We start from the raw sequence: 55,794 nt of genomic DNA on the forward strand, positions 1-55,794 counted from the left end.
CGCTGCTCGCCGCGGGCCTCGACGCGGCCTTCGTGCACGCGCCGACCGCCGCCCACCCGGAGATCGTCACCCGCCTCCTGGAGGCCGGGGTGCCGACCTATGTCGACAAGCCCCTCGCGTACGACCTGGCCACCAGCGAGCGGCTCGTCCGCCTCGCCCACCGCCGCGGCGTCGGCCTCACCGTCGGCTTCAACCGCCGCTACGCGCCCGGCTACGCCCAGTGCGCGGAGCACCCGCGCGAGCTGATCCTGATGCAGAAGAACCGCGTCGGCCTCGCCGAGGCCCCGCGCACCCTCGTCTTCGACGATTTCATCCACGTCGTCGACACCCTCCGCTTCCTCGTCCCCGGCGCCGTCGAGCACATCGACGTACGGGCCCGGGTCCGCGACGGCCTCATGCACCACGTCGTGCTCCAGCTCTCCGGCGACGGCTTCACCGCCATCGGCACCATGAACCGGCTCAGCGGCTCCACCGAGGAGGTCCTCGACGTCTCCGGGCAGGACGCCAAGCGCCAGGTCCTCAACCTCGCCGACACCGTCGACCACGAGGGCACGCTCGGCGTGCGGCGGCGCGGCGACTGGGTGCCGGTCGCCCGCCAGCGCGGCATCGAGCAGATCACGCTGGCCTTCCTCGACGCGGTACGGGCCGGGGAGCCCTGGGACGCCGAGGACGCACTGCGCACGCACGAGCTGTGCGAACGCATCGTCAACCTCGCGCTCGACCAGGCTTCCTGAAGGCCCGTACGCCCTCGGCCGCGCAAAACACGGCGAGCGCGGCCAGGGCCCCGTACACCGGCCAGTCGCCGGTCCGCACGTACACGCTGGTGCCGCGCGCCAGCGGCACGTCGTAGACGGCCGACGCGCTGCGGGAGGTCGACAGCCGGCCGCCGACCGCCTCGCCGCGCGGCCCGGCGACCGCGCTGACCCCCGTCAGCGTCGCGTGCACCATCGGCCGCCAGGTCTCGGCGGCCCGCAGCGCGGCCAGCGAAGCGTGCTGCTCGGGGGCCCAGCTGTGCTGGAAGGTCGAGGTCGCCGACTGCGCGATGAGCAACTGGGCCCCCTCGCGCACCAGATGCCGGCTCATGTCGGGGAAGGCCGACTCGAAGCAGACCAACGGACCGAAGCGCAGGCCGTCCGCGCCGCCGATCCGCATCACCACCGGGTGCTCGCCGCGCTTGCGGTCCTCGCCCGCCGCCTTGCCCACGGAGGTGGCCCAGCCCAGCACCGACCGCGCCGGAACGTACTCGCCGAACGGCACCAGCCGCATCTTGTCGTAGCGGTCACCGGTCGGTCCGTCCGGCCCGACCAGCACCGAACTCTTGTAGATCCCCGGCTCGTACGCGTGCCGGGCGTCGACGTTGACCAGCAGCGGCGCGCCCACCGTCCGGGCCAGCGCGGCGAGGCGCGCCCGCAGGTCCGGCCGCTTCCCCAGGTCCTGGCCCACGCTGCTCTCGCCCCACACCACCAGGTCCACGCCGCGCCCGGTGAGCCGCCGGGTCAGCTCCTCCTCGCGGTCGAAGCGGCGCTGCCCGTTCGCGCCGCCGGCGATCACCCCCGGCTGGACGACGGCGATACGGACCGTGCCCGCCGCCCCCGGCAGCGGCGCCCACGCCCACACCGCGCCGCCCGCCGCCGCGCACACCAGCAGCCCGGCGACGGCGGCCGTACGGGCCCGGGGGAGCGCGATCAGCGCGGCGAGGCCCGTGTTCACCGCCACGAGGAGAAAGCTGACCAGCCACACACCGCCGACGGACGCGAGCCGCAGCGCGGGCGCGACCTGCCACTGACTGGCGCCCAGCAGGCCCCATGGGCCGCCCAGGTACTGCCAGGAGCGGACGAGTTCGACCATCAGCCAGCCGGACGGCACGAGGGCCAGGGCCGCCGCCGTCGTGCCCGTACCGGGTGTGCCGCCGAGCGTCCGGCGCACCAGCCAGCCCCACGGCGCCCACAACAGCCCCAGCAGGGCGGCCAGCACCAGGATGAAGACGTGCAGGCTCGGCAGCAGCCAGTGGTGCACGGCCAGCAGGAACCCGGCGCCGCCGAGCCATCCGTCCAGCGCGGCGCGGCGGCCCGTGGGCGCGGACCGGATGAGCAGCAGCCACGGTACGAGCGCGACATAGGCCAGCCACCACAGGGAAGGGGCCGGGAACGCCAGGGCGGGCAGCGCGCCCGCGGGGAGGGCGAACCCCGCCCGCCACCACGGTGAGCCCAGCAGCCGCCGCCACCCGCCGACCGACCCCGCCATGCCGTGCCTCCTCTGTGCTGGTCGATCACCAGTGTGGGGGAGGGAGACGATCAGGCACAGGGCGCGGGGGGCCCGACACGCGGCGGCGGTTCGCGCTCGCCCGGGTGGACGCCGGCCGCTGTTCTCCACGGGGGCGCGCGCCGGGGAGGAGCGCCGTATGCCTCGGAGCGCACGCCGCGAACAATGGCTCCCGTCATATGCATAACCATCCGATTCATGCACGGGTTCCGGCCATTCCCGCTGTGGCCAGATTGAAGCTCGCCGAGTGGAAAAAACCCCGACAACGATGCGCAATATTCAGCGATTTTGGTCTTGAAGAAAACCAAATATGCCCCATCCTGGGCCAAAGTGATCCTAAGTGAGCCGGAGTTGCCATGCTGGAAAGGTGTGCGCTGGCGCACGATGCGGGTTATCCGCGAGACCGCCTGGGCAGGTACCGCGCAAAAGTGGACAGGAACCTTGGCCAAAGGTCACCGGAGAGTCGGCGTGACGGACATACGTGACCGGATCTGATTCCGGCTACCGGAACATGTCCCGCTCCGCGTCGAACCGCCCGGATCGCCTGTCCACCGGGAGCCGACGTCTCGGAGGGGACTCCATGGACAACAGCATTGTGGCCGAGGCTACCGCTGATCGTGGCACGGTGATCGGCGAGGCCAAGGTGCCCTCGTACTATTCGAGGAAGACCACTGACATCCTGCACAAGTACGGTCCGGGTCCCCGCGTGCACTTCCACATGGGGCTGTTCGACACCGGCGCCGCCCCGAACACCACGGTGGCCCAGCGCGTTCTCAAGGACCGGCTCCTTCTCTCCCAGGAAACCGCGATCGAGCACGCCGACCGGACCTGGAACGTGGCGGGCGACCGGCCGGCCGCGCTCCTCGACATCGGCTGCGGCCTCGGCGGCGGCTCCCTGTACTGGGCGCAGGAGCACGGCTGCGCCGTCACCGCGATGACGATCGCCGCGCAGCACGTGCCGCTGGTGGAGGAGTTCGCCGGGCGGGCCGGGGTGGGGAAGCTGGTCACCCCGGTCCTCGCGGACATCCACCACCTGCGGGAGGAACGGGCGTACGGCGCCGCCGTCGCCTTCGAGAGCTCCGGTTATATGGACCGCGAGCGGCTCTTCTCGGTCGTGGCCAGGGCGCTCGAACCCGGCGGCTGGTTCGGCATCCAGGAGCACTTCCTCTGCCGCCCGGAGTGGACCGGGTTCCTCGACAACTACTACAAGACCAGGCTGGGCACCCTGGCCGAGTACATAGCCGCCGCGAAGGCCGCGGGGTTCGAGCTGGAACAGGACGAGGACGTCACCGACCGGGCGGCGGAGTTCTGGGTGCAGTCCATGGCCTGGACGACGGCCGAACTGGACCTGGCCAAGCGCACGGGCAAGCCGTCGCCGATCGCGGTCGAGCGGCTCACGGAGTCGGCCCTCACCCACGGGAAGCTCTTCCGCATCTGGCGCGACCACGCGGTCGAGACCCGGCAACTCCTCTTCCGCCTACAGGACCGCTGACCGAGGGCCGTACGGGGCCGCCGCCTCCGGAGGACCGCATTCCTCCGGAGGTGGCCCGGCCCGGACCGGTTCGCCGAGGATGTTCGCCTTCGCGAGACGCCCGCCTCCCAGGAACGATTCCCCAGGACAGCCCCGCCCCAGGACAGCCCCGCCCCACGACAGTTCCGCCTTCGCGACAGTTCCGTACCATGACCGCTTTTGCCCCAGGACCGCCGACACCAGGAGCCGAGATGCCCGCCAGCGCGCCTCTCACCGGCCGGCCGCTGCCGCCGTTCTACTGCCCCATCGAATCAGCCGTCCATCCGCGGGCCGACCGGATCGAACGGCGCGCCGTCGACTGGCTGGACGCCAGCGGCATCTTCGCCAACGACGTCGACCGGGCCTGGAACCTCGCCGCCCACGCCACGGAGTTCAGCTGCCGCGTGGCCCCGTACGGCGAAGAGGAACCGCTGTTCCTCTTCGCCATCTGGAACCACTGGATGTTCGCCCTCGACGACGTGCGGCTCGACACCGGCTCAGCGGCCGCCCGCCACCTCGACATCGTCGACCTCGGCTTCCGCATGACGCGCTGCGTCGAGGCGCCGGGGTCCGGCATGCTCGGCACGGGCCCGGTGGCCGCCGCCCTCGACGACCTCGTCGCGCGCACCCGGGCGCTGACCACCCCCGTGCAGTTCCAGCGGCTCACCGAGGGCATCCGCGACTTCCTGCTGGGGGTCGCCTGGCAGAACGGCAACAGCGCCCGCGGCATCATGCCGACCCTCGCCGACTACCTGCCCGGCCGGATATCGGACGTCGGCGGCCGCTTCGACGCGGCCTTCATCGAGATAGCCAACGGCATCGAGGTGCCGGCCGAGGAGCTGTACTCCGACGCGGTCCGGGCCGCGACCGAGGCCACCGGCCTGATCGTGGCCTGCGACAACGACCTCCTCTCCTACGCCAAGGAGGACAGCCGGCGCGCGAGCGGGCAACAGCCCGGTCAGAACGTCGTCAACGTCCTCATGCACCACAACCGCTGCACCCTCGACCAGGCGGTCGCCGACGCCCAGGCCGTCCGCGACCGCACCATGACCCTCTTCCTGGCCCTGCGCGAGCAGCTCCTCGACGACGCCGGCCCGGCCCTGCGCCGCTACCTCGAAGGGCTGGGCCACTTCATCGCCGGGAACATACGGTGGTCCGACACCGCCCCGCGCTACGCCAGCCCGCGCAACCGCCATGAACTCCCCGTACCCGGCGCGACCTTGAACGTCACCTGGCGCAGCGGCCCCACCGACCCGAGCACCGAGCCCTTGCCCATACCGACCGTGGCCTGGTGGTGGGACCAGCTGCGCGCACCGCGTCAGAGCCCGCGCCACCACTGGACCAGCGACCGCCACCAGGATTTGAGCAGCAGCGGCGTACTGGCCGGCGGCTCCGGGGCCGCCGCGGGCAGCTGACGGAGCGCCTCGGCCGCCGCGTCCTGCTCCGCGAACGACGCCTCCCACGCCGCGCCCGGATCGGGCGCGGGCGGCTGCTTGGCCTGGCGGCTGAACTGCACCGGCAGCGCGTCGAGGTGACGGACCATCAGCGACGAGGTCCAGGTCAGCTCCGACTCCTCGCAGGAGATGATGAGATCGGGCAGCCGCGTCAGCAGCGTCTCGATGCCCGTGTCCGCGATGGCCCGGCCGATGTCCTGGCCGGGGCATTCGTGGGTGCCGCCGCTGAACGCCAGATGGGACCGGTTGCCGTGGACCGGGGCCATGGGGTCGGGGCGGATCACGGAGTCCGTGTTCGCCGCCGCGAGCCCGATCACCAGGGCGTCGCCCGCCTTGATCTGCTGCCCCGCGAGCTCCGTGTCCTGCGCCGCCCAGCGGCCGAGGATCGTCGTGAACGGCGGCTCGTCCCACAGCACCTGCTCCACCGCGTCCGGCCAGGTCATATGGCCGCCCGCCAGGTGGGCGCGGAAGCGCGGATCGGTGAGCACCATCTTCAGCGTGTTCGCGATCAGATTCGCGGTGCTCTCGAACGCCGTGATGAGGACGAGCCGCAGATGGTGCACGACTTCCTCGTCGGTGAGCCCCGAGGGGTGTTCGAGGAGCCAGCTCGTGAGGTCGAGACCGGGGCTGCCGTGCTTGCGCGCCACGAGTTTGGTCAGCGTGTCCTGGAGGAACGCGTTGCTGGCGACCGCGGTCTCCGTGCCCTTGACCATGTCGCGGGCGGCCTCGACCAGCCGCGGGCCGTAGTCGTCCGGCATGCCGAGCAGCGTCGTCATCACCAGCATCGGCAGCGGCTCCGCGAACTGGTGCACGAGATCGCCGGTGCCCTCGGTGCAGAAGGCGTCGACCAGCTCGTGGGAGAACCGCGTGATGTGGCGGCGGATGCCGCGGCGGTCGAAGCGGTCCAGGCTGTCGTTGACTGCCCCGCGCCAGCGCTCGTGCACCTGCCCGTCGGCGAAGACGCAGATGGGCTGCCAGGCGGAGACGGGCGCCAGCGGGTGGTCCGCGGTGAGCCTGCCCTCGCGCAGCGCGCTCCAGTGCCGCGAGTCGCGCGAGAACCGGGTGGGCGTACGGACCACCTCCAGGTTCTCGCGGTAGCCGAGCACCAGCCAGGCCGGGAGGTCGCCGTCCAGCAGTACGGGCGCCACCGGGCCGTGCCGCTCGCGCAGCCGCTCGTACAGCCCCATCGGGTCGGTCTCGGCCTCGGGCCCGTACAGCCGGGTGATCCCGCCGGAGTCGCCGCCGTGCGCCGGGCACTGCGGCGGCGGCGCGAGCGGGGACTGGGTGCGGGCGTGTTCGTCGGGGAAGGTCACTGTCGCTCCGGGGATACGGTCGTCATGGAGTGGAGGTATCGCATGAGCGCCATCAAGGTGTCGCGGCAGGAGCCGCGGTCGCGGGCGTCGCATTCGACCATGGGCACCTCGTCCGGCAGGTCCATGGCGGACCGCAGCTCACGCATCGGATAGGAGGGCGCTCCGGGGAAGGCGTTGACGGCGACCACGAAGGGCACGCCGCGCTCCTCCAGGCGGCCGACCACGTCGTAACTGACCTCCAGCCGACGGGTGTCGACCAGTACCACGGCGCCCAGCGCGCCCTCGAACAGCCCGTTCCACAGGAACCAGAAGCGCTGCTGGCCGGGGGTGCCGAACAGATAGAGCACCAGCCGCTCGTTGATGCTGATCCGGCCGAAGTCCATCGCCACGGTGGTCTCGGTCTTCTCCTCCACCCCGGCGATGTCGTCCACCCCCACGCCGGCCTGCGTCATCGTCTCCTCGGTGGTCAGCGGGCGGATCTCGCTCACCGAACCGACCAAGGTCGTCTTTCCGACGCCGAAGCCACCGACGATCACCACCTTCACCGCCGTGGCGGCGGAGGCGGGGAGGTAGTCCTCGCTCCTGGGGCCGGTGTACGCGTCAGAGATTCTGTAGTCCATGCATCACCGCCTCGAGAAGCTGGATATCGGGCAGCGCGGCGGCCGGAACCGGGGGCCGCGCCTCTACTTGCTCCCGTGCGACCAGCTCGTCCAGCAGTACGAGCAGGGTGCTGACGGGCAGGGTCAGATACGCGGAGATCTCGGCCACCGAGAGGGGGTAGTCGCACATCCGCAGAATCGCGGCCTGCTCGGGCTGTAACCCCGAGTCCGGCACGGACCGGGTGACGATCAGCGTCACCAGGTCGAGAGGGCCCTTGTACTGCACCGGACTCGCGTCGTCGGAGATGGTGAACAGCCGTTCGGGGTTGCCCGGGTCCCAGGCGCGGCGTCGCGCCTCGCTCATGTCACCGGTCCGCTGACCCGGGGCGGGCTGGTGAGGTGCTCACCGATGCGGGCCACCAGATCGCGCATCTGCTGACCCATCAGGCCCGTGTCCACGTCGTCGTCGGCCAGTACCGCGAGGTACGCGCCCGGCCCGGCCGCCATCATGTAGAAGAAGCCGCCGCTGACCTCGATCACGACCAGTCTCATATGCCCGTCGCCGTGCGGGAATTCGGTGGCGACGGCCGTCGACAGGCTCTGGAGGCCGGCGCAGGCGGCGGCGAGCCGGTCGGCGGCGTCGGTGTCGGGGCCGTGCTGGGCCATGCGCAGGCCGTCGGAGGACAGCACGATCACGTGGCGGGTCTGGGGCACACCTGTCGCCAGGTCCTTGAGCATCCAGTCCATGTTGAACCGCAGCTGCGTCACTTGGCTACTCTTCCTTGTCTGACATTGCGTCGCTGTTCGGCTGTCCCGAATCGGCCGCGGGCGTCAAGCCGTTGAAGCCGCTCATGAAGGAGTCGATCCACAGACCGGGCTCGCGGGGCGGCTCGCTCTCGGCGGGCTTGCGCGGCGCGTTCACGGGCGCGCGGGACGAGCGGATGCGCGGGGTGTTGGGCATGCGGCGCCGTCGCTGCGGGAGTCCTTCCCCGTCGTACTCGGCGGCCGGTGGCTCTTCCATGGGCGGCGGCACCTGAGGAGGCGGCGAGCCCGGACGCCTCTTGATCTTGGGGGGCGGGAAGGTGGCGGCCCGAGCCACCTCGCCACCGGGCGCGTGGGTCGGCCGGATGATGTCCTGCGGGGCGACCAGGACGGCCCGGACGCCGCCGTAGGCGGAGGGGCGCAGCGAGATCAGGAAGTCGTGCGTCTTGGAGAGCCGGCTGACCACGGCCAGGCCGAGCCGCGGCGCCTCGCCGAGATCGTCCAGGTCCAGGCCGCCGTGCATCGAGTTCAGCACCGCTTCCGCGCGCCGCCGGGTCTCGTCGGTGAGACCCACGCCGGAGTCCTCGATCTCGATGGCCACGCCCGACTGGACCTGGATCGCGGTGAGGTGCACGCGCGTCTCCGGCGGGGAGTAGCGCGTGGCGTTGTCGAGCAGCTCGGCGACGGCGTGGATCAGCGGCTCCACCAGGGGGCCCTCGATCGCGACGTCGGCCACCGAATGCAGGTCGACCCGGCGGTAGTCGAGAATGCGCGACATGGCGCCGCGCAGGACGTTGTACAGCGGGATCTGGTACTTCCACTGGCGCCCCGGCCGCGAGCCGCCGAGTACGGCGATGCTGTCGGCGAGCCGCCCGACCAGAGCGTTTCCGTGGTCGAGGTGGAGCAGGTCGCGGAAGAACTCCCGCTGGGCGCCGTGCCGGTCCTCCATCTCCCGGATGTCCGTCGCCTGCTGATGGACGATGGCCTGCACGCGCCGGGCGATGTTCACGAAGGCGCGCTGCGCGGAGTCGCGCATGCCCTCCTCGGTGTGGACGGCCTCCACGACGGCGCGCAGCAGCTGCCGGTGCGCCTTCGCGTACCCCGGTTCCAGCTGGACGACCGGGTGGACGCGGCTGAGCACGTCGTCGAGCGGGGTGCCGCGGCGCAGCAGGATCACCGCCGCGGGCAGCATCTCCTGCGCGAGCCGGATGATCTCCGCTTCCTGCTGGTCGAGCTGGCCCTGCAGGGCGGCCTCCCGCTCGGCGGACCGGGCGCGCAGCGTCTCGACCAGCCGCCCGCGGCGTACCGCCTCGGCCGCGACGAGCGCCACGGCGAGGGTGGCCACCGTGCCGCACCAGGCCACCGGCGTCCGCGCCTCGGCTGTGACCGCCGCTACCGCGGCCACCGCGCAGACCGCGACCACGGCGGGGGGCAGCAGCCATATGAAAGCGGAGGTGGGCCGCCTGGCATGGGATGACGAGCCAATACCAACCATCGAGATCCTTGAACTCTTGGAAAGGGAGGTGAAAGGGGGTGAATGGGTTTCGGAGCTGCGAGTGCGAATGGGCGCCGGCCTGTTTTACCTGGAAGAACAGCGGCAGCGCAGCAGTTGGCAGCGGTGTGCTGTGGTCACGGCAACCCACTTCGCGCCATGGAGCGTAGCTTGCCACGCCGGTCCGCGGGACGAAGATGTCATATTCGGAGTGACGCACTGATGAGTGAATTCGAGGGGGTCCATAATGCCCCGCGCTTTCGCGCACGAATTCTTTTGCGAATTCGCAGCACGTGTGTTCGTTCGAGTGTGGAGGTCATCCGTGCCGGTGCTCCTGCCCGGAACCCCGCCCGCGCGGCCACCGGCGCGACTAGGATCGCCGCACCAGGTACCCGGAGAGACCGTCGGGAGACACCGCCATGACGGGGCAACAGCACGAACAGCGGCACAACGCCGCCCTGTTCGAGCGTGAAAGGGAGATCGCCGCAGCCGAGCAGGCGGTGGACACCTTCTGCGCGGACGCCGCCGAAGGGGACGCGCCCCTCGGCGGGCTGCTGCTGTACAGCGGGGCGGCGGGACTGGGCAAGACGGCGTTACTGGCCGAGGTGCGGCGGATCGCCATGGAGCGCGGCCACTGCACCGTACTCTCCGCGCGCGGCAGCGAATCGGTGCGCTCCGTGCCCTTCCACGTCGTACGCCAGCTGCTCCAGCCCGCCATCGCGCCGATGACGGTCGCCGAGCGCAAAATCCTCTTCGAGGGCTGGTACGACATCGCCGGACCGGCGCTGGGCGTGGTCCCGCTCCGCGAGCAGCAGGCCGACCCGCAGGGCGTGCGCGACGGCATCGACTGGGTCATCACCCAACTCGCCGCCGGCCGCGAGCCGCTGGTCCTCGTCATCGACGACGCGCACTGGGCCGACGCCGAATCCCTGGCCTGGCTCACCTCGTTCGCCGTGCGGCTGCGCGAACTCCCGCTCCTCGTCGTCCTCTCCTACCGCCCCGACGAACTCCCCGAGCACGCCCCGGCCTTCGCCGACCTCGTCGGCGGGCGCGACGTCCGCCCGGTCGCGCTCCGCGAACTCACCCCGGCCGCCGTGGCCGAGCTCGTGCGCATGGCCCTCGGCGACGGCGCCGACGCCCCCTTCTGCCGCGAGGTCTGGGCCGTCACCGGTGGCAATCCGTACGAGACCGTGGAGCTCATCGCCAAGGCCCGCGACCGCGCCATCGAACCGGTCGAGGACTCCGCCGTCCTGCTGCGCGGGCTCGGCGCGGAGGCCCGCGGCAGCGGCCTCGTCGCCCGGCTGGCCGGGCTCGGCACGGAGGCCACCCGCTTCGCCTGGGCCGCGGCCGTGCTCGGCACCGAGATCTCGCCCCGGCTCGCCGCCAACCTGGCCGCGGTCTCCCCGTCGGCGGCCGCCGAGTGCGCGGACCGGCTGCGCGAGGCCCGTATCCTCACCGGCTCCAGCGACCTCGAGTTCGTCCACCCGCTGATCGCCACCGCCATCTACCAGGCCATCCCGGCCGCCACCCGCACCGCCATGCACGGACAGGCCGCCTGGGCGGTCACCCAGGCGGGCCACGGTCCGGCCGCCGCCTCCCGGCATCTGCTGGAGGTGCACCCCGAGGACGATCCGGTGCTGGTGCGGCAACTGCGCGCGGCCGCCCGCGAACACCTCGCCGTCGGCGCCCCGGACGCGGCCCGCCGCTGCCTGGAGCGGGCCCTGGAGGAGCCGCCGCCGGACGAGGAGCGCGCGGCCCTCCTGTACGAACTCGGCTGCGCCACCCTGCTCACCTCGCCGCACACCACCATCGACCACCTGCGCGAGGCGCTCGCCCTGCCCGATCTCCCGGAGGAACTGCGCGTCGACGCCACCTACCGGCTCTCCCAGGCGTACGGGCACAACAGCCAGCTCCCCGAAGCCGCGGAGGTGGTGGCCGTGCAGGCGGCCCGTACGCCCGACGGCCCCGGCCTGATGCGGCTCCAGGTCGCGCACTACCTCTGGAGGAGCATGCAGGCCCACGAGGCGGACAGCGTCAGCCGGGCGCAGCGGGTCGCCGACATAGCCGACCGGCTCGACGGCCACGACGACGCCGAGCGGGCCCTGCTCGCGCTGCGCGCCTTCGACGGCATGCTCCGCGGCGAGGACGCGCTGCGCGTCACGGAGGTCAACGACCGCGCTCTCGTGGACGGCCGGCTCGCCGCGGGCATGGGCTGGACCAACACCGAGTGGGGCTTCGAGATCCCCAGCATCATCTGCCTGACCTTCGCCTACACCGACCGGCTCGACCAGGCCGAGGAGCTGTCCGGCGAGGCCGTGCGCGCCTTCGAGATCTCCGGCTGGAGCGGGGCCCACCTCGCCTTCGCCCACGACCTCGTGGGCCTCGTGCACCGTCGGCGCGGCCGGCTCGCCCTCGCTGAGACGTTTCTCCGCGAGGGGCTCCGGCTGGCCGGCCGCCTCGGGCCCGGCCTGCCCGTCCAGTGGGACGGCACCTGCCTGCTCATCGACACGCTGCTCGCCCGCGGCCATGTGGCCGAGGCCCAGGCCGTCGCGGAGGCCAACTCCTTCCGCGCGCCCTACTCGCCGGCGATCGTGATGCCCGACGCCGCCTGCCTCGCCGGGCGGCTGTTGCTGGCCCGCGGCCGTCGTGAGGAGGCCGTCGCCGAACTGGAAGCGGCGGGCAGGCAGCTGGTGGAGCGGGGCCGCAACAACACCCTGTGGGCGCCCTGGGCCCTCGACCTCGCGGACGCGCTGGCCGACGACGACCTTGAGCGTGCCCGCGCGCTGTCGGCCCAGGCCGTCCAGCACGCGGCCCGGTTCGGCACCGACACCGCGATGGGCGAGGCGCTGCGCCGGGCCGCGGCGCTCGCCGAGGAGGGCAGGGCCCTGTCCATGCTGGAGTGCGCCGTCGACCATCTGCGCCGCTCCCCGAGCCGCTACGAGTACGCGGCCGCGCTGGTGGACCACGGCGCGGCGCTCCGGCTGGACGGCCAGTGCGCCCGCGCCGCCGAACAGCTCCGCGAGGGGCTCGGCCTCGCCGAGGAATGCGGGGCGGACGGCGTCGCGAAGAAGGCGCGGGAGGAACTGGCGGCCGTCGGGTTGTGACACGTCGTGACAAGGGGAGGGGTGGCCGCCGAAGCCGCCCCTCACTCGTCGCGGGGGAGCGGCCTCAGCCGGACCAGCGCCAGTCGGCGACCTCCGGCAGGTCCGTGCCGTGCTCGCGGATCCAGTCGTGGTGCCGGGCGCGTACGTCCGCCATGGCCTGGCGCACGCCGGTGGCCCGCACGGCGAGGTCCGGCACCCGGTCGATGACGTCCATGACGAGCCGGTAGCGGTCCAGGTCGTTGCGGACCACCATGTCGAACGGCGTGGTCGTCGTGCCCATCTCCTTGTAGCCGCGCACATGCAGGTCGGCGTGGCCGGGCCGCCGGTAGGCGAGCCGGTGGATCAGCCAGGGATAGCCGTGGTACGCGAAGATCACCGGCCGGTCCGGGGTGAACAGGGCGCTGTAGTCGCGGTCGGTCATGCCGTGCGGGTGGTCCTCCCGCGGCATCAGCCGGGTCATGTCGACGACGTTGACGACGCGGACGGCCAGCTCGGGCAGGTGCTCGCGGAGCAGGCCCGCCGCGGCTAGCGTCTCCTGCGTCGGCACGTCGCCGGCGCAGGCGAGGACGACATCCGGCCCGGCGCCCCGCCGCTCGGTCCCCGCCCACTCCCAGACGCCCGCGCCGCGCGCGCAGTGCGCGCGGGCCTGCTCCAGGTCGAGCCAGTCGAACGTCGGCTGCTTCCCGGCGACCACGACGTTGACGGTGTCCCGCGTGCGCAGCACATGATCGGCCACGCACAGCAGGGTGTTGGCGTCCGGCGGCAGGTACGCGCGTACGGCGTGCGGGCTCTTGTTCAGGATGTGGTCGATGAAGCCGGGGTCCTGGTGGGAGAAGCCGTTGTGGTCCTGGCGCCAGACGTGCGAGGTCAGCAGGTAGTTGAAGCCCGGCACCGGGGCGCGCCAGGGGATCGCGCGGGCGCTGTCGATCCACTTCACGTGCTGGGCGGCCATGGAGGCGACGATGTGCGCGAACGCCTCGTACGAGGAGAACAGCCCGTGCCGCCCGGTGAGCACGTACCCCTCCAGCCACCCCTGGCACAGGTGCTCGGAGAGCACCTCCATCACCCGCCCGTGCGGCCCCAGATGCTCGTCCGTCGCGAGCGTCTCTGCCTGCCACGCCTTGTCCGTCGCCGCGTACAGGTCCTGCAGCCGGTTGGAGGCCGTCTCGTCCGCGCCCATCACCCGGAAGTCGCGGCGCTGGGCGGTGTCGGCCATCACCTGGCGCAGCAGCCCGCCGAGCACCTTCGTCGGCTCGTGCGACTGGTCGCCGGGCTTGTCGACCTGCACGGCGAAGTGCTTCAGGTCGGGCAGCGGCAGTTCCCGTACGAGCCGGCCGCCGTTGGCGTGCGGATTGGCGCCGAGCCTGCGATCGCCCGAGGGCACGCAGGCCAGCACCTCGGGGCGCGGGCGGCCGTCGGGGTCGAACAGCTCGTCCGGCGCGTAACTCCGCAGCCAGCTCTCCAGCTGCCGCCGGTGATCGGCGTTCTCCCGCACGCCGGCCAGCGGCACTTGATGCGCGCGCCACGTGTTCTCGACAGGCTGCCCGTCCACCTCCGCCGGTCCGGTCCAGCCCTTCGGGGTGCGCAGCACGATCATGGGCCAGCGGGGCCGCCGCGTCTCGCCGTCCACCCGCGCCGCCCGCTGATGGGCGGCGATGCGGTCGAGGGCCAGGTCCATCGCGGCGGCCACGTCCTGGTGGACGCGGGCCGGGTCGTCGCCCTCGACGTGCAGCGGCTCGTGGCCGTAGCCGCGCAGCAGGGAGTCCAGCTCGTCCTGGGGCAGACGCGCCAGCACGGCGGGGTTGGCGATCTTGTAGCCGTTGAGATGGAGGATCGGCAGGACCGCGCCGTCGTGCACCGGGTCGAGGAACTTGTTCGCGTGCCAGGACGCGGCGAGCGGCCCCGTCTCGGCCTCGCCGTCGCCGATCACACAGGCGGCCAGCAGCTGAGGGTTGTCGAGCGCCGCGCCATAGGCGTGCGCGAGGGAGTAGCCCAGCTCACCGCCCTCGTGGAAGGAGCCGGGCACCTCGGGCGCCGCGTGGCTCGGCACCCCGCCGGGGAAGGAGAACTGCCGGAAGAGCCGGGTCATCCCGGCCTCGTCCCGGCCGAGGTCCGGGACCACGTCGCCGTACGAACCGTCCAGCCAGGCGCCCGACAGCACGGCCGGCCCGCCGTGGCCGGGGCCCCACACGCAGACCGCGTCGAGATCGCGGGCCGTGATCACCCGGTTGAGGTGCGTGTAGACGAGGTTGAGGCCGGGGCAGGTGCCCCAGTGTCCCAGCAGCCGGGGCTTGATGTGCTCGGGCCGCAGCTCCTCGCGGAGCAGGGGGTTCCCGGTGAGGTACAGCTGGCAGGCGGCCAGGTAGTTGAGGGCGCGCCAGTGTGCCAGCAGGTGGTCGAGTTCGTCCGCGTCGAGCGGCGTACGCGTCTCCATGAGCAGCCCTTCGTCGGGTACGGGCGACTATGGCCCGCCTCCCCGCAGCGCGCCCGGACATGCGCGTCCGGGCGGAGCGGGACCGGACCCGCCTCAGGACGCGCGTCGGGACGACTTCTTGGCGGCGGCCTTCTTCGTGGCCTTGGCGGCGCCCTTCTTCGCCGTGCTCTTCTTGGCCTCGGTGCCTTTCGCGGTGCTCTTCGTCGTGCTCTTCGCCGTGCCGGTGCTCTTCGCGCCGTCCTTCGCGGTGCTCTTCTTCGCGGCGGACTTCTTGGCGGACGCGGCGGACTTGGCGGTGCTACGGGCCGTCCGCCCGCCGGCCCCGCTCCTGCTGGCCCTGTCTTCCCTATCTCCCTTGTCTTCCTTGTCCGCGCGGTCGATCGACGCCTGGAGGGCGGACATGAGGTCGATGACATTGTCCGGCGCGGCGGTGGTCTCCGTCTTCGCGGCGGGCGTCTTCTTGTCCAGCCGGGCGGTGACCAGCTCGTCGAGGGCGCGCTGGTACTCGTCCTCCAGATCGTCGAGGTCGAAGTCCTCCGAAAGGGTGTCCATGAGGCTCGTGGCCATCTTCAGCTCCTGCGGCCGCACGGTCACGGAGTCGGGCGGCGCGAGGCCGGCGCTGTCGCGGATCTCGTCGGGCCAGTACATGGTGTGCACCATCATGAGGTCGTCCTGGACGCGCAGCAGGGCCAGCGACTCCCGCGTCCGGATCGTGATCTTGCTGACGGCGACCCGGTCCGTCTTCTTGAGCGTCTCGCGCAGCAGCACGTACGGCTTGTTCGCGGCGCCGCTCTCGGGAGCGAGGTAGTAGGAGCGCGCCAGCTGCAGCGGCGTGATCCGGTCGGCGTCCACGAAGGCGAGCACGTCGATGAGGTTCTTGCTGGGCAGCGGGAGGTCGGCCAGGTCGTCCCTGGTCAGGATCGCGGTACGGCCCTCGTCGTCCTCGTAGCCCTTGGCGATGTGCTCGTAGCCGACCTCCTCCCCGCACACGGAGCACACGCTCCGGCGGCGGATGCGCCCGCCGTCCTTGTCGTGGACCTCGTGGAGCCGGACGCCGTGGTCCTCGGTGGCCGCGTACAGCTTGACCGGCACGGAGACCAGCCCGAAACCAATCGCCCCTTTCCACATGGTTCGCATAATTTTGTACCTCCATGGGGAATTTCCACACTATGCCCACATCGCCGGACCGGCAGGCCGTGGAGTTCGACGGCCACCACCTCTCCCTGAGCCACCTGGACCGCGTGGTCTTCCCCGCCTCGGGACACACCAAGGCCCAGCTGCTCCACTACTACGCCACGGTCGCCGACGCGATGGTGCCGCACACCGCCGACCGCCCCGCCTCCTTCGTCCGCGCCCCGGAAGGCCCCGCGGGGCAGTCCTGGTACGCCAAGAACCCGCCCGGCGGCACCCCCGACTGGGTGCGCCTGGTGCCCGTACCCGGCAAGGACGGGCCCGTCGACCACATCACCGTCGACTCGACCGCCGCGCTGGTGGCGATGGCGAACCTCGGCGCGTACGAATTCCACGTCCCGCAGTGGACCGGCGCGGCGGGACCGGACGGCCACGACCGCCTCGTACTCGACCTCGACCCCGGACCCGGCACGGACCTGGTGGTGTGCTGCCGGGTCGCGCTGCGGCTGCGGCAGCTCCTGGACGACGACGGGCTGACGGCCTGCCCCGTGGTCTCCGGCTCGAAGGGGATGCACCTGTACGCGCCGCTGCGCCCGGCGGCGGGCCGCGCCGTGAGCACGTACGCCAAGGAGCTGGCCACCCGGATAGAGGACGAGCACCCCCGGCTGGTCGTCGTGACGATGGCGCGCGACGCGCGCGCCGGGAAAGTGCTCATCGACTGGTCGCAGAACACGACCGCCAAGACGACAGCCGCGCCGTACACGCTGCGGCTGCGCGAACGCCCGCACATCGCGACGCCGGTCGACTGGGACGAGGTCGAGGGCTGCCGCACGCCAGGGGACCTCGCCTTCACACCGGAACAGGTCCTGGACCGGGTGGCCGGGCGCGGCGACCTGCTGGCACCGCTCCTCGGGGAGGAGGCGCGGGGGCGGCTTCCCTGAGGCAGCCGCGGACCGGTCGCAGACCCGTGCCGACCAGGCCGTACGCCGTCCGGGGGACAGGGCGGCCGACCGCGTGTGAACCGCGGCCGGTCGGGCGAGATCTCGGCCATGGCCAGCCAGCCCGCGCCGCCCACGCCCCTGCCCCGGATCGCCCCCATGCTCGCGACCGCGGGGCGGCTGCCGGTCCCGGGGCCGGCGGAGCTGTGGGCGGCCGAGACCAAGTACGACGGGCAGCGGAGCGTGCTGTATCTCCCCGGAGACGGCTCGGCGGAACTGCGCGCCCGCTCCGGCGCCGACATCACCCGCGCGTACCCGGAACTGAGCGCCCTGGGCGGCGCCCTCGCGGACGTCACCGCCGTACTGGACGGGGAGATCGTCGCGCCCGATAGCCGGGGCCGCCCGGACTTCGAGCGGCTGCAGCCCCGGATGGCGCTCTCCGGATCGCCCGCCAAGGCCGCCCGCCTGGCGCGGGACGTCCCGGTCCGGCTGATCCTCTTCGACGCCATGTTCCTCGACGGCCGCGACCTGACCGGGCTTCCGTACGCCGAGCGCCGCCGCCTGCTGGAGGGGCTGGACCTGCGGGGCGCGCACTGGTCGACGCCGGCCGCCGTCGTCGGCCACGCGCAGCAGGCGCTGGACGCCACCCGCGAGCAGGGCCTGGAGGGCATCGTGCTCAAACGGACCGACTCCGTGTACGAACCGGGGACCCGCTCCCGCGCCTGGATCAAGATCCGGCACGTCCGCACCCTGGACGCGATCGTCGGCGGATGGGTACCGGGCCGGGGCCGGCTGACCGGGCTTCCGGGGGCGCTGCTCGTAGGACAGCGCCAGGACGGCGGCGCGCTGCGCTATCTGGGCAGCGTCGGCACCGGATGGAGCGAGCGCGAGCGCGCCGCCATCGCCGATCTGCTGCGGATCTCCGCGATCGACCGCTGCCCCTTCGACACCGTGCCGCCGGTGGCCGGCGCCCGGTGGGTGCTGCCGCGCTTGGTCGGCGAGATCGGGTACGCGACCCGCACGCGCGCCGGACTCCTGCGGCACCCGTCATGGCACCGGCTGCGACCGGATCTGGCGCCCGAGGACATCGACTGACCGATGTCGTTGGTGCGTGCGCGCCCGCCCCGGATACGGGCCGGGGCTCCGTGAGCCAGGGCGTACGCGCGTACGTCGTACCGTCACGAAGCCCCCCGTACCGCCCGTCACGAGGACTCGGTCGCGCTCCTCAGCAGGTCCCCTGTCGCGTCGATGGCGGCCGTGAGCGCCTTCGGCTCGGGGGCGAGGGCGGCCAGGATGTCGTCGACGCCGCGCAGCCCCGCTCGGTCGAGCAGCGTCTTCTCGTTGGTGACCCACTCGCCCCGCGCCGCCAGCACCGCGTGCGCCGCCTGGCAGGCGGCGGTGGCGATGGCGCCCGCGCAGTCGGCCAGGCGGCCGTGCTCGGCGTGGGCGGAACGGGCGTAGGCGAGCGTCAGTTCCGCCGTTCCCCGCCACTGCTCGAACGCCGTGCGCCGCAGCGGCTCCGGGTACTCGGGGCGGGGCAGCTCCCCGTGGAGCACCTTGTTGACGGCCAGTTCGGCGACGACCAAGTACGTCGGGATTCCGGCGAGATGGAACATGAGGCGTTCGACGCCGAACCGCCCCTCGCGGGCCTCGGCGAGCTGGTGCTCGACGTCGTCGAGGACGCGGTAGTGCACGTCCACGGAACGCTCGCCGACCTTGAGCCAGGCGCCGCCGTTGAACACCCCGCCGCCCCACGCGCCGATCTCGGAGACCTCACCGGGCCAGCCGAGCGCGCGCAGGCTGTCGGGGGAGAACTCGCCCCGGTAGTAGACGGCGAAGTCCCAGTCGCTGTCGGGCCGGTGGGTCCCGGTGGCCCGCGACCCTCCCAGGGCGACCGCCCGCACGGCGGGCAGGCCCGCGAGCTGTTCCGTCAGGCGGGCAGCGAAGGCTTCGTCGTCGTCCGGGTGCATGGGGGAGAGGATAGTGGCGGGCCGGACGGGCCGTTCCTCGGGGTCGTTCCGTGGCGGTCACGGAGTCCGCCGGGTGCGGGCCCACTCCAGGAGCCAGCGGGCCGTCCAGGTGTTGATGACGCGCTCGGCGGGGATGCCGCACTCCTCGGCGCGGGCACAGCCGAGGATCTGCCAGTCCAGCTGGCCCGGCGCGTGGGCGTCGCTGTCGATCGCGAACAGGACCCCGGCGTCCAGGGCCTGGCGGATCAGACGCCGGGGCGGATCGAGGCGGTCCGGCCGGCTGTTGATCTCGACCGCGGTGCCGAACCTCGCGCAGGCCGCGAACACCATCGCCGCGTCGAACCGCGACTCCGGGCGCCCCTTTCCGGTCACGAGCCGCCCGGTGCAGTGCCCCAGCACGTCCACCAGCGGGCTGGCGGCCGCCGCCACCAGCCGCCGCGTCATCGCCGCCTCCTCCATCCGGAGCTTGGAGTGCGCCGAGGCCACGACCAGGTCCAAGCGGTCCAGCAGCCCCGGCTCCTGGTCCAGCGAGCCGTCGGCGAGGATGTCGCACTCGATGCCGGTCAGCAGCCGGAAGCCCTTACCGAGCCGCCGGTCGACCTCGTGCACGGCCTCGATCTGCTTCCGCAGCCGCTCGGGCGTCAGCCCGTTCGCGATGCGCAGCCTGGGGGAGTGGTCGGTGAGCACGGCCCACTCATGGCCCACGGACCGCGCGCCGCGGGCCATCGCCTCGATGGGGCTGCCGCCGTCCGACCAGTCCGAGTGCAGATGGCAGTCGCCGCGCAGCGCCTCGCGGAGGGCGCCGCCGCCCTCCGCGAGCGGCGTCTCGGCCTCTTCCTCCAGCCGGGCCAGATACTCCGGCACGTCACCCGCGAGCGCCTCGGAGACCACTCGCGCGGTCTTGGGGCCGATGCCCGTCAGCTCGGTCAGCGTCCCGGCTGCGGCGCGCTCCGCGGGCTCCCCGGCCGGCAGCGAGGCGATGACGTCCGAGGCGGTGCGGAACGCCTGCACCCGGTACGTGGGGGCCTGCCCGCGCTCCAGCAGGAACGCGATACGGTCCAGCGCCTCCACCGGTTCCATCGCTCACCCGCCTGCCGCCCCACGCGCGCGTCGGCCTCACGGCGCGTCGCCGTGTCGGCCCTCGTTTCCCGAGGCCATGACCATGATCCGGCCGGGCGGCCCGCTCGGCAACAGATGCCCTGGCGGCGCGGGCGGGTCAGGCGGCGCAGGCAGGTCAGGCGACCTCGCCGCCGCTCCCTGTACTGCCGCTGCCACGGCCACCGGTCCCTCGGACCTCCAGTCCGTCGAGCAGCTTCCGGGTCGCCTCGGCCACCGCGTCGACGGCCTCGTCGAACACGACCCGGTTGTGGGCGGCGGGCGCGCGGAACCCGGAGACCTTGCGCACGTACTGCAACGCCGCCGCCCGGATGTCCTCGTCGCTGACATCCGGGGCGATGGGCGGCCGGAGGATTTTAATGCTGCGGCACATGCGCTCAGCGTAGAGGGAGAGCGCCGGCCGGGCGCGCGGTCGGCGAGATGGCATGTCCGCGCCTCGATCCGTGTTACCGGCGGGGTCACAGAGGGCATCACCACAGTGACGAGGCGTCATCGCGCGGCGCAGGCCACCCGCGCGGCCCGTCCATCCCCCCACACGATCAGGAGCAGTACGTGATCCACGCTACGCCCGTGCCCGGAGACATCGGGCTCACCCAGATATCCGGCACCACCGGAAAGCTCATCCGCTTCGGCCAGTGGCTCAACGGCAACGGATTCGCCGACTACGAACACGCCTTCCTCGTCCTGCCCGACGAACGCCTCCTGGAAGCCGAACCCGGCGGCGCCCGCGTCAAGTCCCTCTCGGAGTACGACGACGCGGACGTCGTGTACGCCTGCCCCGACGGTCTGACCGAAGAGCAGCGCGGAGCCGTGTGCGAGGCGAGCGACCGGTACGTCGGAGTGGAGTACAGCTTCCTCGACTTCCTGGCCATCGCCGCGCACCGCGTCCACCTGCCGGTGCCGGGGCTGCGCCGCTACGTGGCCAGCACGAAGCACATGATCTGCTCCCAGCTCGTCGACCAGTGCTACCAGGACGCCGGCGCGCACCTGTTCGCCGACCGGCGCTGGTCCGGCTACGTCACGCCGGGAGCGCTCTACACCCTGCTGGCCGGGTCCGGCGACGACGCGCCCGACAGCACCGCGTCCAACAGCACCGCGTCCAACAGCACCGCTCGTGACGCCGCTCGCGTCGCGGAGCCGGGCGAGGAGCGCCGAGCCGCTTAGGGCGCGCCGCGGAGCACCGTGAGGCGCCGCGTCAGGCGGGGACGATGTTGATGCCGTCGTCCTCGATCTCGCCTCTGATGTCGCACCACGCGGTGGAGACGCCGGACTTGTTGGCCTTGATGACGTTGCCGAAATGTGTGTAGTGGACCCCGTTGCCGTAGCACTTGATGGCGATCTTCCACTTCTCGGGCATGGCGTCACAGCTCGCGTAGGCGCCCTTGTGTCCGGCGCTCCCCGTGATGCGGGCGATCCCGCAGCTCAGCGCGCCCGCGGAGGAGGCCGGCGCGCTGATGATGACGAGCCCGCCGGCCGCGACGACGAGCGAGGCGGCGGTGGCGGCGAGACGGCGACGGGTCTGCATGGAGGTCCCCCTGCGGTCGAGTGGCGCTCTGAAATGGCGCTCTGAAGTCGAGCGGCGCGCTGAAGTCGACGAGATCTTGGCACGGACCCGCTCCGCCGGTCCCTCGCTAACGCGCCACACTTCACAGTGAGCAATCGGCCATTCCGCTTTCTCGGTTCCCTCCTGGGTTCTTCGCGGTCTCCTCGTCCTCGTCCGTACGGTCCCGGCCGGCCCGGCGCCCGCTGTCCCTGCCACGGAGTGGCCCTTCAGACCAGGAGAATTCCGGCCAGGACGGTACTCACCCCTTCGAACGAATTGACCAAGCGCCCGCCACCTGGCAAACCGTGGTCATATGCCGAAGCAGGGCAGGGGAATTCTCGATTCATGCCCCAACCCGCCCTGAAATAAGGTTCATTGGGGACGGGAGTCCCGCGCTCTCCCGCTGACGTCAACGTCTGTTCAAGGGCGCAGAGCGGCGGTGACATGGAACGAGGTGCCTCGTGACCGCGGACCGGGTCCGTTCCCTCTCGCTCTGTACTGTGGCGCGGTCGGCCGCCGACGGCATACGGAGGCCCGCCCTCCCGCGGCCGGCCTCAGCAGAGTCGCTGGTGGGGCCCCGTACGCCGGTGAGCCGCGCGGCCCGTGGACACGGTCCGTACGGCGTCGAGGGACGGCCGTGACCGGTGGCCTCGACCTGCCCGCGGCCGGCGGAGTGCCGCCGCGGCGACCGAGCCGCCGGCTGGAGATCTCCTTCGAAGCGTTCCACGAATTCCACGCCCGCAAATGGCTGGAATACGCCCGCCTGCACACCGGTGACGCACTCGGCGCGGAGAAACTCACCCAGGCCGTCTATCAGCAGCTGGCCGACCACTGGGCGCACGTCCTGCTCCAGCCCTCCGTGGACTCCTACGCCTGGACGGTGTTCAAGGAGCACATCGCCGAATGGTTCCTGAACAACGGCCGCAGCACGGCGGCGGCGCAGACGGCCGCTCTCACCGCCGTCGCCCGCGTGCTGCTGCGGAAGTACGGGCAGCAACTCGCCCTGCTGGACGACCGCACGGGCCCCCGCGGCGGAATGTCGCGGCTTCCCGAGCGGCAGTGCGACGTGGTGGTGCTGCGCTTTGTGATCGGCTATTCGGAGGACCGGATCGGCGCGCTGCTCAATGTGGACGCGACCGTGGTCCGTTCCCACGCGCGGCACGCGAAACGCAGGATCGTCGCCGAATTGGGAGGGGCGCGAGGACCGTATGAGGAGGGCTGAACCCTGTTCCGCCTCGGGCCGCTCGCCTACGCCCCCTCCTCGCCTACGCCCCCTCCACCGGCTCCCCGTGCCACGAGTGCCACAGAGCCGCGTACGCGCCGCCTCCCGCCACCAGTTCGTCGTGCGTGCCCAGCTCGGTCAGCCGTCCCCCGTCCATCACGGCCACGCGGTCCGCGTCGTGGGCGGTGTGCAGCCGGTGCGCGATGCTGATGACCGTCCGGCCCTCCAGCACGGCCGCCAGCGCCCGCTCCGTATGGCGCGCCACCGTCGGGTCCAGCAGGGCGGTGGCCTCGTCGAGTACGAGCGTGTGCGGATCGGCCAGGACGACGCGTGCCAGGGCCAGTTGCTGGGACCGGGCGCCGTCCGGCCGGTTGCCCTCCGCGCCCAGGTCCGTGTCCAGGCCGTCCGGCAGCTCGGCCGCCCACTCGGCGCCGACCGCCGCGAGCGCCGCGCGCAGCTCCGCGTCCGTGGCGTGCGGCGCGGCGATCAGCAGGTTGTCCCGCACGGAGCCGAGGAAGACGTGATGCTCCTGAGTCACCAGCACGACGTGCTCGCGCAGCAGGTCCGGGGCCAGCCCGGAGATCGGCACGCCGCCCACCGTCACCGACCCCGCCCCCGGCGCCTCGACGCCCGCCAGCAGCTTGCCCAGCGTCGACTTCCCCGCGCCCGAGGGCCCGACCAGCGCCAGCCGCTCGCCGGGCCGCACCGTCAGATCGACCCCGCGCAGGACGTCCGCGCCGCCGTCGTACGCGTAACGCGCGCCCGTCACCTCGATCCGGTCGCCGGCCGGTGCGGCGGAGGCGCTCCGCGGCGGACGCGGCGCGCCGCTCAGCCCCTCGACCCTCGCGAAGGACGCGCCGCTGCTCTGCACCTGCTCCACCTGCAGCAGGATCGTGTCCAGCGGCGTGGACAACTGCCGCAAGTACAGCGCCGCGGCCACGACCGTGCCCAGATTCATCGTGTCGTGGGCGTGCAGCGCGCCGCCGATCAGCAGGACGGCGACCGGGGGCAGCACGTAGGAGACGTCCACGGCGGGGAAGAGCACCGAACGCAGGCCCAGCGTCCGGGTCCGGGTCCGGCGGCACCGCTCGATCGCCTCCTGGCACGCGATCAGCCGGCGCTCCTGCAAGCCGAGGGCCTCGACCGTACGGGCGCCCGTGGCGCCGGCCGCGAGGACCTCCGCCAGCGCCGAGTTGGCCGCGCCCTCGTCGAGATAGGCGGTGCGCGCCCGGCGCAGATACCAGCGCGTGGCGTACCGGATGCCGATCAGCGAGAGCACCCCGCACATGCCGAGGAGGGGTTCGAGGAAGAAGACCGCGCCGAGGATGAACAGCGCCTCGACCGCGGCGACGAACACCTCGGGCGCGGCGTCGCGCAGGGTGGTGCCGACGCTCGCGACGTCGGTCGTGCCGCGGGCCGTCAGGTCGCCCGTACCGGCGCGCTCCACGACCGAGGCGGGCAGCGCGAGGGCCCGGTCGACGAACTGCTCGCGTACGCGCGCCGAGGTCCGTTCGCCGAAGCGGTGCCCGACGCGGCGGGCGAAGCGCGCCAGGATGAGCTGGGCCAGGGCGAAGACCAGGATGACGAGCGCGTACCGGTCCACGGTGCCCAGCCCCTCGCCGGCGCCGACCGCGTTGATGATGCGGCCGAGCAGCCAGGGGCCGACGAGACCGGCGGCCGCGGCCAGCGCGTTGAGGACGAGCAGGGCGGCGAAGGCCCGCCCGTCCCGCCGGATCAGCCGGAGCGCGGCCCGGCGCACCTGGGGCGGTCCGGCGACGGGCAGCCGGCCGGGAGGCCCGGCCGCTGTGCCGGAGCCGGTCGCCGGGTCGGGGGCGGTCGTCATCGGGCGGCCTCCTGCGACCTCGTGTCGGATGAGCCGCGGTCCGGGGCCGTGCGGCTGTCGCCGTCCGGGGCCGGGCTCCCGGCCGGTGCGGTCGGGCCGCCCGCGCCCCGCGCCACCAGCGCGCGGTAGCCCGTGCTCTCGCGCAGCAGCTCCCGATGGCCGCCGACGGCGGCTACGCGGCCGTCCTCCAGGTAGTACACGGTGTCCGCCCGGTCCAGCAGCAGCGGGGAGGAGCCCGTGACGACGGTCGTACGGCCGGCGCGGAACGCGCGCAGCCCGTCGGCCATGGCCGCCTCGGTGTGCGCGTCGACCGCCGAGGTCGGTTCGACGGCCAGCAGCACCTCGGGGTCGGCCAGCAGCGCCCGCGCCAGCCGGACGCGCTGCCGCTGGCCGCCGGAGAGGTTGCGGCCCTGCGCGTCGATGTGGGAATCGAGGCCCTTCGGCAGGCCGAGGACGATGTCCTGCGCGGCGGCGGCGCGCAGGGCCCGGCCGACGGCTCCCGAGCCGGATACGCGGGGCCCGGCGCCTCGATCGGATTCACCGAGCCCGGCGCCTCGATCGGATTCACCGGGTCCGGCGCCTCGATCGGGTTCACCGGGCCGGGCGTCCGCGCCGGATCCGTCGAGTGCGGCGGGGTCCGCGCGGCCGGCGACGACCTCGCGCAGCGTTCCGGAGAACAGATCGGCCTCGTTGTCCGCCACCATGATCCGCTCCCGCACGTGCGTCAGGTCGACGTCCCCGAGGCGTACGCCGCCCCAGGTCGCCGCCGACTCGGCGAACCGGCCGAGGCGGTCGACGACGGCCGCGGTCTCCGACGGTCGGGCGCCGGCCAGAGCGGTCAGCTTCCCGGGGGCGATCTCGACGCCGGACTCCGGGTCGCGCAGCGCCGACGGCGGCCCGGGGGCGTCCACCGCGGCCCCGCTGCCCGCGAGATCGGGCTCCAGGTCCAGGAGGCGGATGACGCGCCGCGCGGCGACCAGGCCCCGGCTGAGGTCGTAACCGCCCTCGATGAAGAACGCCACCGGCACCACCAGGACAGCCACATAGCCGTAGACCGCCACGAGTTCGCCCACGCTGATCGTGCCCTGGGCGGCCATCCGGGCCGCGAGCCAGGTCACGGCGGCGAGGAACAGCGTCGGCAGCCCGAGGCCGAGGGCCTGGATCCAGCTCGTCACCGAGCCGACCCGGTACCCCTCCGCCTGGAGCGCCCGCGAGCCCTGCCGGTAGCGCTCGGCGAAGACCTCCTTGCCGCCCAGGCCGTTCAGGACCCGCAGGCCCCCGGCGAGGTCCACGAAGCGGGCGGTGAGCGCGCCCTGGTGCTCCCGGTACGCGCTCTCCCGGCCCTGCAACCGCTCCAGCAGCGGGCCGAGCACGACGGCGAGCAGCGGCACCCCGAGCAGCACCACGACGGCGAGCAGCCAGGAGACGGACAGCAGCAGCGCGGCGACGACGATGTACGAGAGGACCGCGCCGACGCCCGGACCGGTGATGGTCAGGGTCTGGCTGATGGTCTGGACGTCGCCCATCCCGATGGTGACGATCTCGCCGGCCGTCATCCGGCGGGGCAGCGCGGCCCCCAACCGGGCCGTCTGGAGCGCCACGACCCGCACGGTGCGGAAGGCGGCGTCCATCCGGACCCTGGTCATGGTGCGGTGCCGCATGATGGCCAGCCAGGCGTTGAGCACCCCCACGCCGAGCAGCGCCGCCGCCCAGCCGACCAGCGCGCCGGTCCGGTCCGCCCGCAGCCCGTCGTCGATCGCGCGGGAGAGCACGTACGGCGGCAGCGTCAGGCCGACCATCCAGAGACTGCCCAACAGCGCGCCGACGGCGACCCGGTGACGCTGACTGGCCGCCAGCCACCAGAGATAGCGGCCGGCGCTACGGCGATCAGGCGTACCCGGATTCATCCCCGAATCTGTCATCTGCCGAACTTTAGTAAGCACCGGACGTAAATGGCCATAAGAGATTGGCGAAGGAGCTGTCAGGGAACAACAAGAAGAGCACGCGAGGGGCGCGCGGGCGCTTCGAGAGCGCCCACAAGAAGAGGAGCACGGCCGGGCCTTCAGGGCGTATCCGCCTTTATCCCGAGTACGTCTCGCGAAACCTTTGATGCCGTCCCTCGTACGAGGGACAGTGCTCTCGCTCCGGCGCGGGGCCAACGCCGATACTGCTATAGCGAGTTGTCGCTGTCCGCAACCCTGGAGGAGACCGGCATGCTTCACGGCATTGACGTCAGCAGTTACCAGAGCGAGAAATACCCGGTGGACGACATCGACTTCGCGTTCGTCAAGGTGACCGAGGGCACCTCGTACACGAACCCGAAGTGGGTGGCCCAGCGCGACCGGGCCCGCAAGGCGGGGCTCGTCGTCGGCTATTACCACTTCGGCAGCGGGGGCTCGATGTCCGCGCAGGGAGATTACTTCCTCGGCAAAATCAAGTTGAGGGCCGGAGACATCCTGTGTTTCGACTGGGAGAGCACCAGCGTGACGTGTGCGGAAAAGGACGCCTGGCTCGCCCATGTGAAGCGCAAGGCGCCCGGACACAAGGTCGTTCTCTACTGCAACCGCGATTACTGGCTGCACCGGGACACCACCAGCCAGGCCGGGGACGGCCTGTGGATCGCGGACCCGGAACACGCCGCCGGGCACCCCGCGGTCAAACACCCGTGGACCTTCCACCAGTACAGCTCCGCGGGAAATCTGGACCGGGACGTGGCGAATTTCGCCGACATGGACGCGCTGCGGTCCTGGGCCGGGGCGCCGAAGGCGGCGGCCGAGGCCGACGAGGCGCCACCTGAGGGCGAGCCCGTGTCCGGCTGACCAGGAGGGCCCCGCCGGTTCACCGTCCGGCAGGGCCCTCCTTCCGCGCGGTCTTTCCGTGCGGTTTTTTCGTGCGGTCCTCCCGCTCGGTCTTTCGCGAGGACGCCTCCGGCCGCTCGCGGGACGTGCGGCCGATCGCCGTTCAGCCCGCGTTCTCGGCCGCGTGCGGGCTCAGCGCGTCGAATCCGACCAGCGCGAACAGGAGCAGCCCGAGCAGAACCCGGTAGACCACGAAGGGCATGAAACTCCTGGACGAGATGAACCTCATGAACCACGCGATCACCGCGTAGCCCACCGCGAAGGCGATGACCGTGGCGAAGACCGTCGGCCCCCACGCGGTACGGCCGTCGCCCGCGTCCTTGAGCTCGAAGACGCCGGAGGCCAGCACCGCGGGCACGGCCAGCAGAAAGGAGTAGCGGGCGGCCGCTTCGCGGGTGTACCCCAGCAGCAGCCCGCCGCTGATCGTCGCGCCCGACCGGGACACCCCCGGCACCAGCGCCAGCGCCTGGCACGCGCCGTAGATCAGCCCGTCCTTGACGTCGAGGTCCGTCAGATCCTTGCGCCGCGTCGCGGCCCGGTGCCGCCCGCCGCCCTCGTCGCGCGCGGCCCGCCGGTCGGCGAAGCCCAGTACGACGCCCATCACCACGAGAGTGGTGGCGATCAGCCGCAGATCGCGGAACGGACCCTCGATGGCGTCCTTGAGCAGCAGGCCGAGCACGCCGATGGGGATCGAACCGATGATGACGAGCCAGCCCATCCGCGCGTCGCTGTCGCCCCGCACGCCCCTTCCGGTGACCGACCGGAACCACGCCGAGACGATCCGCGCGATGTCCTTGCGGAAATAGATCAGTACGGCGGTTTCGGTGCCGATCTGCGTGACCGCGGTAAAGGCCGCGCCGGGGTCGTTCCAGTCTGCGAAAGCCGCGGTGAGCCGCAGGTGGGCGCTGGAAGAGATCGGCAGGAACTCGGTCAGCCCCTGGACGAGCCCGAGGACGAAGGATTCGAACCACGACATGAGGCTTCTGCCATCCAAATGATGATCATGGCCGGACCGGCGACGGCGCGATCGGACAGGCTTTCCGGCTTTCCGGTTCCCGGCCGGCGCGGTGTGGCGGCCGCAGGCGATGATCCACCGGGCGGAAGTCAGCCTAGCGTCGCGAAGTGAACGTTTCGGTGAATTGCCGAAGTTCGCGTCGGGGGGTGGGGAACGTGGCGGAGAGCGGGGTGAAGAGCGAGGCGGAGAGCGTGCCGGGGAAGGAGCGGAAGAATTCCGGGAATCCGTCGCGATTCGCGAGCGCAACCGTCTCGGTGATCGGTCGGTGCGCAGGATGCGAGCGCGGGCTCATGTGCGTACGAGCCCCTGCGCGTAAGGGACCCGCGCCCGTAACCCGCGCGGGCAGCGCACTGGTCTGGCAGCGCAGTGGTCTGGTGGCGCAGTGGTCTGGTGGCGCCGAGGAAGGCGTCAGGCCGGTTCCGGCTCACCCGTCGTGTCGCGGGGGACCGAGAACACCCCGGCGCGGGCCGCGTGGTACGCCGCGTCGGCGGAGACCAGCGGAAGCTGCGCGTCGAGCGGGCGGCGGGAGACGAGCAGCCGGTAGTACAGCGGTGCCGCCGCCGCCGCGATGACCTCCTCCGCATCGGTGTCCGGGGGCAGTTCGCCGCGGTCCACCGCGTGGTGGATGATCGCGGAGGCGAGCCGCAGGCGCTCGCCGAGGGTGTCGCGCAGCACGTCCCCGGCGAACGGATCGCGGGATGCGGCGGAGACGATCCCTTCGAGGAACGCCTGGTTGCGCGCGGCCATGTAGAAGTCGCCGATGGCTTGGGCGAGGAGGCGCAAGTCCTGCTGGAGGCTGCCGGTGTCGGGGATCGCGACGGACGTCGCGCCCTCCCGGATCAAGGCGTCGCACATGATGCCCTCGACGGTGCGCCAGCGCCGCCGGATCGTCGCCGGATGGATGCCCGCGCGCTGGGCGACGCCCTCCACGGAGAGCGCGGCGTAGCCGCTGTCCGCGAGCTCGTCCAAGGCGGCGCTCAGCACGGCCTCGCGGGTACGGGCCGTGCGCCCGCCGGGACGGACCGAACCGGGGGAGGAACCGGGGGAGGAACCGGGGGAGGAACCTGGGGAGTGTGATCTGTCGTTCATCGCCCTGCATTGCGTGACGCGGTCGGTCCGGATAATGTCCCACGGAGCTTAATGCGCGCTATTGCGCATTAACAGGGTGGCCCTTCCTGCGGCCCCGTACCCGTTCCGCGTGCTCTCCTCATACGGGGGTTGAGGGAGGCACGGGAACGGGCGGGCGACCGCGGCTCGGGGGAGGGGCGCCCGCCGCCCGGGACCGGTCAGAGTTCGAGCCGGAAGGCGACCCGGTCCAGCGAAGGCCCGTCGTAGTCCGCGATCGGCTCCGACGGGACGAAGCCGAGGGCGCGGTGGAAGGCGATGGAGCGGTCGTTCTGCGGCGAGGTGATCGCCTTGACGACCGTACGGCCGTCCGCTCGCGCCCGGTCGAAGAACCGCTCGTACAGGAAACGGCCCAGGCCGCCGCGGCGCCAGGCGGGAGCGACCCCGCTGAAGTGGATGTACGCCTCCCGCGGGTCGGACGGGGAGAGGAACCCGATGACGAAGCCCGCCAGTTCGCCGTCGCGCTCGGCGATGAGGCTGGTGTCGTGGAAGTGGTTCACGAACACCCGGGTCAGGTCGCGGGAGGCGGGGCGGCCCCACCACTCGTCGACCACCGAGACGACGGCGTCGAAGTCCCGCGGCGCCGCCGCGCGCGTCGTGAAGGGCTCCAGCGTGCGGATCTCCGGCGCGCCGAGCTTCCTGCGGAACGCCACCCGGTCCTGGCCCGGCCCGTCGTAGTCGCTGTGCACCGGCAGACCGCCCGCCTCGCGGTCGCCCGTCTCCAGCGCGAAGCCCATGGCCCGGTGGAAGGCGACGGACCCGGTGTTCCCCGGCGAGGTGATGGCGCGCACCTCGGTCCGCCCGGCGGCCGCCGCGCGCTCGAAGAACGCGGTGTAGAGCCGTCGGGCCACGCCCTGCTTGCGCAGGCGCGGGTCCACGCCGACGAAGTGGATGTACGCCTCGTGCGCGCGGTCCGCGGAGTGGAAGCCCACCAGGAATGCGCGGACCCCCGTCTCGTCCTCCAGCACCAGACTGGTGTCCGCGAAGTGCTGGAGGAACAGCCGGGGCAGCAGCTGGGAGAGCTCCCGCGCCTGCTCAGGGGTGCGGGAGTCGCCCCACCACCGCTGTACGCACCTCACGAGCGCGGGGTGATCGGCTGTACGGGCCGGGCGTACGTCGTGCATGTCCTGCCTCCCAGTCGGTGTCGACGGCTTCGAAACCGAACCCTAGTCCGACGGCGCGGCCGGGCCGTGGGAGCCTCCGGTTGCGCGCGGGGCGGATGCGCGGATGCGCCGAGGCACGGGTGCGGCGCGGGTCGTACGGGCACGGCCGGCTCGCCCGTACGGGTACGGGCTGTACGTACACGGCCCGGCCGGGAGCGTACGGCGGCGGCGGGTCAGCTGGGCGTGGCGCTCGCGCGGGACGAGCCGTCGATCTTCGCGAGTATCCGGTGGAACTCCCGGCGTTCGGTCTCGTCGAGGACTTCGAAGATCGCGTGGAGTGCCTGGTCCTTGGAGTGGGAGCCGCCGGTGATGAGCGAGCGGCCGCGGTCCGTCAGGTCCACGAGCACTGCCCGGCCGTCCGTGCGGTCCGTCACGCGGCTGATCAGACCGTCCAGTTCCAGGGTGTCGAGCGATTCCGTCACGCTGCGGGCGGTGATCCCGAGCGTCTGGGCGAGCGCCGTCACGCGCGTGGAGCCGCGGTCGGCCAGGATCGTCAGAATCCGGCCGCGCGCGGGCGTCAGACCGTGTCGGGCGAGTCGCGCGTGGGCCTGGCTCCTGGCCCAATCCGCCACGGACAGGAGCAGTTCGGCGAGCTGCGCCGGAGCTGGGGTGTGGGAGGGCTGCATCAAATGGCAGTCAGTGTAAGGGGAGGCGTACGGGGCGTCAGCCGCCCTCTATTTCCGGGGACGGGCCGGTTTTGCCTGCTTCAGGGGGCCGGTGGGCCTTCGCCGGCCTTCTCACGTGCCGGATCGTGGTGCCGCGGGGAGTTCCGGGTGTGCTGGGCGCGCGGAGCAGGGTCGCACTTTCGAGTGTTCGGCGACGAGCGGGGAGGACGGCCGCGCGTACAGGCGGACAGCCGGTGAGCTGGGAAGGCGCCCGCGCGTGCACACGGAGAGCCGGTGAGCTGGGACGGCATCCGCGCGTGCAGGTGGACAGCCGGTGAGCTGGGAGGGCATCCGGTCGTAGACGCGGGTACGGGTATGCGTACGCGCGTAATGGCCCGGTCAGGTCCGTGTCCGCGGTGGTTCAGCGGGCGAGGTCCGCGGTTTCGGGCATTCGCCGGCCGACGCACGGAGCCGGGCCCGCTTACGCCAGGCGACGATCAGCGCGCCGAGCGCGCTCAGCGCGATGAAACCCATCGAGGCGAGGAAGACGGGCGAACCCGGTTCGGCCGCGGTGCTGCCCGCGATCACGTACGCGGCGGTGTTCGGGATGCTGCCCAGGGCTGTCGCCAGCAGGAACGCGAACCAGCCCATCCGGGAGACCGCCGCGCAGTAGTTCGCGGCGGCGAAAGGCACTCCGGGGAACAGCCGGAGCGCCAGCATCGACCGGAACCCGTGCCGGCTCAGCAGCCGGTCCGCGCCCGTCAGCCACCGCCCGCGCACCAGGGGCCGCAGCGCGCTCTGCCCCAGCACCCGGCCCAGCCCGAAGGCGATGCCTGAGCCCAGGACCGTACCCGCCAGCGCGGAGACGGTCCCGGCCTGCGCACCGAACAGCGCGCCCGCCGCCAGATTGAGGAACGGGCGCGGTACGAACGCCGCGGTGCACAGCCCGTACGCCACACCGAACAGCACCACGGCCGCCCCGCCCGACAGCTGCGGCGGCCAGCCCTCCGCGAGCAGCCGCTGCGGCTGCGCCACCAGCACGGCCGCCGCCGCGCCGCCGAGCAGCACGAGGAGCAGGCCCAGCCGGGACCACGGGGAGAGGAGGACGCGGGCGCAGCGCGCGGCGAGGCCGGGGGAGGGCGCGGCGAGATCGAGCACCGCTGGAGCCTAACCGACGACTCGGCGGCGCGCCTGTGCTGTGCGCGGGAGACAGCGCCATCACGTGTGCATGCTCGTACCGGCCGGAGGCGCTGCCGAGGCCTTGGCGATGCCGCCGCGCCTTGGCCGCGGTATTCGCCATACGACGTGCGGACGGCAGGTTTGGGCGAAGGTGACATTGCCCAAGGAAAGCGTTCGTAACGGAGATTCCGGCCCGTTCGCCGGCTGTGTGGTCGCTGCTAATCTCCGACTGCACTTCATGTCCAGGATTCACCACCGACGACGAGGACGGCGACCAGCAGGGCTTGCCGGGGGAAGCTGTGGTGTTGCTGCACGATGACCGTTGAACTGCGCGTACATGTGAATGACGGCGGAGAGCTGGAAGACCTGCGCGAGTGGATGGGCGGGCACCCCGGGGTCGCGGTGCGGCCCGTGGCGCGGGCGCCGGAGCGGAACAGCCAGGGCACGGTGTGGGATTTCCTGTCGGTGGTCTGCGCGACCGGCGGGCCGGTGGTGGCCGCGGTACGGGCGTTGCAGCTGTGGATCGAGGCGCAGGTAACGGAGATCGAGGTCGAGGCAGGCGATCGGCGCATCAAAGTGACGAGCCGGAATGCGGGAACCGTGCTGCCGCAGGTTCTCGCCGCGGCCCAGGCACTGCAGGCGGCGCCGTCGGAGCCAACGGAGGGCTCGGATGAACCCGCGTGACGACATCGACTTCGGTCGGTCGCGGGCGATTCTGCTGGGGAATTCGGAGTACACGGCCGGTTTCGAGGGCCGGAGACCCATGCCGGCCGCCCTCAAGAGCCTCGCGGAAATGCGGGAGGTGCTGACCGGCCCGTGCGAATGGCCGCGGGAGCGCGTCAGCGAACTGCCGAACGAACGGGACAGCGGCAAGCTTCTGCGAACCATCACCACACTGATCCGCGACGTCGACGACGTGCTGCTGTTCTACTACGTCGGCCATGGACTGCCCCTCCCCGAAAACGGCCGGTACGACCTGGGGCTCGCCCTGACCGACACGAGCGACGAGCCCGCACAGCGCTTCCTGACCTCGCTCCGGCTCCGCGACCTGCGCCAGCAAATGGAACGCAACAGCACGGCCCGCATCAAGATACTCATCCTGGACTGCTGTTGCTCCGGCATCGCCACGAAATACGCCGAGTCCGCCGCCAACTCCACGGCCTATGCCGAGAGCACCACCCCGCTGCGCGGTGCGGGCACGTATATCTGGACCGCCTGCGGGCATTCGCAGGAGACGTTCTTCGAGGAGTCGAGCGGCGGGCTGACGTACTTCACCAAATTCCTGACCGGGGCCGTTCGCCAGGCGCACAGCGAGCAGTCGCTCGGAGCGACCGTCGCCAATCTCCACGACGAGGTCAGGCGCCGACTGCGCGACACCGGCATTCCGGGCGCGGCCGTTCAGCCGCTCCCGGACCTGCATTACAGCGGCCGGCCCGACCAGTTCCTCTTCGTACGCGGCCAGGCCGTCACACCTCACGCGCCCGAATTCCGCTTCGAGCCGCTGGCGGAAGACGATCCCCACTACGCCGGACCGTACGAGCTCCGGGCGCGCCTCGGCGCCGGCGGCATCGGCAGGGTCTTTCTGGCCATGACGCCCGAAGGCCGGCCGATCGCCGTCAAACTCCTGAAACCGGAACTGGGCCGGGACCCGCAGTTCGCCCAGCGCTTCGCCCGGGAGATCGACGTCGCCCGGCGCATTCGCGGCGGACACGTCGCCCGCCTGCTCGACGCGGACCCGGACGCGCCGGAACCATGGCTGGCCGCCGAATATGTCTGCGGGCCCTCCCTGCTCGAACTCGTCGCGGAAACGGGACCGCTGCCGAGCCGGGACGTCCTTCTGATCGCCCTCGGAATCGCCCGTGCGCTGGAGGGCATCCACGCGGGCGACGCCGTGCACCGCGATCTGAAGCCCGCCAACGTCATGCTGGGGGAGTCGGGCCCCCAGGTCATCGATTTCGGGATCGCCAAATCCGTGGCGGCCACGCTGATGACCCGTACGAACACGCAACTGGGCACACCGGCCTACAAATCCCCCGAGCAGGCGACAGGCAAGCAGCAGGTGACGGCCGCGTCGGATGTCTTCACGCTGGGCGCCACGATCTACTACCTCGCCACCGGGCAGGACGCCTTCGCGGCCGAGGACCCGCTCGGCGTCATCAACCTCATCGCGCATGAGGAACCCGATCTGAGCACTCTGGACGACGACGTCCGCGCCCTGGCACAGGCGTGCCTGGCCAAGTCCCCCGCCGCACGGCCGACACCCGCGCAGATCATCGAGGTCTGTTCGGCCGTGACCGGGCCGGTCACGGCCGGTGCCCATCCGCTCATCGCCCAGGCCACACCGATGATCCAGGCACGGGCGAGAGCCCTGCGTGCCCTCACCGCGCCCGAGAGCGAGGGGGAGCCGTCCGCGCATTCGTCCGCGCCGCCGGCCGGGACGTCGCCGGACGCGAAAACCGAGGCGAAGACCAAAGCGAAGCCCGAAGAAGACTCCGAGGCGAAACCCGGGGCGAAATCCGAGGCGAAATCCGAAGCGGGGGCCAAGGCGGGGGCCAAGGCGCGGAGCGAGGCGAAAACCGAGGCGAAGACCCCGGCGCACGAGCCCCCGAAGCCCGCCAAACCGGCCGTCCGCGCAGTGGCCACCGTGGTCGCCGTGCTCTGCGTACTTGCCTTGATATGGCTGCCGAAATACCTGTCCAGCAGCGACTCCGACGACGGAAAGAGCTCTGGGAGCAGTTCCCGCACCTACGGGCCCTCGACGTCGGACTCGGGCGACACGGACCCGGACACCGATACCGATACGCCCGCATCCGACGCGAGCACCCCGGAGGATTCCACGACCGAATCGCCCGACCCCACCGATTCACCGAGCCCGAGTGCCGGAGCGACGAGCGCGATCCAGGCGGCGCGGGTCGGCGACTGCCTCGCCAACGACGGGACGTATGAAAGGCCGGTTCTCCGGGCGACCGACTGCGCGACCCGCGCCTTCAAAGTCCTCCGGGTACTCGAAGGCACCTCGGACACCAGCGAATGCCGCGGCACACCGGACACCGACTACAGCGTAGGAAACTCCGGATACGGGCGCGCCCTCTGCCTCAGCTACCAATACGGCAGCGCCTATCACGCACGCTCCGGCGAATGCGTCTACGGCCCCAACTCCGCCGGCAGCAACTGGACCAAGTCGGCGTGCCGCACCGGCAATTTCACCGTGAAGACGCGCCTGACCGGTACGACCGACACCTCGCGCTGCGACGCGTACGCGAATGTCGACGAGGGCCTCAAAGTCTCGACGCGGTGGAGCCAACTCGACATCGCGCTCTGCCTCTCGATGAACTACCCGGACGCGGCCGGCCGCGCCAAGACCGGCTCCTGCCTCCTCGGAACCGGCTCCGCCCAACAGCCCCACTTCCAGGCCACCTCGTGCGACGCCGCCAACGTCGTGGTGACCGGCCGCACCAGCGCCTACCGCGACGCCGCCTTCTGCGGCTCCCACGGCTGGGCCACCTGGCGCTCGAGCGAATTCCCGAAGCACTCCTACACCATCTGCTACCGACGAACCTGACCCCGCCCGCCCACGGACCCCCGCCCGCCCACGGACGGCCGCGGCCTTGGCCGGGGGCGGGCGCTCAGCCGGGTGAACGCTCGTACGCACAAGCCCGACGGGCTCGGCATCGGCGGCCGGCAAGAACATGGTGCCCCTCCGCCGCGCATCGCCCGGTTCCTGTCACCGAGCCGTCTTCCGCTTCACGCCTGACAAGGCTCTCGCCGCCCAACACCCCCGCGCCGAAAACCATTCGACGCGGCGGGGGCCGTGCGCGAGCATGGGGGCATGGTCCGGTTCGCCTTCTTCGTGCTCTCGTCCGCTGTCGCGGACGCGCTGAAGGCTGCCGTCGACTCGGTTGATTCGTTTGATTCGTTCGCGGCGATTTCCACGGCGCACTGCACCCGAGGCTGACCCTTCCCGGATTGTCCGGCGGACCCCGTAGGGGGAGGGTCGGTCGGTCCTCGGGGTCCTCGTGTCTTCGCGCAGTTCTCACCGGAACCGAGGGAATCAGCCATGTCCAAGCAGGCTTACGTACGCACCAAGCCGCATCTCAACATCGGCACCATGGGCCATGTCGACCACGGTAAGACCACGCTCACCGCCGCCATCACGAAAGTGCTCAGTACGCGCGGCACCGGCGCCTTCGTGCCCTTCGACCGGATCGACCGGGCGCCCGAGGAGGCCGCTCGGGGGATCACCATCAACATCGCGCATGTCGAGTACGAGACCGACACCCGGCACTACGCCCATGTGGACATGCCCGGTCACGCGGACTTCGTCAAGAACATGATCACTGGGGCGGCGCAGCTCGACGGGGCGATCCTCGTCGTGTCCGCGCTGGACGGGGTCATGCCGCAGACCGCCGAGCACGTGCTGCTCGCGCGGCGGGTCGGGGTGGGGCACATCGTCGTCGCGCTCAACAAGGCCGACGCGGGGGACGGCGACCTCATCGACCTCGTCGAGCTGGAGGTGCGCGAGCTGCTGACCGCGCACGGCTATGACGGCGACCATGTGCCGGTCGTGCGGGTCTCGGGGCTGCGCGCGCTCGAAGGCGACGCGCGCTGGACGGGCGCCGTCGAGGCGCTGCTCGACGCCGTCGACACCTATGTGCCGACCCCCATGCGGTACACGGACGCGCCGTTCCTGCTGTCCGTGGAGAACGCCTTGACGATCACCGGTCGCGGCACGGTCGTGACCGGGGCCGTCGAGCGCGGCAGGGTGCGCGTCGGCGACAAGGTCGAGCTGCTCGGCCCGGCCGGCGGGCCGCGGGTCACGCACGTCACGGGGGTGGAGACGTTCGGCAAGCCGATGGAGTCCGCCGAGGCGGGGGACAGCGTCGCGCTGCTGCTGCGCGGAGTGCAGCGAGCCGACGTCCGGCGCGGCGACGTGGCGGCCGCGCCGGGCAGCATCGCCCCGCTGCGGCACTTCACCGCGCGCGTGTACGTGACCACGGCGGCCGAGGGCGGGCGGCGCACGCCCATCGCGACGGGCTACCGGCCGCAGTTCTATCTGCGCACCGCCGATGTCGTCGGCGAGGTCGACCTCGGCCTCCGAGGCACCGCCCGGCCCGGTGAGACCGTCACCATGACGGTCACGCTCGGCCGGGACGTACCGCTCGAAATCGGCCTGGGCTTCGCCATTCGCGAGGGTGGCCGCACGGTCGGCGCGGGCACAGTGACGGCCGTCGCCCCGTAGTCTGACCGGCGGCGCGGGGCCTCGCGACACAGGGGTGCGCGACCGTACCCCTGTGGCCCGGGGACACGCTGAAGTGGCGGGCCCCGCCGCCGGGGGCCGTGCGCGGGCGCGCACGGCCCCCTCCGCGCAGCGCGGTGTCCCCCTCGCGCCCCGGATGCGACACTGCGCGCCTACAGCCGCGCGGCCCCGGGGGACAGGGGGCCGGCGGGCGGAGCTGGGAGGCGGTCGCGATGGCGGACACGGCACTGGTACTCGGCGGAGGCGGCATCACCGGCATCGGTTGGGAGAGCGGCATGCTCGCGGGGCTCGCCGCCGCGGGCGTGGACCTGACCACCGCCCACACGGTCATCGGCACCTCGGCCGGCTCCATCGTCGGCGCGCAGCTGACCAGCGGACTGCTCGGCCTCGACGCGCTGTACGAGCGCCAGCTCACCGACCCCAAGGACGAGGTGGCCGTCCGCCTGGGCACCAGCCTCACCTCCCGCTACGTCTGGGGCGCCCTGCGCTCCCGCGACTCGCGGACCTTCGGCGCGCGCATGGGCCGCATGGCACTCGCCGCCCGCACCGTCCCGGAGAGCGACCGCCGCGCCGTCGTCGAAGGGCGCCTCCTCTCCCACGTCTGGCCCGCCAAACGCCTCCTCGTCACCGCCGTCGAGGCCGCCACCGGGGAATTCACCGCCTTCGACGCGGCCAGCGGCGTCGGAATCGTCGACGCCGTCGCGGCCAGCTGCGCGGTGCCGGGCGTCTGGCCGCCGGTGACGATCGGCGCGAAGCGCTACATAGACGGCGGCGTGCGGTCCGCCGCCAACGCCGACCTCGCCGACGGCTGCGGACGCGTCGTCATACTCGCCCCCCTCTCGGCGGGCGGCGGCCCGATCCCCACCGTCCGCGCCCAGGCCGCGGCCCTCACCGCCGCCGGTGCCCGCGTTGCCGTCCTCGTGCCGGACCGCGCCGCCCGCGCCGCCTTCGGGCACAACCCCCTCGACCCGGCCCGCCGCGCCGCCGCCGCCCGCGCGGGCCGCGCCCAGGCGGCGGCGCACGCCGAGGCGGTCGCCCGCGTGTGGGCGGGGTGAGCCGGCCCGCACCGGCCTCCCGCAAGCCCGCACCCCGGCGGACCGGCGCCCGGCACAATGGGGGAGTGGACGAGCCGATACCCGTGACCCGCGCCGTGGACCACGGCACCGCCAAGCTGATGCCGGACGTGGACCGGCCCCGCGCCTGGCTGCTCGCGGTGGACGGCGCGCCCCAGTCGTACGTCGATCTGGACGACCCCGCCCACCTTGAGTTCGAGTACGCGCGCAGGCTCGCCCACGTCCTGGACGCGGCCGACGAGCCGGGCGGCCCCCTCGACGTGCTGCACCTCGGCGGCGGCGCCCTCACCCTGCCCCGCTACGTCGCCGCCACCCGCCCCGGCTCCCGGCAGCGGGTGATCGAGGCGGACCGCGGACTGCTCGACCTGGTCGCCGAATACCTGCCGCTGCCGCCCGGTTCGGGGATCGAGGTACGGGCGGCGGACGCCCGTACGGCCCTGGAGGAGGCCCCGGACGGATCGGCGGACGTGATCATCGCCGACGTCTACGGCGGCTCACGGGTCCCGGCGCACCTCACCTCCGTCGAGTACGCGCGGTCCGCGGCCCGCGTCCTGCGCCCCGGCGGCCGGTACCTGGCCAACCTCGCCGACAGCGCCCCGTTCGGCTTCCTCCGCTCCCAACTGGCCACCCTCGCCACGGTCTTCGACGAGCTGTGCCTGATCGCGGAGCCCTCGGTGCTGCGCGGGCGGCGGTTCGGCAACACCGTCGTCGTCGCCTCGCACACCGCGATCCCGGTGGCGACGCTGGCCCGGCGCACCGCGGCCGACGCCTTCCCGGCCCGCGTCGAGTACGGGGACGCGCTGGCGCGGTTCGTCGCCGGGGCGGCGGCCGTGCACGACGACGGCGCGGTGCCGTCGCCGAGGCCGCCGGACGGGGCGTTCAGCATCGGCTGAGGTCCGCGACGCCGACCGGGCGACCGGCCGGCGTCGCGGACCTCGGCTCAGGCGCCCGTCTTCCCCGATGCCGCGCCCGCCGGTCTCCGTACGAGACCGCGCACCCCCGGCACCATCAGCACCCCCGCCGTCAGCAGCACGATCAGCGCCGAGCACCCCCACAGCGCCGCCGGCCGGCCGACCAGTTCCTCGACGGGCCCGGCCAGGGCGGTGGCCACCGGCAGCATCGCCACCGAGCCGAACCAGTCGTACGCCGAGACGCGCGAGAGCTTGTCCTCCGGGATCTCCTGGTGCAGCGCCGTCATCCAGGTGACGCCGAACACCTCCAGCGTGACGCCGACGACGAACATGACGGAGATCAGCGCCGGTACGGACACGGGGACGGCGAGGGCCGCCGACGGCAGGGCGAGCGGGAAGACGCACAGGATCCCCGCCAGCAGCATCCGGCGCGGCCGCCACCGGGTCATCAGGAGGCCGCCGCCGATCGTGCCGGCGCCGAACGCGGCCAGCGCCAGCCCCCAGGGCCGGGCCCCGCCCAGCTCGTCACGGGCGACCAGCGGCCCGTACACCGACTCGGCCGCTCCCACCACGGCGTTGACCACCGCGAACTGCACGACGATGGTCCACAGCCACGGCCGCCCGGTGAACTCCCGCCATCCCTCGCGCAGATCGGCCAGCATGCCGCCGCCCGGCCCGCGGGCCGGAATGTGGCTGACGTCGAGGAAGGCGCGCAGACAGCCCGAGAGCGCGAAGGCGGCGGCGTCCACGGCGAGCACCCAGCCCGCCCCGAAGGCGGCGACGAGCGCCCCGCCGAGGGCGGCGCCGCCGATCTGCGCGCCGTTGGTGCCCATCCGGAAGAACGCGAACGCCCTGGCCGCCTGCTCGCCGGTGACCGTCGACATCAGCATGCCCTCGGCCGCGGGGGCGAAGAACGCCTGGCCCGTGCCGCCGAGCGCGGCGAGCAGCGCCATCTGCCACAGGCGGGGCTCGCCCGCGAGCACGAGCACGGCGAAGGCCGCCTGGGAGCAGCAGTTCAGGGCGTTGGCCGCGACCATGACCCGGTGCCGGGGCAGCCGGTCGGCCAGCGCCCCGCCTATCAGGAGGAAGAGGACGAGCGGGACCGTGCGGGCCGCGGCGACCAGGCCCACGTCCGTACCGTCGCCGCCCGCCTGCAGTACCGCGAACGCCGCGGCGATCAGGGCGCCGGAGTTCCCGAGGCCCGAGACCACGGCGGCGGCGGTCAGCAGGGAGTAGTTGCGGCCCGCCCAGGCGGGGCGGCGGGGTCTGTGCTCGGCGGCGGAGGGTCCGGTGGCGGCGGGATCGTTCACCGGGTGGACTATCCCTGGGCGCCGGTCCCGATGCCAACTCGGATACGGTCCGGATGCGACCCCGTACGGTCAGGACATGAACCCGTACGGTCACGCCCGCGGCTCGTACGGTTGGAGCGCGCGGGCTCGTACGGTTAGGACGTGGGCAGCGGTCGCAGCGTGCTCATGATCTTCTTGATGGTGGCGTCCGGCAGCTCGTCCTTCACGCCGGCGTCGGTGTAGAGCACCCAGGTCGCGAGGTCGCCCGCGGTGTCCTTGTACGACACGGTGAACACCTTGCCGTCCGTGGCGCACTTGTCGGTCTTCTTCACGCCGGTCGCCTTGGCCGACGACCAGAATCCGGTCAGCCCGTGGTCGCTCTTGAAGGGCTGCGACTTGGTGCCCGCCAGATGCCCCGTCCTCTTGGTGTCGTAGGCGTAGTAGGCCCAGCTGAGCGCCTCGACCTCCGCCGCCTGGGCCGGGCTCTTCGCGCTCTGCGCGCCCTTCGTGCCGGCTCCGCCCTGGCGGGTGTTCTTGGCGCAGCTGTCGGGCTTGTAGAAGGCGGGCGCGGTCATCCCCACGCCCTCGCCCTTGTCGTCCTGGAACCCGGTGGTCAGTCCGGGGCTCGCCACATGCCAGTCCGGCGGTACGTCGAACGCGTCGTGGCGCAGCGGGTTGGCGACGGGCTTCCAGCCCTCGACGACCGGCTTCACGTCGCCGCTGCCGGCGCGCGGATTGTCGGCCTCCTCCTCGCTGTCGCCGCCGTCGGCCCGCGAGTCCGACTCCGAGGCGGAGACGGAGGCGGAGGGCGACGGGGCGGTGGTCGGCGAGGAGCTCTGCCCGCCCTTCGCCTCGTCCTTCTTCCCGTCGCCGTCGCCGTCGCGGAACACGAACACCCCGGCGACCACGGCGGCGGCGACCACGGCGACGGCCGTGACGATCGCGATGGCGGTGCGCCTGCGCTTGCCGTCCGGCGGCTGCGGACCGCCGGGCGGCATGGGCGGCCCCCACTGCTGGTAGCCGGGCTGCGGACCGCCGGGCTGCTGGTACGGATTCGGCTGCTGGAAACCAGGCTGCTGCTGACCGGGCTGCTGGTAGCCCGGCTGCTGATACGGGTTGGGCTGCTGGTACCCCGGTTGTTGATACCCCGGCTGCTGGTACGGGTTCTGGTTCGGGTCCTGCGGGTTCTGCTCGCCCCCGGGCGGCTGCTGTCCTGGCCACATGGCCGATAACGATAGATGCCGGGTGGGGGCGCTGCTACGGCCGTACCCTTCCGTCCCTTCCATACCGTGCTACCGGCTGGTAACTTCACGGCATGTCTGAAACCCCGCCCTCGATCGGCGAGATGCTCACGGCCACCGTGCCGATGGCCCGTACCCTGAACCTCGAATTCGCCGAGACCACGCCCGAGCGCGCCGTGGTCCGCCTGCCCGACCAGGCGGAATTCCACAATCACGTCGCGGGCCCGCACGCGGGCGCCATGTTCACCCTCGGCGAGTCCGCGAGCGGCGCGATCGTCCTCGCGGCCTTCGGCGACCAGCTCTCGCGGGCCGTGCCGCTGGCCGTACGGGCCGAGATCGGCTACCGCAAGCTCGCCATGGGGCCGGTCACCGCGACGGCGGAAATCGGCCGTCCCATAGCCGACGTGGTCGCCGAACTCGACGCCGGGGCGCGCCCCGAATTCCCGGTGAACGTCGCGATCACGCGCGAGGACGGCGCCGTCACCGGCGAGATGACCATCGTGTGGACCCTGCGCCCCAACACCTGACCCGCCCCGCCGGTCGCAACCTCTCCGGTCCCACGCTCAACCCGAGGCCGTCGGAGCGAGTCCCCTACTCCAGTAGGCTTCCCGGCGTACGCCCACGGGGGCGCGCCGGGCATGACGTGGGAAAATCTGGGAGGAACGGGCGTTGCATATCGACGGGCTACTAGAGACGGTACCCGCGGTCGCGGTATACCTGCTGGTCGGCGGGGTCATCGGACTGGAGAGCCTGGGCATCCCGCTGCCCGGCGAGATCGTGCTCGTCAGCGCCACGCTGATGGCCGCCACCCAGGACCACATCAACCCGTACGTGCTCGGCGCGTGCGCGGTCGCGGGCGCCATCATCGGCGACTCCATCGGATATCTGATCGGCCGCAAGGGCGGCAAACCGCTGCTGGAGTGGCTCGGGCGCAAATTCCCCAAGCACTTCGGGCCCAAGCATGTGGCCACCGCCGAGCGGCAGTTCCAGAAGTGGGGCATGTGGGCCGTCTTCATCGGCCGGTTCATCGCGCTGCTGCGGATCTTCGCCGGTCCGCTCGCGGGCGTGCTGAAGATGCCGTACTGGAAGTTCCTCATCGCCAACGTGCTCGGCGGCATCGTCTGGGCGGGCGGCACGGTCGCGGTCATCTACTCCGTGGGCAAGGTCGCCGAGAAGTGGCTCAGCAGCTTCGCCTGGGTGGGCCTGGTCCTCGCGCTCCTCTTCGGCCTCGGCTCGATGCTGGTGATGAAGAAGCGCCAGAAGAAGGCTGAGGACGCCGAGGACGCCGAGGAGGCGGCGGAGGCGGAGGAGGCCGCCGCGGCCAAGGGCGCGCCCGAGGCGGCCACGGTCGTCGACTGAACGGACCCCCATCACGGCCTTCGCACCGTAGGCGACGCCCCGCAGTCCGCACCGGACCGCGGGGCGTCGCCTACGGTGCGTACGTACAGGAGCGTCCGTACAGCATCGTCCGTGCCGGCGAGGGCACCGGACGGCGGCGTGTGAGCGAGGAGAAGGCGATGACGGAGCGGGCACTGATCGCAGGGGTGGGCGGCGCGGAGCCGAAGGTCGATCCGCAGGCGTTCACGGCGCCGACGTCCGTCGTCGTCGGCGACGTCACGGTGGCCGCGGGCGCCAGCCTCTGGTACCACTCCGTGCTGCGCGCCGACTGCGGGCCGATCGTCCTCGGCGCCGACAGCAACATCCAGGACAACTGCACCGTGCATGTGGACCCCGGCTTCCCCGTCACGGTCGGCGAGCGCGTCTCGGTGGGCCACAACGCGGTGCTGCACGGCTGCACCGTCGAGGACGAGGTGCTGATCGGCATGGGGGCCACGGTCCTCAACGGAGCGCACATCGGGGCCGGTTCGCTGATCGCGGCGCAGGCGCTCGTCCCGCAGGGGATGCGGGTGCCGCCCGGCTCGCTCGTCGCCGGGGTCCCCGCCAAGGTCAGGCGGGAGCTGACCGCGGAGGAGCGCGAGCAGATCAGGCACAACGCGGCCATGTACCTGGAGCTCGCCGGAGCGCACCGCGCGGCGCTCGACGAGTGAACGGACCGGCCCCCGCCCGTACGGAAGCGGCCGGGGCCCCGGCGGAACCCCCGCCCCTCTCCCCAAAACCGCTGGTAGCGCGTTTGCGCAGGTCACCGCAGGTGGCGTAACACTGGCGTAATGGCGCTCGGCTACCGTCACCGGCCTGGCACGCACCACCGGCGGCAGGCGCGAGGGAGGACGTATGAGCGGGAGGACACCGCACGGGGCCGACGCGGACGGCCCGGCCCCGTGGGGCTCGTCGCAGCCGAGGGCGCGGCGGGCCCGGCAGGTGGCGGACGTGCTGCGCCAGCAGATCACCGGCGGCGCCTTCGACAGCGGCGTCCTGCCCGACGAGCGCGCCCTCGGCGCGCAGTTCCACGCCTCGCGCAACGCGATCCGCGAGGCGCTGGGCATCCTGCGCGACGAGGGGCTCATCGCCCGCCGCCAGGGGGTCGGCACCACCGTGCTCATGCCCAAGTACGGGCACGGGCTGGACCGGCTCGCCGGGCTCGCCGAGACCCTGACGGGGTACGGCCGGCTCACCAACGAGGTCCGCGCCGCCCACCGGGTGGCGCACCCGCCCGCGGCCGTCGCGGAACGGCTCGGCCTCGCACCCGGCGCGGGGGCGGTGTACATCGAGCGCGTACGGCGCATGGGCGGGCTCCCGCTCTCGCTGGACGCGACCTATCTCGCCGCCGACATCGGGGTGCCGCTGCTCGACCTGGACCTGGCCGGCCGCGACCTGTTCGCGCTGATCGAGGAGGTGACGGGCCGCCGGCTGGGCCGCGCGGACGTGGCGGTGCACGCCGTCACGGCCGGCCCGGACGTCGCCGCGCTGCTCGACGTCCCCGTGGGCGCGGCCGTGTTCGCCATCGACCGCCTCACGCACCTTGCCGACGGCCGCCCCGTCGACGCGGAGTCCCTGCACATCCGCGCCGACCGGCTCACCCTGCACGCCACCTTGCACCGGGGCGCTCCGACCCCCGGCTGACGTCGGGTCACGCCCGTACGTCCCCTTTCCGACGCCATGCGCCGTGCGGTTCGTACATCCCGCACGCGCGCGCACGCGTGTCCCGATACATCCCGTACGCGCGCCCGCACGCGCGTCCCGTCCGTATGCCCTGCTCGCCCGGAGGCCGCGCCATGACCGACCCGAACACCCTGACCCTCGTCCTGCTGGCCCTCTTCGGGCTCGCCGGCGGAATCGGCATCACCGCCCTCGGACCCGGCGGCGTGCTGCCCACCATCGGGCTGTTCGCCCTGACCGGGCTGGGCCCGGCCGAGGTGGCGGGCACCGCCATCGTCACCCATATCGCCACCGGCGCGCTGGCCACCGCCGCCTATACGCGCTCCGGACAGCTGCGCGAGCCCGCCACCCGCCGCACCGCGCTGATCCTGGCGGGCACCGCCGTCATCGGCACGCCGCTCGGCGTACTCGTCAACACCATGGTCTCCAAAGGGGCGTTCGGGCTGGTGCTCGGGGCGTTCGCGGCCCTGGTCGCCGTGCTCGTCTGGTACCGCGAACGCCACGGCGGCCCCGACGCGGGCGCGCACCACCCGGCAGCGCCGTGGATCGCCGTGCTGGGGTTCGCGGTGGCCGCGGCGAGCGGGATCGTGGGCATCGGGGGGCCGATGCTGACCGTCCCGCTGCTGGTCGCAGCCGGCGTCCCCATGCTGGAATCGCTGGCGGCGGCCCAGGTCCAGTCGGTGGTCATCGCGAGCATCGGCACGCTGGGGTACGTGGCCCACGGCGCCGTCGACTGGCGGCTGGCCGCCCTGGTCGGCGTCCCCGAGATCGCGGGCGTCCTCATCGGCTGGAAGATCGCGCGCGCCCTGCCCACCCGCACCCTGAAGTACGCCCTCGTCGCGGCGCTGCTGGCGGTGGCCCCCTACCTGGCGCTCCACGGCTGAGCGACAGGACGCGGGCGGGGGCGGCGGTGTCGGGGTTGGGGTTGGGGTTGGGGTTGGGGTTGGGGCGAAGATCACAGCTCACGGGTCTGATCGCCCGCGACACGGCCGACTACCGTGAGCGGGTGCCGAAGGACCGGAACACGTTCTCATCCAACGCGGCGGCCTCGCTCGGAGCCTGGCGGCGGCGGATCGTGTCGCGCGCCGTGCACCGCGGCTGGCGCTGGGTGCAGCAGGCCGGAGCCGTCACCGCCGAGCGCCCCGGCCCGTACCGCTTCGGCGCCATCGGCCGCGGCACCCGGCTCGCGTTCCCCCTCGGCACGGTCTTCGGCGAGCCCTGGATCGTACTCGGCGAGCACTGCGTCATCGGCGAACAAGTCACCCTCACCGCCGGGATGATGCCCGGCGTCGACCTCGGCCCCGACCCCGTGCTGCGGCTCGGCGACGGCGTGGTGCTCGGCCGGGGCAGCCATGTGGTGGCCTCGCGGCCGGTGACCTTCGGCAACGACGTGTTCTGCGGCCCGTACACCTACGTCACCAGCGACAACCACTCCTACGACGACCCGGCGCAGCCCGTGGGCAAGCAGTGGCCGCGCTCCGCGCCCGTCGAGATAGGGTCCGGCAGCTGGCTCGGCGCGGGCGCGGTGATCCTGCCGGGCGCCCGGCTCGGCCGCAACGTGGTGGTCGCGGCGGGCGCGGTGGTGCGCGGCGAGGTGCCCGACCACGCGGTGGTCGCCGGGGCCCCGGCGCGGGTCGTACGGCGCTGGGACCCGGAGGCCGGCTGGCAGCCGCCGCTGCGGACCCCGCCGCCGGTGCCGATCCCCGAGGGCGTCACCCCCGAACAGCTCCTGGCGCTGGCCGAGTCGGGACTGGAACCGGACGGCTCCGACCCGTCGGCCTTCTCGGCGGAGCGCTGAGCGCTGAGCGCTGAGCGCGATCCCTGGTCGTCGGCCTTCTCGACGCGTGCCGACCGCGGCCCCTGGCCGTCGCCTTCTAGATGGGTGTCGACCGTAGCCCCTGGTCGCCGGGCTTTGCGGTGGAGCTGACCGCGGCCTCTGGTCGTCGGCCTTCTCGACGGGTGTCGACCGCGGCGCCCGGTCCTCGGGCTGTTCGGCGGAGCGCCGGCGTGGCCCCGGTCGGCGCGGTCTCACCGTGATGCCAGCAGCACCGTCCCCACCAGCGCGAGCCCCGCGCCCGCCGCCTGGATGACGCGCAGCCGCTCGTCGAGGAAGCCGCGCGCTGCGAGCGCCGTCACCACCGGGTAGAGCGAGGCGAGCACCGCCGCGACCGTCACCGGACCGCTGTGCGCGGCCAGGTTGTACGTGCCGTTGGCCGCCACATCGGCGAGGCCGACGAAGGCCAGCGTGGGCAGCGCCGCCCACACCACCCGTGGGCCGCCCTCCGGGAGGGCCGGGCTGCCGCGTCGCACCGACGCGTACAGCGCGGTGCCGCCGACCGCCACATTGCACACGCGCTGCACGAACAGGGCGAGGAACAGCCCGGTCAGCGTGTGGGACGCCGCCGCGATCAGCGCCATCACCGAGCCGAAGCCGAACGCCGCGATCAGTGTGAGCGCCAGCGTCTGCCGCGCCACGGGCGCGCCGCCCGCCTGGGGGCCGCTGGCCAGCACGACGCCCGCCACGGCGACCGCGATGCCGGCGAACTGGAGCAGGCCGGGCCGCTCGCCGAGCATCAGCCCGACGCCGAGCGGCACCACGACGCCGCCCAGCGCGCCGAGGGGCGAGACGACGCCCATCGGGCCGAGCGCCAGCGCCCGGTAGAAGCAGAGCATCGCGGCCGGCCCGACCACCCCGGCCGCCGCCGCGAACCACAGCTGCGGCCCGGCCTCGGACCAGCCGCCGGTGGCGACGACGATCGCGCCGAGCACCGCCACGGCCAGCGTCTGGGAGACGACGACCACGGTGAGGGCGGGCATGCGGCGGGTGAGCAGGCCGCCGCCGAAGTCGGCGAGCCCCCAGAGGAAGCTGGTGGCCAGGGCGTAGAGCACGGTCATGCGGAGCCTCGAAGTACAGTGCGGTGGACGGTGTGGTCCAGCACACCGTAGTGCAATGAATTGGACTGCGGCATTGAACATATTGGACGGACGATGACGGACCTCGACCAGCTCACGCAGTCGCTCGCCCGCAGCCTCAAGCACTGGCGCGCGGAGCGCGGCTTCACCCTCGACGCCCTCGCTGCCCGCTCCGGGGTCAGCCGAGGCATGATCATCCAGATCGAGCAGGCCCGTACCAACCCCAGCGTCGGCACGACGGTGAAGCTCGCCGACGCTCTCGCCGTCAGCATCACCGCGCTCCTCGACCACGACCACGACGCGCGGGTCCGCGTCGTACCGGCGGCGCGGGCCGTACGGATGTGGACCACCGAAGCCGGCAGCCACAGCACGCTGCTCGTCGACACCGGGGCGGACGGCCCCCTGGAGCTGTGGGAATGGCGGATCGAGCCCGGCGACGGCAGCGCGTCCGACGCGCACCCGCCCGGCGCCATGGAGCTGATCCACGTGGCGGCCGGCGAGCTCACCCTCGTCGTCGACGGAGCGGCCCACACCATCCCGGCCGGCGCCTCCGCCTCCTTCGAGGCGAGCGTTCCGCACGCCTACCGCAACGACGGCGGCGAACCCGTCGAGATGACGATGGCCGTGTCCCTCCCGCCCATACGCCGAGACGGCCCGAAGCGCCGCGCGGAGGGCTGTTAACTTGACGCCCATGAGTACGCCCATGACTACGCCGATGGACGCGTTCGACGAGGTCCGCCCCGCAGCCGAGTGCCTCGACCTGCTGACCGCGCCGGTCGCCGAGGCCGTACGCGGCTGGCGCGGCACCGTCCCCGCCGAGCAGTTGCTGTACGTGGACACCGACCCGGAGAAGGCCGACACCGCGGTCTTCGTGGAGACCTACGGTCCGTGGCTGCTGGAGCAGTCCGCGAACTGCGTCGTCATCGCCGCCAAGCGCGGCGGCGAGGCCACCCTCGCCGCGGCGCTGGTCCTCGGCCGCGCCCGAGCCGACGTCAACGGCGTCGTGCGCCGCCACCTCGGCGCCCGCAAGGCGTCGTTCGCCGCCATGGACACCGCGCTCGGCGCGACGGGCATGGAGTACGGCGGCGTCACGCCGATCGGGCTGCCCGCCGACTGGCCGGTGCTGGTGGACGCGGCCGTCGCCGACAGCCCGTACGTCCTCATCGGCAGCGGCCGTCGCCGCGGCAAGCTGATCGTCCCCGGCCGGGCGCTCGCCGAACTCCCCGGTGCCGCGGTGCTCGACGGGCTCGGCGTCTGACCGGCGGCCGACTCGGCCCGGCCGCTACCGGCGTAGCCGTCCTCCTCAGCCCAGCCGCGGGGCCTCGATCGCCGGGCAGCGGTCCATGACCATGTCGAGGCCCGCCGCGCGGGTGCGCTCGTACGCCGCCTCGTCGATCACGCCCAGCTGGAACCAGACGGCCTTCGCGCCGATCTCCACGGCCTCGTCGGCGACCGCGCCCGCCAGGTGGGAGTTGACGAAGACGTCCACCACGTCGACGGGGAAGTCGATCTCGGACAGCGAGGCGTAGCCGCGCTCGCCGTGCACCGTCTCGGCCTTGGGGTGCACGGGCACGACGCGCTTGCCGTAGTGCTGGAGGAAGGCGGCGACGCGGTAGGCGGCGCGCTGCTCGTTGGTGGACAGGCCGACCACGGCCCAGGTGTCGCCCGTCGCGGTCAGGATCTTGCGAAGCATCGCGTCGTCTGCGTACATGCCCGCACAACGAAAGGCCGCGACGGAGCATTCCCGCCGCATTCCCGCCGCCCGGCCCGCGCGGGCCCGGCGGCGGGGGTCGGCATAGGGTGACGGGATGCAGGAGCAGTACCGGACGGTGGCGCGCGAAGGCGTCCACGAGATCGAGATCAACAAGTCGCGCTTCCTCTGCGCGCTCGCGCCCGCCGCCACGGAGGAGGAGGCGCAGGGCTTCATCGAGCGTGTCCGCAGGGAGCACCCCACCGCCAGGCACCACTGCTTCGCGTACGTCATCGGGGCCGACGGCGGCGTCCAGAAGGCGAGCGACGACGGCGAGCCCGGCGGCACCGCCGGCGTGCCGATGCTCCAGATGCTCCTGCGGCGCGAGATCCGGTACGCGGTCGCCGTCGTCACCCGCTACTTCGGCGGCGTCAAGCTCGGCGCGGGCGGGCTCATCCGCGCGTACGGCGGGGCAGTCGGCGAGGCCCTCGACACGCTGGGCACCGTCACCCGGCAGCGGTTCCGGCTGGCGACGGTGGTCGTCGACCACCAGCGGGCCGGAAGGCTGGAGAACGACCTGCGCGCCACCGGCCGCACGGTGCGCGACGTCGGCTACGGCGCGGACGTGCGCATCGAGATCGGCCTCCCGGAGGCCGACATCGAGCCCTTCCGGGCCTGGCTCGCCAACACCACCGCCGGGACGGCGCGCTTCGAACTCGGCGGCGAGGCGTACATGGACGCGTGAGGGCCGGGGAACCGGCCCCCGGCGGTCACCTCGGATTGTGCTTGATCGCCGCTTCTATCAGCCCGGACGTGGCGGTCGGGAAGTCCAGGGGGACGATGCCGAGGCCGGTCCACCCTTCGGCCTCGGAGCCGCCGAGGAACTTCAGGACCTGGGGGTTGAGGCGGTTCGCGTTCCACTGGGGCGGCATCAGGGCCGCGGTGCTCACGTAGTTCATGTAGAGCTTGCCGGGTTCGTGCGCGGCCTTGCGGAACTGGGCCTCGATCTTGGGGTACTTGGCGAAGGGCTCCGCCATGTAGTCGTCCTGGATGTCGATGAGCTTCCCGTCCCCGTAGCGCACTCCGGGCAGGCCGCCGTTGTCGCCGAGCAGGACGACCTTTCCCCGCGCCTCGCCCAGCGTCGGAAGCGTGCCGTCCAGCCGGAACAGGGAGCGCCAGCCCTTGTCGTCCAGATAGACGTCGAAGATCTTGCGGAACTCCGCGTCGGCGACCTCCGAGTACTCCTGCTTGACCCGCATGAGGACGGTCTCCGAGGGATGCGCGCGCAGGAAGTCCCGGCAGGCGATGAGGACGTCGCCGAACATCATCTTCTGGTAGAACGCGGCGTGATGGATGGCGAAGACGCCGTCCACGGCGCGGCATCGGACGTCCAGGAACCGGATGCCCGCGTTCAGTTGCTCCGCGACGGTCAGGGTCTGGCATGCCACGTACGCGCCGCCGAACCGCGCGCCCGAGTCGTGCGTGCCCGGCAGGGTGAGGCGCTGGACGGGGACGCCGTCCGCGATCCCGGACAGCCAGTCCTGGGCGGAGAGGGTACGGGCACGGGTACGGACCGCGGTGCGCCCGGGGGCGAGGGGCGCCGCCGAGGCCGGGGGCGCGCTCGCGTACCCCAGCAGTCCGGTGGCCGAGAGCGCTGCCGCGCCCCGCAGGAATCCGCGCCGGTCCACGCTCATGTATCCGTCCCCTCGACGTTCCGTTCCGGCGTTCCGCCGACTGGCCGTCGGGTCACGGGCCGCCGGATGACTGGCCGTCGGATTATGGCCTGAACATGCCCGTGGCGTTAAGGGGGCGAATCAAGCCGCTCGGTGCGGCCTGTGCGATCCGGGTGGTTTGAGGGAACCGTGTGTCCTCCCCGTCCCGGCCGGCCGGGACGGGGAGGACATCCCGCCGTGTCCGTCTGACCCCCGCCCCGTTCGCCGGGGCGCTGTCGGACCCTGGTTATAGAGTCGTGGCATGGCTTCAGACGAGGGGACCGTGCGGGTCGACAGCTGGATCTGGTCCGTGCGGCTCACGAAGACACGCGCGCTGGCCGCCGCCGCCTGCCGCGGCGGGCACGTCCGCGTCAACGGCGAGCGCGCCAAACCGGCCCAGCCCCTGCGGCCGGGGGACGAGGTGCGGCTGCGCCAGGCCGGGTTCGAGAAGATCGTCGTCGTCTCGCGCCTCGTGCGGAAGCGGGTCGGCGCGCCCGTCGCCGCCGAATGCTTCGTCGACAACAGCCCGCCCCCGCCGCCCCGCGAGGCAGTCCTGCCGGTCGCCCGGCGCGACCGCGGCGCCGGACGGCCCACGAAGCGCGAACGCCGGGACATGGAGGCGCTGCGCAACCGCGAACTGCCGTAGGCGGCGGGGACGTGCGCGGGGGCCCGACCACAGCGGCGTGCCCCCATGGCGTCCGCCCTCAGTCGCGGTCCACGTGCTCGCGCAGGACCTTCCCGTTGGCGGCGTCCACGTCGAACGTCGTCTTGTTCCAGTTGTCGGTGTTCACCACGTCCACGGACCAGATCGTGGTGCCGTCGTCCCTGTCGTCGATCTCCACGGCGGTGGTCGTGCCCGGCTTGCGCTCGGCCGAGGTGCGCACCGCCTGCCGCGCGGAGACCTTCGCCTTCGCCAACCGGCCGGCGAGCTCGCGCTTGTCGTCCCCGTCCTGGTCCGGCTCCGTCCGCGACCGGGTGACCTTGCCCGAACCGGCGTCCACGCTGACCTCGTGCGCCGTGCCGTCGCGCTCCGCGACCTTGGAGCGCCACTCCGATCCGCCGCCGGCGGTCCGCTTCAGCTCGATCTCGGAGACCTTGCCGTTCGGCACGGCCCCCGCGGCGGTCCGTGCCGCCCGCTCGTAATCGACCTTCGCCGTCGGCAGCAGGGCCTTCCGCTCGGCCTGGTCCTCGGTGAGCCCGGCGGTCTCCGTCGCCGCGCCGGAGGCCGGAGCGGACGAGGCGGCCGAGCCGGAGGAACCGGAGGAGGCCGACGAGCCCGAGGACGCGCCGGACGACGAGGAGCCGCCGCCCCCGCCGCCGTCGTCCCCGCACCCGCTCACCAGGGCCGCCGATACGACGACGCCGCACAGCACGCCCGCCGCACGGCCCCACCGGGTGCGGACCACGCCGCGTTGCAGATTCACAGATCCGGGTTCAGCGCTCATAGCCGCAGCCTTTCCCCATAAAGCGGTGCTCTCACCCCTATCCGGCTAAATCACCCGAGCGGTGCCGCGCCCGGCCCGCCGCCCCCGACCGGCGGGCCGGGCGAAAACTGAGGTCTGTGATGGACCAGGTGCGACCGGGCGTTAGCGTTGTTGACGGCCACGGTGCGATCCCGCGCGGGCCCGGATCGGTCACAGGGGCGGAGAAGGGGAGAACATGCAGGTCGGAGCGGTTTCTTGAGAATTCTGCACACGTCCGACTGGCATCTGGGACGTTCTTTCCACCGGGTGAGCATGCTGGACGCCCAGCGCCGCTTCATCGACCACCTCGTCGCGACCGTACGAGAACAGCGCGTCGACGCCGTGCTCGTCGCGGGCGACGTCTACGACCGGGCGGTGCCGCCGCTCGCCGCCGTCGAACTCTTCGACGACGCCCTGCACCGCCTCGCCGGGCTCGGCGTCCCCACCGTCATGATCTCCGGCAACCACGACTCGGCGCGCCGCCTCGGCGTCGGCGCCGGGCTGATCGAGCGCGCCGGAATCCATCTGCGCACCGACCCGGCGGGCTGCGCCGACCCCGTCGTGCTCACCGACGAACACGGCGACATCGCCTGCTACGGCCTGCCCTACCTCGAACCCGCCCTCGTCCGCGACGAACTGGCCGCCCCGAAGGCCAACCACACGGCGGTCCTCGGCGCCGCGATGGAGCGCGTACGGGCCGACCTCGCCACCCGGCCGCACGGCACCCGCTCCATCGTCCTCGCCCACGCCTTCGTCACCGGCGGCACGGCCAGCGACAGCGAACGCGACATCACCGTCGGCGGGGTCTCCGCCGTCCCCGCGGAGCTCTTCGACGGCATCGACTACACCGCCCTCGGCCATCTGCACGGCTGCCAGCGCATCGCCGACCGGGTCCGCTACTCGGGCTCCCCCCTCGCGTACTCCTTCTCCGAGACCGACCACCGCAAATCGATGTGGCTCGTGGACCTCGGCCCCGGCGGCGGAGGCGCCGCCGAGCTGCGCGCCGAACGGATCGACTGCCCCGTCCCGCGCCCCCTCGCCCGTATCCGCGGCCCCCTCGACACACTCCTCGGCGACCCCGCCCTGGACCGGCACGAAGACGCCTACGTCGAGGCGACGCTCACCGACGCGCACCGCCCCCACGAGCCGATGGCCCGCCTCACGAAGCGCTTCCCGCACGTGCTCAGCCTCGTCTTCGAGCCCGACCGGGCCCCCGAGGACCCGCTCGCCTCGTACGCGCGACGGCTGAGCGGCCGCACCGACCAGCAGATCGCCGAGGACTTCGTGGCCCACGTCCGGGCCGGCCGCGGCCCCGACGCGGTGGAGCGCGGCGTACTGACCGACGCGCTCGACGCGGTACGGACCGCGGAGACCGAGCACAGCGGGAACGGGGCGGCGCGATGAGACTCCACCGGCTCACCCTCACCGCCTTCGGCCCGTTCGGCGCCGCCCAGCACATCGACTTCGACGAACTGTCCGCCGCCGGGCTCTTCCTGCTGCACGGACCCACCGGCGCGGGCAAGACCTCCGTCCTGGACGCCGTCTGCTACGCCCTGTACGGCGGCGTGCCCGGCGCCCGCCAGGGGCCGGGCCTGACGCTGCGCAGCGACCACGCGCAGCCCCTCACGCCGACCGAGGTCGTCCTCGAACTCACCGCCGGCGGACGGCGGCTGGAGCTCACCCGCCGGCCCGAACAGCTCCGCCCCAAGAAGCGCGGCAGCGGCTACACCAAGGAGAAGGCGTACTGCGCGCTGCGCGAACAGGACGCCGGGAGCGGCGAATGGAAGGCCCTGAGCCGCTCCAACCAGGAGATCGGCGAGGAGATCACCCAGCTGCTCGGCATGAGCCGGGAGCAGTTCTGCCAGGTCGTCCTCCTCCCGCAGGGCGACTTCGCGCGCTTCCTGCACGCCGAGGACACCGCCCGCGGCAAGCTGCTGGGCCGGCTCTTCGACACCGGCCGGTTCGCCGCCGTCGAGGACAAGCTCGCCGAGCTGCGCCGCGCCGCGGAGGAGCGGGTACGGGGCGGCGACGAACGGCTGCTGGCCGCCGCCCACCGGATGGCCCAGGCCGCCGGCGACAGCACGGAACTACGGGAGAACCCGCTGCCCGAACTCGCCCCCGGCGAGCCCGGACTCGCCGCCGCCGTCCTCGCATGGGCCGCCCAGGCCCGTACGAGCGCACGCGAGCGCGAAGCCGTCGTGGCCGCCGCCGTCCTCGCCGCCGAGGACGCCCACCGCACCGCGCGGGAACACGCCGACGCCGCCCGCGAACTGGCCCGACTCCAGGAGCGCCACGCCCGCGCCCGCGACCGCGCCGCACAACTGGAGGACCGGCGCGAGGAGCACGAGCAGATGCGGCGGCGGCTGGAGACCGCCAGGGCCGCCGAGTCCGTCGCCCCCGCCCTCGCCCTGCGCGACGACGCGGAGCGCGCCTGGCGCGCGGCCGGCGACGCCGAACGCCGCGCCCGCGCCGGACTGGACCCCGACCACGCGGACGCCGGCGCCGACCGGCTCGCCGCGCTGGAGCGGCGCTTCCGCGAGGACCTCGGGT

51 protein-coding genes (2 of these 51 only partly in view) are annotated in these 55,794 nt (G+C 72.7%); 26 read left to right on the forward strand and 25 right to left on the reverse strand.

From position 1 onward, the window contains the following. Positions 1–734, forward strand: partial view of a Gfo/Idh/MocA family oxidoreductase gene (locus AB0I49_RS31205; RefSeq protein ID WP_363230491.1) — the 3' portion only. 172 nt of this gene lie to the left of the window's left edge; the window shows 734 of its 906 coding nt (coding positions 173–906); the start codon falls outside the window, past its left edge; its stop codon occupies positions 732–734. On the opposite strand, the gene lnt is transcribed toward AB0I49_RS31205, so the two are convergent. After that, positions 706–2,244: an apolipoprotein N-acyltransferase gene (lnt, locus tag AB0I49_RS31210; RefSeq protein ID WP_363230492.1), complete on the reverse strand. Its 1,539-nt coding sequence runs from the start codon at positions 2,242–2,244 to the stop codon at positions 706–708. The genes AB0I49_RS31205 and lnt overlap by 29 nt on opposite strands. A 598-nt stretch (positions 2,245–2,842) precedes the next feature. Here lnt and AB0I49_RS31215 point away from each other — a divergent pair. After that, entirely contained in the window at positions 2,843–3,754 is a 912-nt protein-coding gene (locus tag AB0I49_RS31215; RefSeq protein WP_363230493.1) for a methyltransferase domain-containing protein, read from the forward strand. A 230-nt stretch (positions 3,755–3,984) separates the two neighbouring features. Next, positions 3,985–5,187, forward strand: coding sequence for a hypothetical protein (locus AB0I49_RS31220; protein ID WP_363230494.1), 1,203 nt, complete (start codon positions 3,985–3,987; stop codon positions 5,185–5,187). Here the strand turns inward: AB0I49_RS31220 and AB0I49_RS31225 are convergent. Genes AB0I49_RS31225 through AB0I49_RS31245 form a run of 5 tightly spaced genes read right to left on the reverse strand, consistent with a single transcriptional unit; the run spans position 5,091 to position 9,395 of the window. Then, complete coding sequence (locus AB0I49_RS31225) at positions 5,091–6,539, reverse strand: cytochrome P450 (protein WP_363230495.1); 1,449 nt, start codon at positions 6,537–6,539, stop codon at positions 5,091–5,093. The genes AB0I49_RS31220 and AB0I49_RS31225 overlap by 97 nt on opposite strands. Further along, positions 6,536–7,159, reverse strand: a complete 624-nt coding sequence (locus tag AB0I49_RS31230; protein WP_363230496.1) for an ATP/GTP-binding protein — start codon at positions 7,157–7,159, stop codon at positions 6,536–6,538. The genes AB0I49_RS31225 and AB0I49_RS31230 overlap by 4 nt, the downstream gene beginning before the upstream one ends. Continuing rightward, complete coding sequence (locus AB0I49_RS31235; protein WP_363230497.1) at positions 7,140–7,502, reverse strand: DUF742 domain-containing protein; 363 nt, start codon at positions 7,500–7,502, stop codon at positions 7,140–7,142. Before AB0I49_RS31235 ends, AB0I49_RS31230 begins: the two co-directional genes overlap by 20 nt. Then, the gene (locus tag AB0I49_RS31240) at positions 7,499–7,906 is read right to left on the reverse strand and encodes a roadblock/LC7 domain-containing protein (RefSeq protein ID WP_363230498.1); all 408 of its coding nucleotides are present in this window, start codon (positions 7,904–7,906) and stop codon (positions 7,499–7,501) included. The genes AB0I49_RS31235 and AB0I49_RS31240 overlap by 4 nt, the downstream gene beginning before the upstream one ends. A gap of 4 nt (positions 7,907–7,910) precedes the next feature. Next, the gene (locus AB0I49_RS31245; protein ID WP_363230499.1) at positions 7,911–9,395 is read right to left on the reverse strand and encodes an ATP-binding protein; all 1,485 of its coding nucleotides are present in this window, start codon (positions 9,393–9,395) and stop codon (positions 7,911–7,913) included. Positions 9,396–9,811: 416 nt separating this feature from the next. Between AB0I49_RS31245 and AB0I49_RS31250 the strand changes: the two genes are divergently transcribed. Continuing rightward, the gene (locus tag AB0I49_RS31250; RefSeq protein ID WP_363230500.1) at positions 9,812–12,496 is read left to right on the forward strand and encodes an AAA family ATPase; all 2,685 of its coding nucleotides are present in this window, start codon (positions 9,812–9,814) and stop codon (positions 12,494–12,496) included. 64 nt (positions 12,497–12,560) lie between these two features. Here the strand turns inward: AB0I49_RS31250 and AB0I49_RS31255 are convergent, their stop codons facing one another. Further along, a complete protein-coding gene (locus AB0I49_RS31255) occupies positions 12,561–14,930 on the reverse strand; it encodes a phosphoketolase family protein (RefSeq protein WP_363230501.1) in 2,370 nt (789 codons plus the stop codon). A 93-nt stretch (positions 14,931–15,023) separates the two neighbouring features. Then, positions 15,024–16,058, reverse strand: coding sequence for a Ku protein (locus AB0I49_RS31260; RefSeq protein ID WP_363230502.1), 1,035 nt, complete (start codon positions 16,056–16,058; stop codon positions 15,024–15,026). A 41-nt stretch (positions 16,059–16,099) separates the two neighbouring features. On the opposite strand from AB0I49_RS31260, the gene ligD reads away from it, so the two are divergent. After that, positions 16,100–17,002 (forward strand): non-homologous end-joining DNA ligase, encoded by a 903-nt coding sequence (gene ligD / locus AB0I49_RS31265; RefSeq protein WP_363230503.1) that lies wholly within the window; start codon positions 16,100–16,102, stop codon positions 17,000–17,002. Between the two features lie 108 nt (positions 17,003–17,110). Beyond that, positions 17,111–18,094, forward strand: a complete 984-nt coding sequence (locus AB0I49_RS31270) for an ATP-dependent DNA ligase (protein WP_363230504.1) — start codon at positions 17,111–17,113, stop codon at positions 18,092–18,094. A gap of 107 nt (positions 18,095–18,201) precedes the next feature. On the opposite strand, the gene AB0I49_RS31275 is transcribed toward AB0I49_RS31270, so the two are convergent. The 3 genes from AB0I49_RS31275 to AB0I49_RS31285 all read right to left on the reverse strand — a co-directional run bounded on the left by AB0I49_RS31275 (position 18,202) and on the right by AB0I49_RS31285 (position 20,458). Then, complete coding sequence (locus AB0I49_RS31275) at positions 18,202–18,969, reverse strand: nucleotidyltransferase domain-containing protein (protein WP_363230505.1); 768 nt, start codon at positions 18,967–18,969, stop codon at positions 18,202–18,204. Positions 18,970–19,026: 57 nt separating this feature from the next. After that, positions 19,027–20,049: a PHP domain-containing protein gene (locus tag AB0I49_RS31280; RefSeq protein WP_363230506.1), complete on the reverse strand. Its 1,023-nt coding sequence runs from the start codon at positions 20,047–20,049 to the stop codon at positions 19,027–19,029. Positions 20,050–20,203: 154 nt separating this feature from the next. Next, positions 20,204–20,458: a DUF2277 domain-containing protein gene (locus AB0I49_RS31285; protein WP_363230507.1), complete on the reverse strand. Its 255-nt coding sequence runs from the start codon at positions 20,456–20,458 to the stop codon at positions 20,204–20,206. A gap of 179 nt (positions 20,459–20,637) precedes the next feature. Between AB0I49_RS31285 and AB0I49_RS31290 the strand changes: the two genes are divergently transcribed. After that, a complete protein-coding gene (locus AB0I49_RS31290) occupies positions 20,638–21,249 on the forward strand; it encodes a hypothetical protein (protein WP_363230508.1) in 612 nt (203 codons plus the stop codon). Positions 21,250–21,280: 31 nt separating this feature from the next. On the opposite strand, the gene AB0I49_RS31295 is transcribed toward AB0I49_RS31290, so the two are convergent. Continuing rightward, a complete protein-coding gene (locus AB0I49_RS31295; protein WP_363230509.1) occupies positions 21,281–21,610 on the reverse strand; it encodes a hypothetical protein in 330 nt (109 codons plus the stop codon). A 655-nt stretch (positions 21,611–22,265) separates the two neighbouring features. On the opposite strand from AB0I49_RS31295, the gene AB0I49_RS31300 reads away from it, so the two are divergent. Beyond that, positions 22,266–22,850: a sigma factor-like helix-turn-helix DNA-binding protein gene (locus tag AB0I49_RS31300; RefSeq protein WP_363230510.1), complete on the forward strand. Its 585-nt coding sequence runs from the start codon at positions 22,266–22,268 to the stop codon at positions 22,848–22,850. Positions 22,851–22,893: 43 nt separating this feature from the next. Here AB0I49_RS31300 and AB0I49_RS31305 read toward each other — a convergent pair whose 3' ends face one another. Both AB0I49_RS31305 and AB0I49_RS31310 read right to left on the reverse strand, forming a co-directional pair. Beyond that, entirely contained in the window at positions 22,894–24,693 is a 1,800-nt protein-coding gene (locus tag AB0I49_RS31305; protein ID WP_363230511.1) for an ABC transporter ATP-binding protein, read from the reverse strand. Next, positions 24,690–26,615, reverse strand: coding sequence for an ABC transporter ATP-binding protein (locus tag AB0I49_RS31310; protein ID WP_363230512.1), 1,926 nt, complete (start codon positions 26,613–26,615; stop codon positions 24,690–24,692). The genes AB0I49_RS31305 and AB0I49_RS31310 overlap by 4 nt, the downstream gene beginning before the upstream one ends. Positions 26,616–26,906: 291 nt before the next feature. Between AB0I49_RS31310 and AB0I49_RS31315 the strand changes: the two genes are divergently transcribed. Next, positions 26,907–27,512 (forward strand): GH25 family lysozyme, encoded by a 606-nt coding sequence (locus tag AB0I49_RS31315; protein WP_363230513.1) that lies wholly within the window; start codon positions 26,907–26,909, stop codon positions 27,510–27,512. Between the two features lie 142 nt (positions 27,513–27,654). Here the strand turns inward: AB0I49_RS31315 and AB0I49_RS31320 are convergent, their stop codons facing one another. From AB0I49_RS31320 to AB0I49_RS31340, 5 genes are all read right to left on the reverse strand, one after another. Continuing rightward, entirely contained in the window at positions 27,655–28,527 is an 873-nt protein-coding gene (locus tag AB0I49_RS31320) for an undecaprenyl-diphosphate phosphatase (protein WP_363230514.1), read from the reverse strand. Between the two features lie 447 nt (positions 28,528–28,974). Beyond that, positions 28,975–29,655 (reverse strand): TetR/AcrR family transcriptional regulator, encoded by a 681-nt coding sequence (locus tag AB0I49_RS31325; RefSeq protein ID WP_363230515.1) that lies wholly within the window; start codon positions 29,653–29,655, stop codon positions 28,975–28,977. A 197-nt stretch (positions 29,656–29,852) separates the two neighbouring features. After that, positions 29,853–30,815, reverse strand: a complete 963-nt coding sequence (locus AB0I49_RS31330; protein WP_363230516.1) for a GNAT family N-acetyltransferase — start codon at positions 30,813–30,815, stop codon at positions 29,853–29,855. A gap of 212 nt (positions 30,816–31,027) precedes the next feature. Beyond that, complete coding sequence (locus AB0I49_RS31335; RefSeq protein WP_363230517.1) at positions 31,028–31,480, reverse strand: MarR family winged helix-turn-helix transcriptional regulator; 453 nt, start codon at positions 31,478–31,480, stop codon at positions 31,028–31,030. 378 nt (positions 31,481–31,858) lie between these two features. Beyond that, positions 31,859–32,617, reverse strand: a complete 759-nt coding sequence (locus tag AB0I49_RS31340; protein WP_363230518.1) for a TVP38/TMEM64 family protein — start codon at positions 32,615–32,617, stop codon at positions 31,859–31,861. A 336-nt stretch (positions 32,618–32,953) separates the two neighbouring features. Between AB0I49_RS31340 and AB0I49_RS31345 the strand changes: the two genes are divergently transcribed. The 5 genes from AB0I49_RS31345 (at position 32,954) to AB0I49_RS31365 (ending at position 39,861) form a co-directional block, all read left to right on the forward strand. Beyond that, complete coding sequence (locus tag AB0I49_RS31345) at positions 32,954–33,322, forward strand: hypothetical protein (protein ID WP_363230519.1); 369 nt, start codon at positions 32,954–32,956, stop codon at positions 33,320–33,322. Then, the gene (locus AB0I49_RS31350; RefSeq protein ID WP_363230520.1) at positions 33,309–36,200 is read left to right on the forward strand and encodes a protein kinase; all 2,892 of its coding nucleotides are present in this window, start codon (positions 33,309–33,311) and stop codon (positions 36,198–36,200) included. Before AB0I49_RS31345 ends, AB0I49_RS31350 begins: the two co-directional genes overlap by 14 nt. 495 nt (positions 36,201–36,695) lie before the next feature. Continuing rightward, positions 36,696–37,877 (forward strand): elongation factor Tu, encoded by a 1,182-nt coding sequence (tuf, locus tag AB0I49_RS31355; RefSeq protein WP_363230521.1) that lies wholly within the window; start codon positions 36,696–36,698, stop codon positions 37,875–37,877. Between the two features lie 230 nt (positions 37,878–38,107). Next, positions 38,108–38,950, forward strand: a complete 843-nt coding sequence (locus AB0I49_RS31360) for a patatin-like phospholipase family protein (protein WP_363230522.1) — start codon at positions 38,108–38,110, stop codon at positions 38,948–38,950. 65 nt (positions 38,951–39,015) lie between these two features. After that, a complete protein-coding gene (locus AB0I49_RS31365; protein ID WP_363230523.1) occupies positions 39,016–39,861 on the forward strand; it encodes a fused MFS/spermidine synthase in 846 nt (281 codons plus the stop codon). A 47-nt stretch (positions 39,862–39,908) separates the two neighbouring features. Here the strand turns inward: AB0I49_RS31365 and AB0I49_RS31370 are convergent, their stop codons facing one another. Both AB0I49_RS31370 and AB0I49_RS31375 read right to left on the reverse strand, forming a co-directional pair. After that, complete coding sequence (locus tag AB0I49_RS31370) at positions 39,909–41,189, reverse strand: MFS transporter (protein ID WP_363230524.1); 1,281 nt, start codon at positions 41,187–41,189, stop codon at positions 39,909–39,911. Positions 41,190–41,323: 134 nt separating this feature from the next. Next, positions 41,324–42,391, reverse strand: coding sequence for a hypothetical protein (locus AB0I49_RS31375; protein WP_363230525.1), 1,068 nt, complete (start codon positions 42,389–42,391; stop codon positions 41,324–41,326). A gap of 92 nt (positions 42,392–42,483) precedes the next feature. On the opposite strand from AB0I49_RS31375, the gene AB0I49_RS31380 reads away from it, so the two are divergent. The 6 genes from AB0I49_RS31380 (at position 42,484) to AB0I49_RS31405 (ending at position 47,264) form a co-directional block, all read left to right on the forward strand. Continuing rightward, the gene (locus tag AB0I49_RS31380) at positions 42,484–42,936 is read left to right on the forward strand and encodes a DUF4442 domain-containing protein (protein ID WP_363230526.1); all 453 of its coding nucleotides are present in this window, start codon (positions 42,484–42,486) and stop codon (positions 42,934–42,936) included. 142 nt (positions 42,937–43,078) lie between these two features. Further along, positions 43,079–43,768 carry a DedA family protein gene (locus AB0I49_RS31385; RefSeq protein WP_363230527.1) on the forward strand — a complete coding sequence of 230 codons (690 nt, stop codon included), beginning with the start codon at positions 43,079–43,081 and terminating at the stop codon, positions 43,766–43,768. Positions 43,769–43,926: 158 nt separating this feature from the next. Next, complete coding sequence (locus AB0I49_RS31390) at positions 43,927–44,457, forward strand: gamma carbonic anhydrase family protein (protein WP_363230528.1); 531 nt, start codon at positions 43,927–43,929, stop codon at positions 44,455–44,457. A 184-nt stretch (positions 44,458–44,641) separates the two neighbouring features. Further along, complete coding sequence (locus AB0I49_RS31395; protein WP_363230529.1) at positions 44,642–45,430, forward strand: GntR family transcriptional regulator; 789 nt, start codon at positions 44,642–44,644, stop codon at positions 45,428–45,430. A gap of 152 nt (positions 45,431–45,582) precedes the next feature. After that, positions 45,583–46,350 carry a sulfite exporter TauE/SafE family protein gene (locus AB0I49_RS31400; protein WP_363230530.1) on the forward strand — a complete coding sequence of 256 codons (768 nt, stop codon included), beginning with the start codon at positions 45,583–45,585 and terminating at the stop codon, positions 46,348–46,350. A 122-nt stretch (positions 46,351–46,472) separates the two neighbouring features. Beyond that, on the forward strand, positions 46,473–47,264 hold the full coding sequence (locus tag AB0I49_RS31405) for an acyltransferase (protein ID WP_363230531.1): 792 nt from the start codon (positions 46,473–46,475) through the stop codon (positions 47,262–47,264). Positions 47,265–47,494: 230 nt separating this feature from the next. On the opposite strand, the gene AB0I49_RS31410 is transcribed toward AB0I49_RS31405, so the two are convergent. Further along, positions 47,495–48,361, reverse strand: coding sequence for a DMT family transporter (locus AB0I49_RS31410; protein WP_363230532.1), 867 nt, complete (start codon positions 48,359–48,361; stop codon positions 47,495–47,497). Positions 48,362–48,454: 93 nt separating this feature from the next. On the opposite strand from AB0I49_RS31410, the gene AB0I49_RS31415 reads away from it, so the two are divergent. Beyond that, positions 48,455–49,060 carry an XRE family transcriptional regulator gene (locus AB0I49_RS31415; RefSeq protein ID WP_363230533.1) on the forward strand — a complete coding sequence of 202 codons (606 nt, stop codon included), beginning with the start codon at positions 48,455–48,457 and terminating at the stop codon, positions 49,058–49,060. Between the two features lie 22 nt (positions 49,061–49,082). Further along, complete coding sequence (locus AB0I49_RS31420; protein WP_363230554.1) at positions 49,083–49,637, forward strand: YbaK/EbsC family protein; 555 nt, start codon at positions 49,083–49,085, stop codon at positions 49,635–49,637. 45 nt (positions 49,638–49,682) lie between these two features. Here the strand turns inward: AB0I49_RS31420 and AB0I49_RS31425 are convergent, their stop codons facing one another. Next, on the reverse strand, positions 49,683–50,090 hold the full coding sequence (locus tag AB0I49_RS31425) for a CoA-binding protein (RefSeq protein WP_363230534.1): 408 nt from the start codon (positions 50,088–50,090) through the stop codon (positions 49,683–49,685). 97 nt (positions 50,091–50,187) lie between these two features. Between AB0I49_RS31425 and AB0I49_RS31430 the strand changes: the two genes are divergently transcribed. Beyond that, the gene (locus tag AB0I49_RS31430; RefSeq protein ID WP_363230535.1) at positions 50,188–50,814 is read left to right on the forward strand and encodes a YigZ family protein; all 627 of its coding nucleotides are present in this window, start codon (positions 50,188–50,190) and stop codon (positions 50,812–50,814) included. A gap of 25 nt (positions 50,815–50,839) precedes the next feature. Here the strand turns inward: AB0I49_RS31430 and AB0I49_RS31435 are convergent, their stop codons facing one another. After that, a complete protein-coding gene (locus tag AB0I49_RS31435) occupies positions 50,840–51,763 on the reverse strand; it encodes a phosphatidylinositol-specific phospholipase C (RefSeq protein WP_363230536.1) in 924 nt (307 codons plus the stop codon). A 280-nt stretch (positions 51,764–52,043) separates the two neighbouring features. On the opposite strand from AB0I49_RS31435, the gene AB0I49_RS31440 reads away from it, so the two are divergent. Further along, on the forward strand, positions 52,044–52,427 hold the full coding sequence (locus AB0I49_RS31440) for an RNA-binding S4 domain-containing protein (RefSeq protein WP_363230537.1): 384 nt from the start codon (positions 52,044–52,046) through the stop codon (positions 52,425–52,427). A 58-nt stretch (positions 52,428–52,485) separates the two neighbouring features. Here AB0I49_RS31440 and AB0I49_RS31445 read toward each other — a convergent pair whose 3' ends face one another. After that, complete coding sequence (locus tag AB0I49_RS31445) at positions 52,486–53,226, reverse strand: PepSY domain-containing protein (RefSeq protein ID WP_363230538.1); 741 nt, start codon at positions 53,224–53,226, stop codon at positions 52,486–52,488. A gap of 234 nt (positions 53,227–53,460) precedes the next feature. On the opposite strand from AB0I49_RS31445, the gene AB0I49_RS31450 reads away from it, so the two are divergent. Then, positions 53,461–54,648 (forward strand): exonuclease SbcCD subunit D, encoded by a 1,188-nt coding sequence (locus AB0I49_RS31450; RefSeq protein ID WP_363230539.1) that lies wholly within the window; start codon positions 53,461–53,463, stop codon positions 54,646–54,648. Continuing rightward, on the forward strand, positions 54,645–55,794 hold the start of the coding sequence (locus AB0I49_RS31455; protein WP_363230540.1) for an SMC family ATPase. The gene runs 1,868 nt beyond the window's last position; 1,150 of the gene's 3,018 nt are visible here — the first part of the coding sequence; it begins with the start codon at positions 54,645–54,647; its stop codon lies beyond the right edge, outside the window. The genes AB0I49_RS31450 and AB0I49_RS31455 overlap by 4 nt, the downstream gene beginning before the upstream one ends.

Origin of the sequence: Streptomyces sp. NPDC050617, assembly GCF_040654795.1 — a bacterium.
Taxonomy (GTDB): Bacteria; Actinomycetota; Actinomycetes; order Streptomycetales; family Streptomycetaceae; genus Streptomyces.

Bases quoted from the DNA above. Each gene is read 5' to 3' on its own strand.
- AB0I49_RS31415 (WP_363230533.1), top strand. From the start codon at position 48,455: ATGACGGACCTCGACCAGCTCACGCAGTCGCTCGCCCGCAGCCTCAAG.
- AB0I49_RS31320 (WP_363230514.1), bottom strand. From the start codon at position 28,527: ATGTCGTGGTTCGAATCCTTCGTCCTCGGGCTCGTCCAGGGGCTGACC.
- AB0I49_RS31395 (WP_363230529.1), top strand. From the start codon at position 44,642: ATGAGCGGGAGGACACCGCACGGGGCCGACGCGGACGGCCCGGCCCCG.
- AB0I49_RS31270 (WP_363230504.1), top strand. From the start codon at position 17,111: ATGGCCAGCCAGCCCGCGCCGCCCACGCCCCTGCCCCGGATCGCCCCC.
- AB0I49_RS31315 (WP_363230513.1), top strand. From the start codon at position 26,907: ATGCTTCACGGCATTGACGTCAGCAGTTACCAGAGCGAGAAATACCCG.
- AB0I49_RS31275 (WP_363230505.1), bottom strand. From the start codon at position 18,969: ATGCACCCGGACGACGACGAAGCCTTCGCTGCCCGCCTGACGGAACAG.
- AB0I49_RS31310 (WP_363230512.1), bottom strand. From the start codon at position 26,615: ATGACAGATTCGGGGATGAATCCGGGTACGCCTGATCGCCGTAGCGCC.
- AB0I49_RS31285 (WP_363230507.1), bottom strand. From the start codon at position 20,458: ATGTGCCGCAGCATTAAAATCCTCCGGCCGCCCATCGCCCCGGATGTC.
- AB0I49_RS31380 (WP_363230526.1), top strand. From the start codon at position 42,484: ATGTCTGAAACCCCGCCCTCGATCGGCGAGATGCTCACGGCCACCGTG.
- AB0I49_RS31255 (WP_363230501.1), bottom strand. From the start codon at position 14,930: ATGGAGACGCGTACGCCGCTCGACGCGGACGAACTCGACCACCTGCTG.
- AB0I49_RS31325 (WP_363230515.1), bottom strand. From the start codon at position 29,655: ATGAACGACAGATCACACTCCCCAGGTTCCTCCCCCGGTTCCTCCCCC.
- AB0I49_RS31335 (WP_363230517.1), bottom strand. From the start codon at position 31,480: ATGCAGCCCTCCCACACCCCAGCTCCGGCGCAGCTCGCCGAACTGCTC.
- AB0I49_RS31295 (WP_363230509.1), bottom strand. From the start codon at position 21,610: ATGCAGACCCGTCGCCGTCTCGCCGCCACCGCCGCCTCGCTCGTCGTC.
- AB0I49_RS31350 (WP_363230520.1), top strand. From the start codon at position 33,309: ATGAACCCGCGTGACGACATCGACTTCGGTCGGTCGCGGGCGATTCTG.
- AB0I49_RS31260 (WP_363230502.1), bottom strand. From the start codon at position 16,058: ATGTGGAAAGGGGCGATTGGTTTCGGGCTGGTCTCCGTGCCGGTCAAG.
- AB0I49_RS31445 (WP_363230538.1), bottom strand. From the start codon at position 53,226: ATGAGCGCTGAACCCGGATCTGTGAATCTGCAACGCGGCGTGGTCCGC.
- lnt (WP_363230492.1), bottom strand. From the start codon at position 2,244: ATGGCGGGGTCGGTCGGCGGGTGGCGGCGGCTGCTGGGCTCACCGTGG.
- AB0I49_RS31435 (WP_363230536.1), bottom strand. From the start codon at position 51,763: ATGAGCGTGGACCGGCGCGGATTCCTGCGGGGCGCGGCAGCGCTCTCG.
- AB0I49_RS31345 (WP_363230519.1), top strand. From the start codon at position 32,954: ATGACCGTTGAACTGCGCGTACATGTGAATGACGGCGGAGAGCTGGAA.
- AB0I49_RS31430 (WP_363230535.1), top strand. From the start codon at position 50,188: ATGCAGGAGCAGTACCGGACGGTGGCGCGCGAAGGCGTCCACGAGATC.
- AB0I49_RS31400 (WP_363230530.1), top strand. From the start codon at position 45,583: ATGACCGACCCGAACACCCTGACCCTCGTCCTGCTGGCCCTCTTCGGG.
- AB0I49_RS31440 (WP_363230537.1), top strand. From the start codon at position 52,044: ATGGCTTCAGACGAGGGGACCGTGCGGGTCGACAGCTGGATCTGGTCC.
- AB0I49_RS31215 (WP_363230493.1), top strand. From the start codon at position 2,843: ATGGACAACAGCATTGTGGCCGAGGCTACCGCTGATCGTGGCACGGTG.
- AB0I49_RS31280 (WP_363230506.1), bottom strand. From the start codon at position 20,049: ATGGAACCGGTGGAGGCGCTGGACCGTATCGCGTTCCTGCTGGAGCGC.
- AB0I49_RS31245 (WP_363230499.1), bottom strand. From the start codon at position 9,395: ATGGTTGGTATTGGCTCGTCATCCCATGCCAGGCGGCCCACCTCCGCT.
- AB0I49_RS31410 (WP_363230532.1), bottom strand. From the start codon at position 48,361: ATGACCGTGCTCTACGCCCTGGCCACCAGCTTCCTCTGGGGGCTCGCC.
- ligD (WP_363230503.1), top strand. From the start codon at position 16,100: ATGCCCACATCGCCGGACCGGCAGGCCGTGGAGTTCGACGGCCACCAC.
- tuf (WP_363230521.1), top strand. From the start codon at position 36,696: ATGTCCAAGCAGGCTTACGTACGCACCAAGCCGCATCTCAACATCGGC.
- AB0I49_RS31375 (WP_363230525.1), bottom strand. From the start codon at position 42,391: ATGTGGCCAGGACAGCAGCCGCCCGGGGGCGAGCAGAACCCGCAGGAC.
- AB0I49_RS31220 (WP_363230494.1), top strand. From the start codon at position 3,985: ATGCCCGCCAGCGCGCCTCTCACCGGCCGGCCGCTGCCGCCGTTCTAC.
- AB0I49_RS31390 (WP_363230528.1), top strand. From the start codon at position 43,927: ATGACGGAGCGGGCACTGATCGCAGGGGTGGGCGGCGCGGAGCCGAAG.
- AB0I49_RS31420 (WP_363230554.1), top strand. From the start codon at position 49,083: ATGACTACGCCGATGGACGCGTTCGACGAGGTCCGCCCCGCAGCCGAG.
- AB0I49_RS31235 (WP_363230497.1), bottom strand. From the start codon at position 7,502: ATGAGCGAGGCGCGACGCCGCGCCTGGGACCCGGGCAACCCCGAACGG.
- AB0I49_RS31425 (WP_363230534.1), bottom strand. From the start codon at position 50,090: ATGTACGCAGACGACGCGATGCTTCGCAAGATCCTGACCGCGACGGGC.
- AB0I49_RS31250 (WP_363230500.1), top strand. From the start codon at position 9,812: ATGACGGGGCAACAGCACGAACAGCGGCACAACGCCGCCCTGTTCGAG.
- AB0I49_RS31360 (WP_363230522.1), top strand. From the start codon at position 38,108: ATGGCGGACACGGCACTGGTACTCGGCGGAGGCGGCATCACCGGCATC.
- AB0I49_RS31230 (WP_363230496.1), bottom strand. From the start codon at position 7,159: ATGGACTACAGAATCTCTGACGCGTACACCGGCCCCAGGAGCGAGGAC.
- AB0I49_RS31330 (WP_363230516.1), bottom strand. From the start codon at position 30,815: ATGCACGACGTACGCCCGGCCCGTACAGCCGATCACCCCGCGCTCGTG.
- AB0I49_RS31305 (WP_363230511.1), bottom strand. From the start codon at position 24,693: ATGACGACCGCCCCCGACCCGGCGACCGGCTCCGGCACAGCGGCCGGG.